This is a genomic window from Pedobacter sp. Leaf250, from assembly GCF_920984735.1.
GTDB lineage: Bacteria > Bacteroidota > Bacteroidia > Sphingobacteriales > Sphingobacteriaceae > Pedobacter.
The window spans coordinates 201888-243192 of sequence record NZ_CAKLBU010000007.1; the positions used below are offsets into that span (position 1 = coordinate 201888).

Consider the following 41305-nt stretch of genomic DNA (forward strand, 5'->3'; position numbering starts at 1 on the left):
ATCAGAAGCCACATAATTTTCTGAATATCCTTTTAGGTAATTCAAAGGAAACATGCCCTTTTTTGCTTTATCCAAAACGGATGGATTAATATCAGTAGCGTAAATAAGCGATTTTTGTAAAAGATTAAGTTCCTTAAGCAATATTGCCAATGAATAAGCTTCCTCACCTGTCGAGCATCCGGCTACCCAAATTCTGATAAACGGATATGTACCCAAAACAGGCAAAACATCATTTCTTAACGATCTGTAGAAGCCAGGATCGCGAAACATTTCAGTCACATTTACCGTAATTTCCTCTAAAAAACGTTTAAAATATTGTTTATCACTTTTAACCGTATATCTAAATTCAGCAAAGCTAACAAAATTATCCAAGGTGTAAAGCCTGGTAATTCTCCGTTTTATGGATGCATGAGAATATTCCAAGAAATCGTATCCATGCACTTCCAATACATCGCTCAGCAATGCATCAATTTGCTCATTATCTATCGCCTCACTTATCACTTATTTAGTTACCTCGTCTATTTGCATTAATAATTCATCAACATTTATAGGTTTCGATACATAGCCCGATGCACCAGCTGAAAGGCATCTTTCCCTATCGCCAACCATAGCTTGGGCAGTAACAGCAAGTACAGGGATATTTTGCATCCGTTCTGATTTTTTCATTGCAGAAATTGCTTGATAACCATCCATATCGGGCATCATCATATCCATAAGTACAACCGAAACATTTTCGTTGTCAGTTATAATGGAAAAACCTTCTTTTGCGCTGATGGCTGACAAACAATCGAAACCTTTGGCCTTTAAAACAGCTTTTAAAGCGAAAATGTTTCTATTATCATCATCAATAATGAGAATTAATTTTTGAGGCATATTTATTTAAATGGTTTAAGCTTTGTGATGATTTTCGTATAACCAAACGCGTAGAAGTGATACCAACTGATCCATATCAACCGGTTTGCTGATATAATCTGATGCACCCGCAGCAATACATTTTTCACGATCGCCCATCATGGCCTTTGCCGTAACAGCTAAAATTGGCAGATTCCGGTATTTTATATCCTGACGAATGGCCGTTATTGTTTCATAACCATCCAATTCAGGCATCATCATATCCATTAAAACCACATCCACCTGTGGGTTTTCGTCGAGTAATTTTAAAGCTTCTTTACCATCAATGGCAGCCAAGACTTTCATTTGATGCTGCTCCAGCATTTTGGTTAGAGAGAAAATGTTCCTTACATCATCATCTGCAACCAAAACCGTTTTGCCTTTCAGTACATCCTGAAGTTCGGAAAAACCTTTTGGTGTCTTGGTTTTTTCACGGCTTTTTTCTTCTACTAAATGAAGAAACAATCCTGCTTCATCTAAAATCCGTTGGTAAGAGTGGGCTGTTTTTACCACAATCGAATCTGCATACTGTTTTATTCTGCTTTCCTCTCCTTTTGATAGATTTTTGCCAGTAAAAATAATGATTGGTAAATTCTCCAATCCCGGTGTTTTCTTTACTACTTCCAACGTATCATAAGCATGCTTATCAGGAATACCCATGTCCAAAATAACACAATTTACATCTGCTTTGTGCAGGGCAGAAACCCCTTCGCTTACTTTGTCTACAATTTCCGTTTGGATATTGAAATTGCTTAAAAAGTAACTTAGTGCTTTGGCATGCTGCTCGTTTTCCTCAACAATTAATACCTTCTTTGGATGCCTGCTCAATGCATGCTCCAGCTTAGAAAAGATCTCTTGCATGTGCTCAAAAGCAAATGGTTTATTGATAAAATCGACAGCTCCCTTTAATAAACTTTCCTTCTTAACTTGCAAGCTCGACATAATATGAACCGGAATGGGCCGAGTTGCCGGATCTGATTTTAATTCTTCCATTACCTGCCAACCATCTTTTATTGGGAGCTGAATATCCAATAATATAGCTAAAGGCTTATAGGCTTTTGCCATCTCAATCCCTACATCGCCACGCACCGCAACTAAACCTTTATAATTTCGTTTTCGGGTAAAGTCAAGCAATGTTTTGGCAAAAGGTGTATCATCTTCCACAATCAGAATTACCTTATCACCAGGCTGAATATGATCACGATCATCATCAATTTCTTGTGGTATATTCCTTACAGTTAAATGCTGAATTTTTGGTGTTTCCACTAAAACCGCAGCTGGCTTTTGCGCATGGTCTTTAACCTCTTCAAAACCTTTATTTTTATCAATTGGCAAAACCAAAATGAACTCACTGCCTTCGTTTTCTTTACTTTTTAATTCGATATATCCACCCAAAAGTTTTGCCAGTTCTCTACTAATAGATAGACCTAAACCTGTTCCACCAAATTTGCGTCGGGTAGAACCATCGGCTTGTTGGAATGCTTCGAACACCATTCCTTGCTTTTCAGGAGCAATACCAACTCCGGTATCTTTCACGCTAAAAATCAGTGCATTTAAATTTTCATCTTTTTCAATAATAAATTTAACTGATCCCGTAGGGGTAAACTTGATGGCGTTTGATAGTAAATTTTTTAGAATCTGCTCCAAACGCATTTTATCAGTATGGAAAAACTCAGGTACGTTCTTAGCTTTTTCGATAATCAGTTCTAAAGTTTTCTCTTTTGCCAAAGGGTTAAAAAGTGAGCGCATGTTTAGCGCAACATCTTCAACTTTTACATTCGAACGATCGAGCTCCATTTTACCTGCTTCGATTTTTGAAAGGTCTAAAATTTCATCAATCAAGCTCAACAATCCCTGACCAGAACTTTGAATTACCGAAGCATATTCCTGATGTTCTTTATCCATTGCTTCATTTTCCGACATCAACCGCGATAGCAATAAAATTGAATTCAGTGGTGTGCGCAACTCGTGCGACATGTTTGCCAGGAATTCCGATTTGTATCTTGTACTCAATTCAAGCGCTTCGGCCTTTTGCTGAATTTCAACATTTCTTTCCTCAATCAGCTCATTTTTTTCTTCCAGTAAACTGCTTCTTTCCTCTAATTCTTGATTACTCTGAAGCAACTCTTCCTGCTGTACACGAAGTTCTTCTTCCGACGCCTGAAGTTTTTGCGCCTGTGCCTCCAATTCTGCGTTCATGCCTTCCAATTCGCCATGCTGAACCTGTAACTCTTCAGACTGCGCTTGCGTTTCCTCTAACAACTGTTGCAATTTTTGCCGGTTTTGGGCGCCGAGTAGTGAGGTACCAATATCAGACAGAACGGAGTTTAAAAATTGTAGTTGCAGGGCGCTAAATTTAGTAATTGTACCTAATTCCAAACCACCGATGGAAATGCCATTTCTGATTATGGGCAGTACCAATAGTTGTGCGGGCTTAATATTTCCTGTAGCGTGGGTAATGGTTAACTCGGTTTGCGGAACATCTTCAAGCAAAATACTCTTGCCCGATTTTACAGCCTGCCCTATTAATCCTTGTCCTAGTTCCAAAACCTCTACCAAATTTTGTCCTTCTAACGCATACTTACCTTTCAGATGAAGATAACCATCATCTTTGAATAAATAAACAGCTCCAATTTGGCTTTTGGTATAAGTTACCAATACTTCAATAATATCATCAGCTAAGTGGAACACGTCCTTCTCGCCAACCATTTTAACATTTAGGTTGGCTACCCCTGTTTGCAGCCACTCATTTTCTGCGAGAGTATCAAACGATTCTTTCAATGATGATGACATTGTATTGAGCGATTCGGAGAGTTCGCCAATATCATCCTGACTTTGACTATCCAATTTAACGCCGAAATTTCCGATCGATATTTGATGGGCAATTTCTTTAATAGCAGCAATACGCTTTTCCATTTCGTATTTTTTGCTCTCTATTTCTTCCTGAAGTTTTACACGCTCATCAAAATCAACTGAGACTTTTTTGTAGAAAAACAAAGTGATGAGTATGGCTAATGCAGCGGCAATTAAAATTAAGATCGGAGTATATGCGGTAAGTTTATTGAGTTCAACGGTTCGCTCTTCCAGCAGCCTGCGTTCTTCCTCAACCATAGCATTAACGGTTTCCCGTGCCTCATCCATGTATACTTTTCCTTGAAATAAAACGGTAGGATCTACTGCTCCGCCTAACCCTTTAATTTCGATGGTAGATTTAATAATCCCCATTCTTTTCGTTAAAATATTGCGTAAAGTAGCTACATTTTTCTGTTGAGCAGGATTATCTTTTGTTGCAGTTTCAACTCTTTTTAATATCGCAGCAGCTGAATCACTGGCGCCATAATAAGGCGTAAGAAAAACTTTATTTCCGGTGAGCAAAAATCCACGCTGGCCAGTTTCAGCATCTTTTAAGTAAGAAATAATATTTTCAGAATCGAGGATAACTTGATCGCTGTGTTTAACCAGTTCGGTACTTTTAATGAGGTTGCTAATGCTTACATACGAAGCCAAAGAACTAACGAAAAGTATAATCAGCGATAAGCCCAGACCTAAACGTAAATTATTTTTAAGGGTAGTTTTCATTCTATAATTAAAGGATGATTAGATTTGATTTTGAAGAATTTCCTCCTCGGTAATTGGAATGATAAAATAAAATTCAGAGCCTTCATCGGGCACACTATTTACGCCAATAGTTCCACCATGGCGCTTAATAATTTCGGCGCAAATGTAAAGTCCTATCCCCAAACCATTAAACCGGTGACTGTTCTCTTCCACGCGGTAAAACTTGTCAAATATTTTATCTTGCTGCTCACTGGAAATACCAATTCCAAAATCTTTTACTGCTAAATAAAGTTTTCCATCTTTAATATTAATGGTAACGTTTACCTGGTTGGTGCCCGGTGCATATTTAATGGCATTGGTAATAAAATTGATAACCACTTGCTCCAAACGCATTTCATCGCCAAAAATGTTTTCGCTTGTTTTGCCAAGTTTGGTAATTTTAAAATCGGAATTGGATTGTTGCAACATTTCTATGGCATTGTTAACCATATTATCGGCACAGAAGCTTTGCATATTAAACTTCATTTTACCACTTTCAATTTTCGAAATATCCAGCAAATCAACAATGAGTTCGTTAAGTTTTTCGAGCTGAATACTTGCCTTTTCTAAATGGTTTTGAGCCATTTCCTTGTTATCCTTATTCATGCTACGTTGCAAAAGCTGAATATAGCCTTTAACACTGGTTAATGGCGTTTTTAATTCATGGCTGGCAATGCTGATAAATTCATCCTTTTTTTGCTCGGCCTGTTTGCGGAATTCAATTTCTTTAAGCAACTCTTCCTGTACCTCATTCAGTTTTCTGCTTTGCTCGTAAATGCGGTAAAATGTTTTTATTTTAAGTAAAAGGATGTTGATATCAACCGGCTTGATGATATAATCCAAACCGCCACTTAAATAACCTTTTGTGATAAATTTGAGTTCAGTATTTACCGCTGATAAGAATATGATTGCTGTATCTTTTGCCTTGCTAAATCCCGAAATTGCTTCGGCGACTTCAAAGCCGTCCATATCTGGCATTTGAACATCCAGAATTATGAGTACGTAATTGTTCTTTAAAACCTTTTTTAATGCTTCTTCTCCAGATGATGCTGTATCTACCTCAAAATTGTGAGCTTGTAATACTTTCTGTAATGAAATAAGGTTTTCAGGTCTGTCATCAACTATAAGGATCATCTTTTTAAAACAAATACGAGGCTAGGATAATTTATGTTTGGCTTGGAGATAAAGTCTCTTTAACTAGATACAAACAACAAAGTTTTAAAAAGGTTTTAAGTTTTTATGGAAACTTATCTGATGAATAGCTGCAATATTCAATACGCACCAGATAACTGTGTATTTTATTATAATTGACTAAAAGTATCGCCCTGTTTGATATCACCGGTTTCGAAACCTTTTTTAAACCAAAACATGCGTTGCTGTGATGTACCGTGAGTGAAAGAATCGGGTTGTACATCGCCTGTCGCCTGCTTTTGTAATTTGTCATCACCAATGGCATTGGCCGCAGTTAAAGCTTCTTCAATATCGCCAGCTTCTAATTTAAAATCTTTTAGGTTTTGAGCATGGTGCGCCCATAATCCGGCAAAGAAATCGGCTTGTAATTCTAATTTAACAGATAATCGATTGTATTCTTTTTCGCTAACCTGCCCACGGGCCTGATCCAATTTTGCTGAAATACCTAAAAGATTTTGAACGTGATGGCCAACCTCATGGGCAATTACATACGCTTGAGCGAAATCGCCTGCGGCACCAAAGCGATTTTTTAATTCATCATAAAATGATAAATCGATATAAACTTTTTGATCTCCTGGGCAATAAAACGGGCCTACATTTGCGCCCGCTTGACCGCAAGCCGTTTGAACAGCATCTCTGAATAACCTCAATTTTGGGTATTCATATTGTTTGCCCATCGCCTGAAATTCCTTATCCCAAACCTGTTCGGTAGATTCCAATACGCCAGACACAAATACAGCCTGTGGATCGTTTGCAGGAACACCTTGTTTAACTTCTTCAGTACCTTGCGAAGTAGGAATTTGACTCACTACACCTGATAGATCTTTCCCGAAGATTAAACCCAGTACAACAACAATAATTCCTATTCCTCCACCAAGAATAGTTTTGCCCCCGCCGCCGCTTCTTCCGTCTTCTACGTTATTACTGCCTTTACCAAACCATTGCATAATTTTAATTTTTTAGTTTTATGGATAACCTAAATTTTGGGACAATTGTTAGACTAAATTAGAAATAATTTTCCTGATTTATTCTTTTAGGTTTTATAGCAATAAAAAAGCCAGAATAAATATTCTGGCCTTCTCAAAATTATATTTTAAACTAGCTATTAAATACATTAACCGCTTTTGCGATTCTAGCTTTTGTTTCTTCTACACCTAATAATACAGCGATATCAAAAACGCCTGGCCCGAATTTACCACCTACCAGCATAATGCGGAATGGCAGCATTAATTCACCCGGTTTAAATCCCTTTTCTTCGGCCAAGGCTTTAAAAGCAACTTCTTCGCTTGCAGCATCAGTTAAGGTTAATTTCTCTGCAAAAGCATTAAAAAATTCAGCCTTTTCAAGTGTCCATTTTGGTTTAACCGAATTGACATCATACTCAGCTGGGGATGTAAAAAAGTAGCCGCTTTGTGCCACAAAATCTGGTAGAAGCGTACAACGGTCTTTAATCATATTGATAACGATATTTAAGAAATTCTCATTTTGAACTTCAATACCGGCTTTTTGCAATACCATTTTTACGCTCGGCGCCAAACGTTCTGCACTTTGTGATTTGATCCATTCATGGTTGTACCATTTTGCTTTTTCGAAATCGAACTTTGCCCCAGCTTTACTGATTCTTTCAATTGAAAATTTTTCTTCCAGTTCCATTAACGAAAAAAGTTCCTGATCTGTTCCATTATTCCAGCCTAATAAAGCCAACATATTAACAAAAGCTTCGGGCATAAAACCCATTTCTTTAAAACCTTTGGTTACGTCGCCAGTTTTTGGATCGGTCCAGTTCATGGCGTAAACAGGAAAACCTAAACGGTCGCCATCGCGTTTGCTTAATTTTCCATGACCATCAGGTTTTAAAATCAGTGGTAAATGTGCCCAGGCTGGCATATCAGCTTCCCATCCTAAATATTTCCATAACAAAATATGAATTGGTGCTGATGGCAACCACTCCTCACCACGGAAAGCATGAGAAATTTCCATGGCCTTATCATCAACTACGACAGCTAAATGATAGGTTGGCATTCCATCGGCTTTAAGCAAAACCTTATCATCAACAATGGAAGTTTCGAAACTTACATCGCCACGAATCAAATCATAAAAATGAACAATTTCTTCTTCCGGAACTTTTAAACGAACCACATGCGGCGTTTTTGCAGCCAATAATTCTTCAACTTCGCTCAAGGTTAATGTTAAAGAATTGCGCATTCCCATACGTGTAGCCTGGCCGTATTGGAAGTTTGGAATTTCCTTACGTTTTGCATCCAATTCTTCTGGTGTATCAAAAGCGTAATATGCGTAACCATCATTTATCAATTGTTCGGCAAATTTTCCATAACTGGGTTTGCGTTCACTTTGGCGGTATGGGCCATAAGCTCCCGGGTTACTCGGACTTTCATCAGGTGTTATGCCGCACCAGTTTAAACAATCAACAATATATTGCTCAGCACCCTCTACAAATCTGTTTTGATCGGTATCTTCTACACGGAGCACAAAAGTTCCGTTATTCTTTTTTGCGAACAAATAATTAAATAATGCCGTACGAACACCACCTAAATGCAGTCCCCCGGTAGGGCTTGGGGCAAATCTGACTCTAACTTTTTTATCCATAATGAAGCAAAGAGCAGGAAGTAAATGGCAGGGAGCAAGGTGCAATCCATGCTCAAAGCGCTATGCACTATGCTCGGCACAAAGATACAGTTTTTATGTTTTTTCCGTTTTCTTATTGTAATTTGCCTGTCTAAAGCATGAACCCATATCAAAAGAAACGCCGCTGGAAGTTTTTCCTTCTCATATTTGCGATCCTAATCGGCATAGCATCAGTATTTTACACCGATTCTTTTGTAAAGAAAATGGAACGTGAGGAAGCAAATCAATTTCAGCTTTGGGTAAAGATTACCGAGCGATCGATGCTTTTATACGACAACGACAACTTTACTAGTGTTGTTGAGGATGTTCGTGAAAACACAAAAATGCCTGTTATAGTAGTAAATAACGATGGCACAATTTTATCTTCAAGTGGCCTCGACAGTACAAAGACATGGTATCCGGATAATGATAAGTTGGTTTACGACAGTCTCTATTTTGTAAGAGAACTTAAAACCATGAAAAAGCAACACCGCCCGGTGGTGATGAATATTATGGGGCAGGAAAAGCTAGCTTACTACAAAGATTCATTCATTCTCACCCAGCTTCGTTATTTCCCATACATCCAAATGGGTGTGATATTTCTTTTCCTATTAACTGCTTATGCGGCGTTTAGTTCTGCCCGTAGAGATGAACAGGATCATGTTTGGGTAGGCTTGGCCAAAGAAACGGCGCATCAACTCGGTACCCCAATATCCTCACTCATGGCCTGGGTAGAGCTCATGAAATCCAAATTCGATGCAGAGGACGATCCATTAATTGCTGAAATGGAAAATGACATTAAACGTTTAGAGATTATCACCGATCGATTCTCCAAAATCGGTTCGAAACCAATTCTTGAAGACCATACCGTTTACATCGTAATTAGCGATTTTATCCGATACTTTAAAGTGCGCACATCCGATAAGGTAAAGTTTAGCATTACGGGCGATGAACAGGTTCGGGCTTTATTAAATGTGCCTTTGTTCGATTGGGTGATTGAAAACCTGTTGAAGAATGCAGCTAACGCCATTGAAAATGAAGGGTCTATATCTGTTAATATTATCGAAAATTTAGCAAAAGAACAGGTTTTTATTGATGTTACTGACAGTGGAAAAGGTATTCCAAGATCAAAATTTGATGCCGTTTTTCAACCTGGTTATACCACACGAAAACGCGGCTGGGGATTAGGCTTATCGCTAACTAAACGTATTGTAGAGAATTACCACAGTGGAGAAATCTTTGTTAAAGAATCAGAAGTTGGAAAAGGAACAACATTCAGAATCATTTTAAAAAGTAGTTTAAGATATGAACCGACCACAACCTAACGAATATCCGATTTGGGGCGAAACCTACATCAGCAAAGTTGATGGTGATATTATTGAAATTTTAGAAGAACAGGTTTTTAGCATTCAGGCACTTTTTGAACGTAATAAAGAGAAAGAGAACTTTGCTTATGCCAAAGGTAAATGGACTTTGAAAGAAATGCTTGGCCACATTATTGATTGCGAACGCATTTTTGTTTATCGAATGACAGCATTCGCCAGAAACGAAACGCAGCCTTTACCAGGTTTTGAAGAGGATGATTATGTTGCAAACGCCCGTTTTAGCGAGCGCAACTTCGAAGATATGATTGAAGAATTTTCAGTGCTTCGGAAGGCAAATCTATATTTTTTTAAAAGTTTGAATGAAGCAGAGTTAAACAGAAAAGGTGTAGCATCGAACAGAGAAGTAAATGTAAAATCAATTTTATTTATAGCTGCCGGCCACATCATTCATCATCTTGGAGTTTTAAAAGAGCGTTATCATGTGGTTTAAAAATTTTACTGTTGAAGATTTGAATGGCCGTCCGAAAAACCATATTGGTGCTTTATTGGGCATTCAATTTACCGAAATTGGCGTAGATTTTATTGAGGGTACTATGCCTGTTGATGAAAGAACACATCAGCCTGCAGGCATTTTACATGGCGGTGCATCAGTAGTATTGGCCGAAACACTCGGAAGCATTGCATCCTACATGTTAATTGATCCTGAAAAGTATGTTGCTGTTGGCTTAGAGGTTAACGCCAATCACCTACGCCCTGTAAAAACAGGTTTGGTAAGGGGGATTTGTAAGCCCATTCATATTGGCGCTAAAACTCACATTTGGGACATTAAGATATATAACGATCGTGGTAAAATGAGTTGTGTAAGCAGGCTAACTGTTGCTGTAATCAATAAACCCACCTGATACAATACTGCAGATTACGCCGATTATGTAGAAAATCTGCAAGAGTAGGCGTAATCTGTGGGTCTTTCGATGAAAGACAACTATTTTGAAGCTTCCCGATCCAACCATTTCTTTTCAATTACGTAAGAAACGATTAAGCCTAAACCCCCAAAGATGCCGATGCAACCAAAGTAAACCGCTACCGATTGGCTGATCTCACCACTTGTCATATCGCTGCCGAAAACACCTCTCACGGTAAAAAGTGCAACCAATAATCCAAGGCCTAAACCCATAAATAATAAACCGAACTTTAAACTTAAGAAAGGTTGTGGAGTTGCTCTTTGAACTCCTGGATCGATTCCTCTTTCGATCATGGCCATTTTTTCTTTACTTGATAAATAGCGGATCCCGAATATCATCGCAAATGCGCCTAAGAAAAGTGAAATTGGAACTAATATACCTAGCATGTTGTTAATATTTTAAATGTTAATATTCTATTATCTCTTTCTATTGAACCGTGTTCTGTGTATTATGACTACATGATTTTTAATCAGGTTACACCCAGCACGAAAAAAATTATTAGCTTTATTTAATCACACCAACATTTGCAGGAGAAATTAAAAAATATCGAGATATTTAATTCGCTAAGCAGTGAAGCATTAAATCTGTTGGCTGCACCTTTTAAAGTAGTGAAGCATAAAAAAGGGACTATTCTCATTCATGCAGATAAAGTAGAAACCTATTTTTACATTTTAGAAAGTGGAATTGCCAGAGCATATTCAAACGGTGAAAATGAGCAGATTACTTTTTGGTTTGGGCAAGCTGGAGATGTGTTGCTTTCTTACAACAGCTACATCAACAATAAACCTGGCTATGAAAACATCGAGCTTTTGGAAGATTCGATTTTATACCAGATCAAATTAAGCGATTTATTTAAACTTTACGACCAACATTTAGCACTTGCCAACTGGGGCCGAAAAATTGCAGAAAAAGAATTAATTGCCACTGAAAGGAGACTGATTGACCGATTATTCAAAGATGCCAGCCAGCGATACCAGGAATTTGTTAATCAACAGCCTGAATTGGTAAAAAGGGTGGCGCTAAAACATATCGCTTCCTATCTGGGCGTAACACAGGTAACCTTAAGTAGAATAAGGGCCAGCTGTAAATAAGTTCATTTTTTAACATTTGTAAAATGTTGTGCAAATCGGTAATAATACTTTTGCACCATGAACTGGATGATCTTAATCATTGCCGGACTTTTCGAAGTCGGCTTTACTACCTGCCTTAAATTATCGAACAATTTTTCGAATTTAAAATGGAGCGTAGCATTTTTCGTTTGCATTACTTTAAGCTTTTTATTGTTGAATAAAGCCACTCAAACATTACCCATGGGTACCGCATACGCCGTTTGGACAGGCATTGGTGCCGTGGGCACTGTAATTATCGGCATTGCTTATTTTAATGAACCTGCAACATTTTGGCGGATATTTTTTATTTGCACTTTGATTGGATCAATTGCTGGCTTAAAGTTTTTTGCGGCTCATTAGTTATCGGATGAATATTAGCCTGTTGCAGATATTCATCCAATGATTAAAACATTTTTTTTGGAGCGCAATACCTGTGTAAGCAAATAACATGGTTCCCGTGTTTTGCTTTTACGCCTCTACGCTTAGCCCCCACAGGGTAATGCTTCACCCGGGGCTAATTGGGCAATTTGTACTATTTTTTACGTTTGGGCGGCCAACCCTCCGTATCTAAACCCGACTGGAGTAAAATCCTTTTTGTTGCTAGCTTGAGCGTAGCCCAAAGGCAACAAAAAGATTGAACGAAAGGCGGGACTGGAAGCCGCCAAAAGAACCAAACATTCATTTCCAGAAAATCATTTTTAACATAGAAAATTAGTGATCTACCTGTAACCTGTGCATCTGTAATGTAGTCTTACACATAAGTATGGTGCAAACGCTTACAGATTTAGAGCTGATTCAAAATGTATTGAACGGAAATTCCGCTCAATATGCTATGTTGGTAAAACGGCATCAGCGATTTGTATTTACGCTTGCTTTAAGGTTTGCCAAGAACAGGGAAAATGCGGAGGAAATAGCTCAAGATTGCTTTATTAAAGCATACAACGCACTTGGAACCTTTAAACAAACCGCAAAATTTAGCACTTGGCTATATACCATTACCTATACAACAGCCATGACTTTTTTGCGTAAAAAGCGATTAAATACATTATCCATTAATGATGAGGAAACTATTATTCAATTGGAAAATCATACCTCGAGCTTCAATGCAGATGGGTATGAGCGGAGAGATAGCTATAAATATTTAAACCAGGCCATACAATTACTAATGCCTGATGATGCAGCGATTATAACCCTATTTTATCAAGGAGAGCAAAGTTTGGAAGAAATTGGCGAAGCTTTAAATATGGAACCCAATACGATCAAAGTAAAATTGCATCGGGCAAGGCACAGGCTTAAAGAAAAAATACAATATTTGTTACAGGATGAAGTAAAGGAGTTACTATGAACACAATAGAACAACAGCTATGGGATTACATCGACGGGAATTTAGATGCAACAGAAGCAAGAGCCATCGAAGAAAAAATCAATTCGGATGTCGAAATTAAACTCCAATATGAGGAGTTAATGAACTTGAATTTAGCTTTTGGCAAGATAGAATTGGATGAACCTTCGATGTCGTTCACCAGAAATGTAATGGAAAGCGTGGCATTACAACCTGCTCCTGTTGCTTTGAAAACGAAATTAAACACCAATATTATTTACGGCATTGGTGGCTTTTTTATCATTTCATTATTGGCCTTATTTGGTTACGCCATTTTCAATATAGATTTTAAAGCCGTTGATTTCGATTTAAAATTAAATGCCGATTTCAACTTGGATAAATACATTACCCCAACCATGCTTTACAGTTTCCTTTTTGCTGATTTGGTAATTGGATTGGTTTTTTTGGATTATTTGTTAAGGAAGAAATTAATGCACAAGTAAACTTTTAGTCATCGGATGAATATAGGCGCCCTGCTCATATTCATCCGATAACTAGAATATTTAAAATCAAAATTTCGAAACCCGTAAATTTTTCCAAATAAAAAAGCCCCGATTTATTCAATCGGGGCTTCATTGTAAATATGATAGTTAATTAAATTACTTTCACATTAACGGCATTTAAGCCTTTTTTACCGTTAGCAACTTCGTACTGTACTTTGTCGTTTTCACGGATTTCGTCGATAAGACCTGTTGAATGAACAAAAATTTCGCTATCGCCATTTGCAGGTACGATAAAGCCAAAACCTTTAGTTACATTGAAGAATTTTACTGTGCCTTCTTGCATTGTATTAAATATTAAAATTAAGTCTGCAAGGTAAGTTTTAATTTTTAAAATCAAAATAAATTTTAACATTTTTTTAACGTTAAAATTTTGTAAACAGCAGATTACTAAGGCTTTTTAATTGCCTTACCCACTATCATCACTGTAATTTCGCTGTTGTGCGGAATCCCGAGGGTGGTTCCGGGAGCTACATCAAATAGATTTCTGATGTAAATATCGGCGACGCCCTGCATCATTTTTTTCTTGGGTTCAGCAGCTTCTGGAAGCACGCCATTTACCGACAGAATTTTCATCCTTCCGGTATAATCTACCAGGGCAAAACATTCGTAAGCAAAATCCTTATAAGCCCTGTTAATTTCAATTCTATATTTAGGAAAAATATAATCGTAAGCCGAAGTGCGTTTTAACAACTTATCGGCAGTGCTAAATTTTTCCACCTTCACAATTTTACTTTTTGGTAGAAACTGAACAGGTTCTGTTGCCGCAAAAGCCGTGGAATCCGTTCGATTCACTTCATTTGATCTTTTTTCGATGTAAATTGTATCAGCCTTAGAAGGGCGCTGCAAAATCTGTGCTGTGGTTTTTAGTTTATTTTTAATGTAATTCTGCGCATAAAAAGTCATGTTTACATCCGAACGAATATCATCTGCAATCACTTTTCCATCTACCTGAACACGCTGGAAAACCAAACTGTCTTTACTGATATGTTTTACCTTGAAAAACTCTTCGGCAAAGTTATACACGTTACCATGATCATATTGTAGATAAAAGTTCTGCATTATTTGTTTCTGTGGACTCCAGGCAGACATGGTATCTTCAGAAACTACTTCGATAATCCATGATGGCTTTTGCATAAAGCCTTGTTTATTGAAAGATAAACCATCACTAAACCGGCGCTTTACTTCTTCATAGCGAATGCCTTTAACAGGTGCGAATTCGAAATCTCTTAAACTGGCATCGTTCTTTTTATTTTTGGAGCTGCAAGCAGAAAGCATCAGCATTAAAAAAAAGATTTGTATCGTGTTCTTAATCATTTAAAGGCTAAAATAACTATTTCTTTTTTACCAAAACCACGTTGGCCACTTTCCGCTGGCCTTCATGATCCCATTTTTTATTATCGGTTGGATAATTGATTACCCCACCATCTGGCATTCCATTAACCCATAAAGTGGTGGAGCCGCCACCATCAAAATTAATGGAACTGGTACAACCTAACCATTTCATCAATCTGCTCAACTCATGTAAACTCATGCCAGCCGAATTTTCATTTCTGCCATCAACTGTTAAAAGTATAATTCTTCCGTTGGGCTTTACGCCTAAACAAGTGCGTGGATGGCGCAAACGCGTAAAGGAAGTGGTATCTAAAAGTTCATCCACATTATTAAACGTTAATAACGGCCCATTGAGCATAATGTTCTGTTCCGTTAGCTTAGTTTCCCAGTCTGTTGTTCCATCCCATTTTTTAATTGTTATTTTCCCATCATTTATCACAACTGCAGCTTGTTGATGCCTTGCCCTATTTTCGTTTTTATCTAAGCGGTTGGTGTTGATTATATTTCCGTTTACTTTAACAAAATCTACCGAACCGCCATTTTTTACATCAAAAAAATTCCCATTCAAAGCTGCAATTGCAGTATCGCGAATGCCAAAATCACTTGTTTTGATTAATTCTTTTTCTTCAGCACCCAATGCGAAAATTGCCTTTCTACCTGTATTTTTCACCTCCAGAAAAGAAATGTTTTCATTTGCTAAAAACAGATTTTTTTGATCGAAATGATGGCGGAATAATTTTACCTGTTTGGCCACTCTTGTTTTTTGCCATCTGGCTTTTGCAACGGTGATCGAATCGGTATTTTGAGCATAACTAATTGATGCCAATGCTGTGATCAGGATGAAAAAGGATATTTTTTTAAACATGGGTTTATGATTTGAGCTAAATTAAAAAAAACGGAGTAAACCAGCGAATGGCTTACTCCGTTTTTTTGGTATTGGAATGTTTGATTGTTGAAATGCTGGAATGTTTTAGGTTGCAAGTTTTTAAACTTTTAAACGTTACAACCTTTTAACTTTTAACTTTCAACATAAAAGCTATTTCTTCGGATCTAAAATATTTTTAATTCTAACACTTAAATCATCGTAATGCGCTTTTGAAATGACATCGCCTGCTGTAGCACGGGCTTTAGTAGTTGTTTGTAAAGTTTTCAGCTCTGCCCTTACCAATGGACGGATATCGGATAAGCTCACATTAATTGGTGTTAAACCATAACTGGCTGCATATTCAACCGGAAAACCTGCCGGAAGTTCTGATTCGGTCGTCATTAAATAGCCTAAACGATCTACATAAGCCCTTTGCAAATTCCGTTTAAATGCATCTGGTCTGCCAGCAACAAATACTGATTTTTTAATATCAGTAAATAATTCTGGTAGTGTATACGCTTTAGTTGTACCGTTTTTAGTTTCATTATCCAATAAACGGGCAATTCTAGGAGCCGATAATAAATTTACCAATGTATTGGCCTGAACAGCTTTTATCCTATTCAGCAATACACCGTTATCAAATTTATTCAATTGATCGTTGTTGATTAACCAAAGTGGTGTAGTGAACAATTGCTGGTTAAAAAACGCGACTGCTTCTTTTTGTTTTGCTTTTGATAAGTAACTATAAACCGGACCAGATTGATCGTAAGTTTTAAAGTTTTCGCTCATGCCGCCAACGTTGGTAAGCACATGACCCATGTAACGGTTATACTGACCAACAATTTCAGTATAAATTTCTTTTAAATCGCTGTAGTCTTTACCTTTTTGATAGGTCCATTTTTCTACATTTGGAAGAATGCGTTTTAAATTCGCAATACCATAATTGCTGGCTTTCATCGCATTATCACCCAAATCTTCGCTCTGTAAGCGAGGATCTAAAGTGGTTCCCTGACGGCCATAAAAATAAAGCGGATTGCCTGCGTTCTTTAAAATCCATTGGTTTAAAACTTCTTTTTCCTGCTCGGCAGTTTTGTTACCCGGAAGCCAGGAATAACCCCATTTAATTGACCATTTATCATATTCTCCAATTTGAGGATGCATTTTAGTTACGCCATCGCCAGGTTGTGCAATGTAGTTGAAACGGGCATAATCCATAATAGAAGGTGCTGTTCCATGTTTATCGGTAAATGCTCTTGAACGCAATGAATCAACCGGATAAGCATAGCTCGAACCGAAGTTGTGTGGCAAACCTAAAGTATGGCCAATTTCGTGTGACGAAACGAAACGGATCAATTCGCCCATTTGTGTATCAGTAAATTTGGCTTTACGTACTTCTGGATTTATCGCTGCCGTTTGAACAAAATACCAGTTGCGCAATAAACTCATTACGTTATGGTACCAACCAATGTGTGTTTCCAAAATCTGTCCCGTACGTGGATCACTTACATGTGGCCCGTAAGCGTTCGGAATATCAGATGCAAAATAACGAACTACCGAATAACGGGAATCTTCTACGCTAAATTGTGGATCTTCTTTAGGTGTTGGTGCTTGCTTACCAAAAATTGCATTTTTGAAACCTGCTGCTTCGAAAGCCACTTGCCAATCATTAACCCCTTGAATTAAAAATGGAACCCATTTTTTTGGCGTTGCCGGATCTATATAAATGATGATCGGTTTAACAGGCTCTACCAACTCGCCCCTCATGTAAGCCGCTGTATCTTTCGGAACCAAATTCCATCTGTGGATATAAGCCGTACGTTCTGCTTTTTGAGCATCAGTACCATAATCAATTTGCGATTGACCAAAGTAGCCTACCCGGCTATCCATAATCCTTGCCTTCACCGGGTTTTTAGGCAATAGCAACATCGAAGTATTAAATTCGAAGGTTACTGCTCCATTGCTATTATCGGTAGGCGACTCTGCAGCACGATAAGTTTTTGCAGTTTTTACCTCAATGTTTATTGGGAAAGTTTTTACGGTATCAATATACGATCGGGTTGCATCATAAGTAATAACTTTATAAGCCTTACGGATTTGATCTGTTGCGCCTATTGCCATAATGTCGCCATTGTAAAAATCAGTAACATCAATCACTACTCCGGTTGTATCTTTATTGTAAGCTTTAATCTCGAAGCTTGCTAAAATCTGTGCCAGGTTTGAGTTTTGCACTGATTCGTACATATCGCTCGTAGAATCTGCTTTGGTAGCATAACTTGGTACACGAATGTAGATCTGCTTACCTCTACGTTCCCATTTCCAAACCTGCTCATTTAGTTCTTCGCCGCCATATTGCTGGTTGCCTACTTTAATGCCAACTGGTGCTTTTGCCAAGCGTGTTACCACTAACATTTCACGGTTGATAACCGAATCCGGTATCTCGAAATACCATTTATCATCAACTTTATGTGTTTTAAATAATCCATTAGTGGTTCTTGCTTTTGAAGTAATCACTTCCGAATAAGGTTTAATTCCTTCTTTTTTTGCAGCTGCGGCTGGTGCTGCCGTTGGCGTTGCAGGGGTAGTTGATCCCTTTTTAGATTTTTTTTGTGCCTGTACTGACTGTGTTCCAGCCAAACCAAGCACCATAATACTTGCCAATGCAAGTACCTTAACTTGTTTTTTCATTTAATGTGATATGGTTTTTTATGGTAATAAGAGCCCGAAGTTAGAGGCTTGTTACCTTATAAACATTTTGTAACCGTAAAGTTACCAACAGGTTAAATCCGCTTTTCTAACCTCACCACTTTAAAGAAAACTTTATTATCTCGATAGACTTCAAAGATGACTGTTTTATCGGCCTTGGATTTGAACATCTCAGTAAGATCGTTCAAGGTGTATGTATCAACGGGTTTAAAATTAACGCCAATAATTTCATCATAAGGACACAAGCCCGCCTTTTCGGCGGGAGAGCCTTCATCAATTTCGCCGATGATAACTCTTTTATATTCTGCCTGATCCAAATAAATAACCATGCCAACCATATCGTGCTGGAATGGTATTTTAGCCAAACTATTAGGTTTCAAATACATAAATTTCTCCTGATAATTTAACTGCACGTCGAATTTTCTTAGCATCTCGGCACCCAGGTTTCCATTACGAAAGGTGAGATCGATTTTTTTTGAAATGGATTTAAAATCGGGAAAACCCGAAACCACCTCCTTAAAAACATATCCCCCGAGGTAAAATGTATTTATGCGCCCCATGTAGCCTTTTATCTGGCCGCTTAAACTCATTCCCAAATTAGCTTTGATTTTTTTTTCTGGCAGCGGGAAAGCACCGCCATTAAACATCTCCATTGATAGCGCATGGCTAGCTCCGGTATCCATCAGCAACCTTGCATTTACTTTGCTGCTATCAGGAACTTCCACCTGAACATCTACATAAGGCTTCAGGTTCTCTATTAAAATAGGCACTTTACTTCCCCTGTATTTTATCTTCCGGCTTAAATCACTAAATATAATTCTATTCTCGCTGTAGCGGATATCAACAATAAAACTGTTGAAAAAACTATAACCAATCAAGCCATATATTTTGATGCCCAGATGCCCCGACAGATTGAACAAATCTTCTTTTAAAACGGCCGTTGGAATATGGCTAATTTTTGCACTTCCTATTTTTGCGCTAATGTTTTGAGAAACATAGGCATCTACCGTTTCCAGGCCCAAACCCGAAAGTTTAATTTTTCGCATTAAACTAAAATTTAAAGTATCGATGATGGATGGTTCGGTGATAATCATCGGTCCGACACCCGTATCAAGCACAAAATTATAAGGCCCTTTTTCATTTATAAAAATTGGGATGATCATTAAATTTTTAATGCATTTAAACTGGATGGACTGCTTCTGTTTATTGCCCGGAAACGTAAATTCTTGCGAAAAAGATGGAGAACCGATCAATAGCAACCCTGCACAAATCGTAATTTTGTGGATACCGAAAAGGATAACAGAAGCATATTTGGTTAACATTAAATTAAATTTAATAAATTAGTTGATCATTATCATTTCTAATTCGTTAACATGTTTATTAACAAAATCAAGCCTTTATCTTTTACCCTATCCATTTTCTGTTTATTCGGTCTTTCAAGTTGTTCAACCAATAAAATGATTGCCAAAAAGGTGTCTAATGAATTTAAAAATTCATCTGTTATTAAACAATACCAAGTAGGTTTTGCACTTTATAATATGGATGATAAAAAGATGATTTTTGAGAAAGATGGCGATAAATATTTTACACCTGCATCAAATACAAAACTCTATACCTTTTTTGCCAGCCTGAAGATGTTGCCAGAACAAATGCCTGCGTTAAAATACATAGAACGTAACGATTCGTTAATTTTTTGGGGAACTGGCGACCCTTCTTTTTTGCAATTTGCTGTTAAGGATAAATCGGCTTATAACTTTCTTCAAGCTTCCAACAAGAAACTGTTTTTTGCCCCCGGACGTTACTCGGGCACTTTTTTTGGCGATGGCTGGAGTTGGGATGATTATGATTACTACTATCAGCCAGAAATTACCGAAATGCCAATTATGGATAATATGGTTACTTCTACTTATCAATCTCCAAATAAAATTAATATTTTGCCAAAGGTTTTTTCACATTGTTTCGAGGTAGATTCGAGCAAAACCAATGGCGGCTTTCAGGTAACCAGGGATTTTTTGACCAATCATTTTCGCTATCCTTTAGTTGAAGTTAAACCAGGCTACAATCAGCAAAATCCATACAAAACTAGCATACGAACCACTGTTGAAGTACTTTCAGATACGCTTCATAAAAGTGTTGGCGTAATAAAAATGAAAATTCCAACTGATGCAAAAACACTTCCAGGTGCTAAACGCGATTCGGTTTTAAAACATATGATGTTACCCAGCGATAATTTTATTGCCGAACATTTGTTGTTGGTTTGTTCCAATCAAATCAGTGATACTTTAAGCACCACAAAAGCCATTCAACACATCACTAAAAATTATCTTTCCTTCTTGCCAGATAAAGTGAAATGGGCTGACGGATCTGGCTTATCCCGACAAAATTTATTTACTCCAAGAGATAATATTTACTTACTCGATTCGATTTATCACCTGGTAAATAACAGGGAAAAACTTTTCGACATGTTACCTGCCGGAGGAAAAAGCGGAACACTAAGGAATGCTTATCCAAAAACCGATCAGCCTTTTGTTTATGGAAAAACCGGCTCACTAGGCGGAGTGCATAATCAAAGTGGATACGTACTCACTAAAAAAGGCAAGACCTACATCTACTCTTTTATGAACAATAATTTTGTTAAACCAACTGCCGAGGTTCGAGCCGAAATGGTTAGAATAATGACCTATATTCATGAAAATTTTTAAAGCAGATTATTCAAAGACTTAAATCGCTGTAAATATGTAAGCATTACCAAACATCAAATCCTATGAAAAAAATCTACTTCCTTTTGAGCATTATTTTACTGCTTGGAATTTCTTCCTGTAAAAAAAGCGATGGTGTTATTGATCCACCAACTCCGGTTGACCCATTAAAACCTTACGTTCCAGACAACAGTTTTAAAGTGGTTGCCTACTTTCCAAGCTATCGCGATCCAAATGGTGTTGCTGATTCAAAATATAAAATGATTACCCATTTATTTTATGCGTTTTTAAATCCAAATGTGGATGGTTCGTTGGCTACATTAGAACAGCCATCACGATTTTCGAATGTAATGCAGAAAGCAAGGGCAAATGGTGTAAAAACAGGCATTTCTATTTCAGGAACCCGCAGCATTTTTGTTGAAATGGCAACATCTGCATCAGCGAGAAAATTATTTGTAAAAAACGTGCTCGGTTTTGCCCGAACAAATAATTTAGATGGTGTAGATATGGATTGGGAATACCCAAGTACCGCTGACGGTTCTGCAGATAATTATGTTTTATTAATGAAAGAACTATCAGATTCGCTACACAAATACAATAAGTTTTTAAGTGCTGCCATCACTCCCGGCGTGTATGCAGGTAGCATTCGCGATGGCTTAAAAAGTGAGGTTTTTCCTTCGGTTGATTTCTTTAACATTATGGTTTACGATGGTATAGGCTGGGACAAAGATGAACCCATTCAACACGCCTCTTATAATATGGCCGTGGCCAGTTTAAACTATTGGTTAGGCACGAGAGGTATGCCTAAAGAAAAAGCAGTATTGGGCATTCCAGCATATGGAAAAAATGCAGCTAATGCTTCAAAAGCTTACCGAGATTTTGTAACCGCAAACGCGGATGTTAATTTAGATTATGCCACAATCGATGGTGTTCAATATTATTATAATGGAATTTTAACTACCAGAAAAAAAGCAAAACTCGGACAAGATAGAGCAAATGGAATTATGTTTTGGGAATTTTATCATGATGATAACGGCAATAAATCAATCATCAGGGCGGCTAATGATGAATTGGGCAGAAACTATAATTAAATAAATGAATACCGATTTTAGATCCGTTAATCAACCATTTTCCAACACCATAGTTATTGATGGAATAACCTATTTGTACTTCGGTGGTACCGCTTACCTGGGTATTCCTCAAAACCAGGATTTTATAAATTTGTATATCGATGGCTTAAAAAAGTTTGGTTTAAATAATGGCACTAGTCGCAACAACAATATTCAATTGGGTATTTATGAGGATGGCGAGCGTGAAGCTGCAAGAAGATTTGGTGCAGAAAGTGCGCTAATTACTTCAAGCGGTTACCTGGCTGCCCAACTCACCGTTAAAGCTTTGGCGCCATTTGGTAAAGTGATTTATGCGCCAAATACTCATCCGGCACTTTGGCTCCACGAAACTCCAAAAACTTCAGCTTCCTACTTTATTGAATGGAAAAAAGAAACGATTGTAAAAATCAATTCATCTGCAGATAAAAACTGGGTTTTGATTAGCAATTCTATGAATAATCTTTTCCCAGAAATTTTTGATTTTGATTTTCTGGAGGAAATTCTTTCCGATAAAAATATATGGTTAATTGTAGATGATTCGCATGGAATTGGTGTAAATAATACTGGAAATAGTGCTTATTCGACATTGCCAAAACTCAAAAACATAGAAGTTGTAGTTGTTGCATCAATGGCCAAAGCACTTGGTGTTGATGCAGGTATAGTTTTAGGATCGCAAAGAATTATAGCGCAATTAAAACAAACCAATATTTTCGTAGGCGCCTCACCCCCATCAGCTGCTGGCATTTATGCTTTTATCCATGCTGAAGAAATATACCGCAATGCCTGGAAAAAGCTTCAACAAAACATCATTCATTTTACCAACGCTTTAAATTTAACATGGAAGTTTGAACAAGGTTTTCCTGCTTTCTTTTATAACTATGCCAATTTCGCAGCTGATTTGATAAAGCAAAACATCCTGATATCTTCTTTTCCATACCCCAAACCAGATAGCGAACCTATAAACAGGATTATTTTAAGCAGCTGGCATCAGCCAGAAGATATAAACCGATTAATATCTGCGTTAAATTAAAATTATTAGCAATTGAATAAATTAACACTATATTTATTTCAAGCTAACACTAACCAGGTAGTTTTGAGCCATCAAGCGTGTCGAACTATATCCAAAATATTAAAGAAGGAAATCATTTGTCATTTGAAATAGTTTTCAAATTGTGGCATAGAAAAGTTTATGCTTATTTTTTTAAGAAAACAGCTTCAGAAGATCAGGCCGAGGAATTAACACAACTGGCATTTATCAAACTTTGGCGTTTTAAGCACACCCTTTCCGAAGACTTTACGCTTGACGTGCAGCTTTTTAAAATTGCCAAAACTACTTTACTTGATTACTTTAAAAAACTGGCGAACGATAGTCGAAACTTAAAAGGTTATCACGAAGGGTTATCTGAAATAGCAGCAGAAGAATCGAAATTATTTGATGCCAAGCAAGAATTAGAAGTAGTATTAAATTGTTTGCCGCCAACACGAAAGCAAGTATTTGTGCTTAATCGTCTTCATGGTTATTCCTATAAAGAAATAGCCGAAAAACTTTCCATATCGCCACGAACCGTTGAGAAACACATTTCTTTAGCCATGAAACAGTTAAATGGATATGCCTATACTCCATTTCTGGTGATCCTTTTAAGTTTTCTTAAATAAATCAGATTTAATTTTTTTCCGTTACGGGTTTTCTTTGCATTCAATCGTATTGGTATATATATGAATGTTTCTGATCAGCTGTTAGATAAATATTTCAAGAATAAATGTACACCAGAAGAAAAACTTGCGGTGGAAAGTTATTTGCGGGAAATTGATGAGTTGCCAGATCATTTGGCTCCTAAAGAGGAATGGGACGATGCCGAAGATTTTCCGATGTCGTACGAAAAAAGCGATTTGATGTTCGAGGAAATTAAACGTCAAACCCTCGGAAATAAGCACAAAAATTTATGGCTTAAAATTACTTCAATTGCCGCCACTATTTTGGTTATTGCAGGTATCAGTTTTTACTTTTTGCAAACACCAGCATTAAAACAGCAGATAGCAAGAATAACACCTGATAAGATTGAAAAAATCAATGAGATTAATTGGAAATCGATTGTAAATTATACTGATAAAATCCAGGAAATTATCCTTCCAGACCAATCTACAGTTAAAATTTATCCAGGCGCAGAGATAAGATATGCGATGCCTTTTGTCTCGAAAAAACGCGAAATCTTTTTAGAAGGTAAGAGTTATTTTCAGGTTACGAAAGATAAAAAACATCCATTTGTAGTTTATGCCAAAGGTGTTTCCACCACTGCGTTAGGCACATCATTCACCATTACTGCAAATACAAAAAGCAAAATTATTGAGGTGCAATTACACACAGGCAAAGTTTGGGTTAAGGACATCGACTCCGTAGGCAAAAATGCGATGTTCAGTAAAATTCTGCTCCCTGGAAATGCACTGGTATTTAACAGAATTGAAAACGAGTTAAAAGTTGAAAAACAAAATATAATCATTGCTAAGAATACAAAATCAGAGTTGATCTTCACACAGGCGCCACTGGTAGACGTGCTTACAAAACTAGAGCAGCATTACAAAATCAAAATAAAATACAATGCTGAAGATCTTTCGGAAATTTCTTTTACAGGAACGCTAAACTTAAACCAAACCATAAACAAAATACTTACAGAGTTAACAGAACTAAACAAACTAAAACAGGAAAAAATAGCCGAAGGTTACCTTGTTAAAAAATAAAAACAAACAAATATTACCGAAGAACTAAACTGCCCAAAAGTGCAGAATGGAGATTCTATTGCCTTAAACAAACAAATTAATCATTGTACTATGCTTAGAAAATTTACAAAACACTTGTTGTTTTGCTTGCTGATTTTATCAGTAACAGCAACGGCCTGGGCTCAAACTTCAGAGATCACCGGGATTGTAAAAGATGAGACCGGCGCTCCGCTAATTGGCGCCTCCATTGTTTTACTCAACACCAAAACCAACGAAAAGAAGGGTATCATGGTAAATCCCGATGGTAAATTCCAAATTACAGGTTTAACTGCTGGTGTACCATACAACATCAGTGCTTCCTTTATTGGTTACACCACTAAAACCATTGAGAACTATTTACTAAAAGCAGGCGAACAAGCTACTTTGCTTATACAACTAAACCCAGCGGCATCATCATTAACAGATGTTGTGGTGGTAGGTTATGGTAGCCAGAAAAAGAAAGATGTAACTACGGCAATCGCCAGCATTAAGGCTTCTGATTTAGAAAACCAACCCATCAACAATGCAGCCGAAGCCATGGTAGGTAAAATGGCAGGTGTTCAGGTTTCGCAAGGATCGGGTACGCCTGGTGGCGCTTTAGCCATTAAAGTACGTGGCGTTGGTACCATTACAGCTGGTTCAAATCCGCTGTATGTAATTGATGGAGTGCCAATTTCAAATGATAACATTAACACGATCAACACCAATGACATTGCTTCTATTGAGGTGCTTAAAGACGCCTCATCTGCGGCCATTTATGGTTCCCGTGGATCAAACGGTGTGGTTTTAATTACTACCAAACAAGGTAAAACAGGTGCGGCTGCAATTAGCGTGAACAGTTATACCGGATGGCAGAATTTAGCACACAAAATTGATATGATGGATGCTTATCAATATGCGCAAATGACGCTTGAATCGAGAAATAACACCTATGCTGACGCAATGGACGCGATTAATAGAAGGAATGCTGCAACTGGTTTACCTACCATTAATTACAACATCAACGATAGCAACGCACAGCGATTGGTTAATTCTGGCAACAATACGAGTGCAGTAATCCCAACTGAAATTCTTCCTTATTTAGCCGGACAACAAGGCCTAACCAATACTGATTGGCAAGATGAAATTTTCAGAACTGCAAAAATTCAAAACCATTCGGTATCTGCTTCCGGTGGTAGCGATGCCATGAAATATTACGCTTCGTTAGAGTATTTTGATCAAGATGGTATTATTTTGAACAGCGGCTTTAAACGTTATAGTGGCCGATTGAATCTGGAAGGAAATAAAGGAATTTTTAGATACGGAATAAACATCACGCCATCAGTAATCAAAGAAAAAAGATTAAATGCAAACGGTGCTTATAATGCAGGAAACGCAAATGGTTTAAACACCGGAGGCATTGTGGCTTCGGCGCTTCATTATTCTCCACTCTGGCCAGTTTATAATGCAAACGGAAGTTTCAGTTTTGCTCAAAATTCATGGAGTCCTGGTCAGGTAACTACATTGCCAAATGGATCTGCTGTTACAGGTAATGGCGAAACTCAAGCTTGGAACCCAGTTGCTCTTGCCATGTTGCAGAAAGATGATGTGGGCTCAAACAGGTTAACAGGTAGCACATTTGTAGAGGCTGCCATAATAAAGGATTTGAAATACAAAATTCAATTAGGTATCGATCTTTTTAATAGCAGTGAAGACACTTTCCGTCCTTCTATTATACCACTTTCGAATACTGCTGGTAATCCCTTATCGGATGCACAGGCAAGTTCTAGAACAATTAAAGAACTTAACATTTTATTGGAGCAAACCTTAAACTATAATAAAACTATAGGCGATCATAGTATCAATGCGTTATTGGGCTGGTCTACTCAAAAAGATGATTTAAGTGGGAACTACGCAGCAGCAACCAGAGGCTTTATCAGTGATCAAATTGAATATTTAAGCGCTGGTTTAGTAACTACAGGTACTTCAACCAGACAACAATGGTCGTTGGCTTCAGGAATTGCCAGACTGCAATACAGCTATAAAGGCAAATATCTATTCACAGGTTCGGTAAGGGCCGACGGATCATCGAGATTTGGAACCAACAACAAATGGGGTTATTTTCCATCAGCTTCTGTGGGATGGAGATTATCAGAAGAAAATTTCTTAAAAGATGCTAAAGCAATTTCTGATTTGAAAATTAGAGCAAGTTTGGGTCAAACTGGTAACTTTAATATTCCAAACTATTTGGCTCAAGGCGCAATGACCAATTATGGTTATGTTTTTGGCGGAGGAACTCCAGGTGTAGTAAATGGTGCAGCGCCTTTTGCACAACCTAATGATGACTTAAGCTGGGAGAAAACAACACAATTAAATGTAGGTTTCGATGCGGCATTTTTCAACAATAAATTAACCTTATCAATTGATGCCTATAACAGTAACACCACCGATCTATTGTTAAATGTTCCTGTGCCTTTGAGTACTGGTTTTTCTACTGAACTAAAAAATATTGGTAAAGTAAATAACAAGGGTATCGATATTAACTTGGGTACGCAACAACAATTTGGCGCTGTAAAATGGACAGCCAGTGGTAACTTCTCTAAAAACAAGAATAAAGTGGTAGAATTGGGCCCTGGCAATGCAGATATCATTAGCACAGGTTCTGTTGCCAATGCATATTTCTTAACCAGAGTGGGCGAGCCAATTGGATCGTATTATTTGCCAGTTGTTTTGGGCGTTTTTGCGAATCAGGCCGAAGTAAATGCATATCCTCATTATTTGGATACACAAGGCAACTATGATTTGAACACTTCAAAGCCAGGCGATTTTAAATTTAAGGATGTGGATGGCGATGGCATAATTGACTTAACTAAGGATCGCGAAATTGTGGGTAATTACCTGCCAAAATTCGCTTATGGTTTTGCTACATCAGCAGAATATAAAGGCATTGATTTAAATGTTTCGATGCAAGGGGTTTACGGCAATAAAATCCTTAATCTTTCCCGTAGATATTTTGCAAACAAGGAAGGAAACATGAATAACATGATCAGCTCGTTGGATAGATGGGTTTCTGAAGCAAATCCGGGCAGCGGTCAAGATGTAAGGGCTAATCGTGTTGCAAAAGGTAGCAACGGCACAACTTCTACATGGCATGTGGAAGATGGTTCTTATCTGCGTATTCGTAACATTGCTTTGGGTTACACATTCCCAACAGATTTAATTAAGAAACTTTCTTTAACCAAAGTTAGATTATACGTTTCGATGCAAAATCCATTTACATTTACAAAATACACTGGTTACAATCCAGAGGTCACCAATCGTTCGGCTGCAACCACAAATGGTGAAGATTACGGTGTTTATCCAACGGCGAAAACAACATCAATCGGTTTAAACATCACTCTATAAAATGAAGATCATGAATAAATATATCATACCAATTTTAGCATGTGGCTTAATCGTTTCAGCTACATCCTGCAAAAAGTTTTTAGATTTAAAACCTTTGGATTCTTATACCGAAAACACGTTTTATGTTGATGAGAAGGGTTTACAAGGCGGCTTGGTAAGCTGTTACGATGCTTTGCAAACCGACAGTTTGTACGGCAATAACATATTAACTTTAGGCGAAATCCGTGGAGATAACGTTACCGATAACGATCCAGGTTCTGGAGCAGGTGTACGTAATTCCATCGAAGTATTTTCAGAAACCTCTGCCAATAATATTTTAGCAGCATCTTGGCAAGGGCATTACAAAGCAATTTATCGCAGCAACATTGTGTTGGATAGAGCCCCTGGTATTTCAATGGCTGATGCCGCAAAAAACCAAATTATCGGTCAGGCGAAGTTTATCAGAGCACTTAGCTATTTCAACTTAACCCGTTTATGGGGCAATGTTCCTTTGGTACTTACAGTTCAAAAAACTGCCGAAGCAAGAGAAAATGTTCGTGCAACATCTGCACAGGTTTATCAGCAAATTATTGCCGATTTAACCGATGCAGGGAGTAAATTACCGCTAACCTGGGCCGATGCACAACGTGGCAGGGCAACAAGTTATGCCGCATCAGCTTTGCTTGCTAAAGTTTACTTATATCAAAAAAGATATGATTTAGTGGTTTCTACATTACAGCCATTAGCTACCGCGATTTATGCAGGAACAGTTTTATCGGTTGTGCCACAAACCACAACTTTCCCTAGTGGGATGAAAACAAGTAAAGATGTAATTTTTGCAGTTCAATATTTAAATGGTGGAGTTAGAGAAGCGGTAAACCAGGATAACCGTTACCGAAATAACAATAACACCAATACAATTACGATTCCACAAGCGATTTTTGAAACGGCAGATAACCGCAGAGCATTGGTTGCACCTACTGGTACGGGTGCCCGCCCCGGGAAATTCAATAGTCCGGTTTCTAATTCAACAGAAGTTAGTGGCGATTTTCCAATTATCCGTTGTGCCGATGTATTGCTGATGTATGCCGAAGCATTAAACGAAGTAGCTTATGGAAATACTGAAGCGTTTAAAGCACTAAATACTGTGCGTACAAACGCTGCCGCTACCAATAAAACCGCAGCAACATTAACTTCGCAAACAGACTTTAGAACGGCTGTTTATTTGGAACGCAGATTAGAATTGGCTTTGGAAGCAGATCGCTGGTTCGACATCGTAAGAACCAGTCAGATGCCAACAGTTTTCCCTGGTATTCCTGCTTTTAGAGCAATATATCCTGTGCCTCAAGCCGAAATAGATAATGTAAATAACAAATCGGGCTGGCAAAATACGGGCTACTAAATTAATAAAGTGATACAAAGCCGGCATTCTGAAAAAGAACGCCGGCTTTTTTGTGCATGAATAAGTTTTTCCTTATCCGATAAATTTTCTAATCTTTATAAAATGAAACGACTGATTTTATTATTCTCGCTAAGTTTTCTATTCTCTACTGCAATTTTGGCTCAAACAACAGAAGTTTGGGTAGTTCGCCATGCTGAAAAAGATAAATCCAATCCTGAAGATAAAGATCCAAATCTTTCTGATGAGGGCAGAATTAGAGCAGGCGATTTAGCTACATTTTTAAAGAAAGTTAAGTTCGATGCAGGCTTCACTACGCCATATAAAAGAACGCACCAAACCCTGGATTCATTAATTATCCCCAAAGTAATTGATTATAAGGACGCGAAATCTCTTGTAGATTCTGTTAAGAAAAACTATGCCGGAAAAACCGTAATTGTTGCAGCACATTCCAATACGGCGTTAGAAATTATTGAAGCTTTCGGTGGAAAACGACCAATGGAAATGCTCACTGATGATGATTATGATTATATTTTTCGACTAACTGTTAAAGATGATAAAGCAAAAGTGAAAAAGGATCAGTTTGGCAGACCACACCATTTGTAGTCGATCACTTTAACGTAAACACCTCCTACCGCTGTACTGAACATTCGGAGTAGTATTTTTTTCTATCTTCTTATTCTTTATTGCCTGAAAAAAGTTCAGGATGACGACCAATCATATAGGGTTTCAAAACAATACGCCTGATAGCCCCTCTCCATCGGTGGTATACCAATGAACTAATGGCAAATGAACCAATAAGCTAACCTAAAGTTTCTCAAAAGGGATATCCATCAAATCGTAACTTTGCCAGCCAGAAAAATCGTAATGCCACCATTCATTGTCCAATACATTCATTTGATATTTCTTCATGGTGCTAATTAACAAATCGCGATTCTTTTTAACCTCTGGTGTAACGGGTTCATAGTTGGCGGCGGCGGCACCCGAAAAGCTATCGTAAGGGGTAGCCATTGCAACTTCTTTTCCAGTTTTAAGATTAATTAAAGTTAAGTCAACCGCACAACCGCGATTGTGTTTAGAACCCTTTGCTGGGTTAGCCACAAAGTTTTTATCACTGGCTTTTTTGTAAAATTCCACCGTGATGGCATAAGGACGATAACCATCAAAAATTTTTAATCCGTAACCTTTTTTATTTAATTCTTTTTGAATTTTCTTTAGCGACTCCACAACCGGTTTACGAGCAAAGGCTCTCGCCTGTTTGTACATCACCTGTTTCATAAAGTTATTCTTTGTTGCATAGCGAATATCCAATTTGATATTAGGAATGGCTTTTTTAATTTCCACCAATTCATTATTTGGATTGGTTTTTACCGAAGCCAGGTATTGATTGTAAGAATTGACTACAACAAGCTTTGATGGCGAACTGGTTTGAGCAACAGAAGAAAATGATAGGATCAGGAATAAAAAAAGGAGTTTAATTTTCATAGCGGCATTTCTAAAAAGAGGTCGTCATTGCAAGGTAAGAAGCAATCTATTTAGCGAGTGAGATTGCTTCGTGCCCCGCAATGACGATAAGTGAGATTACTGATTCGATACTACCAACAATTCCAAATCCTTAAATGGCAAACTAAACATATCTGCCAAGTCTTTATTGGTGCAATTGCCCTGATAAATATAAAGCGCTTCGCGAATACCAGGGTTATTCCACACCATGTTCATTAAACCACCAAACTCTCCAATATCCAATAAAATTGGGGCGAAAATATTGGTAAGCGCATAAGATGCGGTACGTGGAACACGAGATGCGATATTGGGTACACAATAGTGAATCACATCATATTTTCTAAAAATAGGATTGGTATGATTGGTTACTTCTGAGGTTTCAAAACAGCCACCCTGGTCAATACTGATATCAATTACAACAGAATGGGGCTTCATTCTGGCAACGGTTTCTTCCATCACCACACAAGGACTTCTGCCATGGCTGGCCCGAATGGCACCAATTACTACATCACAGGTTACTATGGCTTTGTTTAGTACGATCGGCTGCATCACCGAAGTAAAAACACGACTACCCAAATTATTTTGTAAGCGGCGTAAACGATAAATCGAGCTGTCAAAAACTTTTACTTCAGCACCCAAGGCTAAAGCTGTCCTGGCAGCATATTCACCTACCGTTCCTGCGCCTAAAATTACGATTTCTGTTGGAGGCACACCGGTAAACCCACCTAACATTAAACCTTTCCCTCCGGTAACGTTACTTAAATATTCGGCAGCAATTAAAATTGAAGTAGAACCCACAATCTCGCTCATTGCCCGCACTACGCTTAGTACATTTCCTTCATCACGTAAGTTTTCAAAACACAATGCATTGATTTTTTTCTGCATCAGCGCTTTCAAATAATCTTGCTTTAACGTTCCCGTTTGAAGCGAAGAAATCAGAGTTTGCCCCTTGTGCATCATCTCAATTTCTTCCAACATTGGTGGGGCAATTTTTACGAGAATATCCGAATCAAAAACCTCTTTTTTATCGTAAGCTATTTTTGCACCTTGCTCCGCATATTCTGAGTCAGAAAAATTTGCAGCAGTGCCTGCTCCGCTTTCCAATACCACTCTATGGCCATTGTTTACCAGCAATGCAACAGATAATGGTGTTAGAGCAATTCGATTTTCCTGAAACGAAATTTCTTTTGGTATTCCAATGTTCAAACTGTTTTTCCTGTTTCTGGTTTCTAGCGTCGCCTCTTGTGTTTGCAGTAAGCCCTGACGTGCAATATCGGCCATTCCTTCGCGTAATCCTGTAGCCATGATGTTTAAAAATGTATTAGTTTTAGGTTGTTCAAGATACGGATATTCTGTTAATTTACGGAGAACAAAATGTTATACCTTACTGAAATTAAATACTCTACGGTTTTCTTCCACAGTAGCAATTTCAACTTTTATATAATGATCGGGCAATAATTCTGCAACTCTTTCCGGCCATTCTATCAAACAAATCCCGCCACCGTAAAAGTATTCCTCGTAGCCTAAATCGTATGCCTCCTGAATATCTTTAATTCGGTAAAAATCGAAATGAAATAACGACCCATTAGGGCTTTCATACTCATTTACGATAGAATAAGTTGGACTGGAAACTACGTCCTCAACACCTAAAGCAGCGCAAAAAACTTTTATAAAAGTGGTTTTGCCTGCTCCCATATCGCCATCAAAAATAAACACTTTCTCGTTTGAAGCAAATGCCAAAAGTTGCTGTGCAACCTGTGGTAAGTGTGATAAATCGTTTACTGTTATCTTCATTTTAAATAAATAAAGGCAAAAGTAATACATAAATGCATTGCTTTTGCCTTTTTGCTTCGTATTGAAAGTAAGTCTAATCCATTTATTTATCCCTTCCGTCAGTCTTCATTGCGAGGTACAAAGCAATCTCACTAGATATTGTCAAATGAGATTGCTTCATGGATGAAAATCAATTTCGCAATGATGAGAGCTTTCTATCTCGGCGAATACGTTACCACAGGAATAATCATTTCTTCCAATGAAATTCCACCATGCTGGAAGGTTTCGTTATAATAGTTTACAAACTGGTTGTAATTGTTCGGGTATACGAAATAACTATCTTCGCGGGCAAAAATATAGCTGCTGCTGATATTGATTTTTGGCAGCAAGGCATCGTGAGGATTTTTAATCAAGAAAACCTCTTTAGCATTAAAGTTTAGGTTTCTACCTTGTTTATATCTAAGGTTGGTGTTTGTTGCCCTATCGCCGATAACCTTAACCGGTTTTTTCACACGAATGGTTCCGTGATCGGTGGTGATGATTACCTTCACTTGTTTCTGCGATATTTTCTTTAACAAATCCCAAAGTGGTGAATGTTCAAACCATGATAATGTTAACGAACGGTAAGCCGCATCATCATTCGCCAATTCTCTAATCATTTGCATATCGGTACGGGCATGGCTTAACATATCAACAAAGTTGAAAACAATTGCATTGAAATCATTCTGCAACAAGTTATTGGTTTGATCTACTAAGTCTTTTCCTTGCTCGAAAGTTAAAATTTTATTGTAACTAAATTTGCAATCCTTTCTTAAGCTGCGCTTGATGTTATCGGCCAAAAATGCTTCCTCATGCATGTTTTTGCCACCTTCATCATCGTCATTTTGCCATAAACTCGGAAAGCGTTTTTCCATATCCAAAGGCATCAATCCCGAAAAAATTGCATTACGGGCATACTGCGTTGCTGTTGGCAAAATACTCGTGTACATATCTTCCTCATCAATTCGGAAATATTCAGATATCAGAGGATTAATGATTTTCCACTGATCGTAGCGAAGATTATCAATTAAAATAAAAAAAACAGGAGTGGTATCGTTAATATGCGGGAAAGCTTTTTTCTTTAATAAATTGTTAGAAAGCAGAGGAGCTTTATCCTGATTTTTAATCCAATCTAAATAATTTTCTTCTATAAACTTGGTAAACTGCGTGTTGGCCTCTTGCTTTTGCATAGTTAAAATTTCATGCATCTGCGGATCATCCAGTTTTTCCAATTCAAGTTCCCAAAAAACAATTTTTTTGTAAACATCAATCCACTCTTCGTAGTTCAGTCTGTCTCCCAGTGTCATCCCTAAACGGCGAAAATCTTGCTGATAAGCCATTGATGTTTTTTCGCTCACCAAACGTTTGTTATCGATGAGTTTTTTAATCGTTAACAAAACCTGTTTTGGGTTTACAGGTTTAATCAAATAATCATCAATTTTGCTTCCTATCGCATCTTCCATCAGGTTTTCTTCCTCACTTTTGGTGATTAGAACAACTGGTATATCCGGATTAAGGTTTTTAATGGCAGAAAGGGTTTCAATTCCACTCATTCCGGGCATATTTTCATCTAAAAAAACAAGATCGAAATGGGCTTTTCCAAATGCTTCGAGGGCGTCGTTTCCGTTGGTAAATGTGGTTACATCGTAACCTTTATCATTTAGTAGTAATATATGAGGTTTTAATAAGTCGATTTCATCATCGGCCCACAATATTTTAGTTTCTTGCATGTTTTTGTAAAAATAGGTATGTATTGCCTTTTTATTTAGGCGGGTAAATCAATCTATAAATAAAAATAGCAATTTTTGTACCGTATCTATCTATTTAACTATTTTTAACGATTGAATAAGAAGAAAATAATCAATGATCCGGTTTACGGTTTCATTAGCATTCCATCAGAATTGGTTTACGATGTAATTTCACATCCGTATTTCCAACGTTTACGCTACATTAAGCAACTTGGAATGACTCATTTAGTTTATCCTGGCGCTTTACATACCCGTTTTCACCATGCTTTGGGCGCCATGCATTTAATGAGTTTGGCTATAGAAGTTTTAAGAAGCAAAGGCCACACCATTACTGATGGCGAAGAAGAAGCCGCAACATTGGCTATTTTACTACACGATATTGGTCACGGACCATTTTCACATGCGCTGGAACATTCTTTGGTTACGGGTATAAAACACGAAGATATTTCGGCAAAGCTGATGCTTGATTTGAATGATCATTTCGATGGAAAATTGACGCATGCCATCGAAATTTTTAATGGTACTTACCCAAAAAGATTTCTTCATCAGTTAATCTCTGGTCAGCTGGATTTAGATCGGATGGATTATTTAAATCGCGATAGTTTTTTTACCGGAGTAAGCGAGGGCGTAATTAGTTTCGATCGCATTATTAAAATGTTTAATGTTTTTGATGACGACTTAGTTATTGAAGAAAAGGGAATCTATTCAATTGAAAAATTTTTAATTGCCCGCCGTTTAATGTATTGGCAGGTTTATCTGCATAAAACGGTAATTGCCGGCGAAATGATTTTAGTGAAGTTGCTCGAAAGGGCAAAAGAATTATCAGCCGCAAGCGAAGAGTTATTTGCAGCACCTTCCTTAAAATATTTTTTCGAGAACGATATCAGCGAAACGAATTTCTTTGATCAACACGAAAACCTGGAGCATTTTACCAATCTGGATGATCAGGATATTTATGCTGCCGTAAAGGTTTGGGTAAAGCATCCCGATAAAATCCTTTCAACGCTTTGCCAAATGCTTACTTCGCGAAACTTATATAAAGTAGAAATGGGTAATGAAATGGCGCCAAAAGACCGGGTCGATTTTCTTAAAGATGCTACCGTTAATTTGCTTGTCATTAAACCAGAAGAAGCCAGATATTTTGTATTTACCGATGCGATACAAAACAGGGCCTACAATGCAGGCGTTGGAAACATAAAGATTTTAATGAAAAATAACGATATTGTTGATATTGCCAAGGCTTCTGATTTATCGAACCTGGAGTCGTTGCAAAAAACAGTAGAGAAATATATTCTTTGCTACCCGAGAGGGATTTAAGATTAATTAACAAAATATTTAACTTTTGCTGCCGTTTTAAATCTTACTATTGTGTAAAATATACACGGCTTAACCTTTACAGGTTTTTTTGTTCATATCAATTTAACATATACCTTTGTACGATGCAATTTACTGCAAAGCAGATAAGCGAGTTTTTAAACGGTTCCATTGATGGTAACCCTGATGTAGCCGTTACCGAGCTTTCTAAAATAGAAGATGGTAAAGAAGGCTCGTTGTCTTTTCTATCTAACCCGAAGTATGAAAACTTTTTGTATTCTACACAGGCTTCAGTTGTTATTGTATCAAAAGATTTTGCTCCTACCCAGTCTTACACAAGCACATTAATCCGTGTTGATAATCCATATAGTTCTTTTACAGTTTTATTGGATAAATATAACGAGGCGGTAAATGCTCAAGCCACGCAATCTGGTATTAATAAATTGGCATTCGTTCATCCAACAGCTAAAATTGGTAAAGATGTTTTTATTGATGCCTTTGCTTATGTAGCTGAAAACGTTGTGATTGCCGATGGCTGTAAATTAAATGCACAAACATTTGTTGGCGCCAACTCTAAAATTGGAGAAAACAGCACTTTCTTTCCAGGCGTGAAAATTTATCACAATTCCATTATTGGGAACAGGGTAATTATTCACTCCAACACCGTAATAGGTAGCGATGGTTTTGGGTTTGCTCCACAAAAAGATGGTACATACAATAAGATTCCCCAAATTGGAAATGTAATTATTGAGGATGATGTAGAAATAGGCGCCAATACCACGGTTGATCGTGCTACAATGGGATCAACAATTGTGAAAAAGGGTGCAAAAATCGATAATCTGATTCAAATTGCCCACAATGTAGAAATTGGCGAAAACACGGTTCTTGCTGCTCAATCTGGTATATCTGGAAGCACTAAAATCGGCCCAAATAGTGTTGTTGGTGGTCAGGTTGGTATTGCAGGCCACTTAACCTTAGCAAAGGGAACGCAAATTGGTGCCCAGGCCGGAATCAATTTTAACATTACCGAAGAAAATAAACAATGGCATGGTAGTCCGGCGCAACCATTGCGCAATTGGATGCGTGCTTCAGTAATTTTCAAGCATCTACCAGATGTGGAGAAAAGAATAAACACGCTAGAAGAAGAATTGAAAAGGCTCACTGCCGAATTGGTAAAGAATACAATACACAATGAACGTTAGACAAAAGACGATTAAACAAGAAATATCAGCTAAAGGTGTTGGTTTACACACTGGTGCTAATGTTACCCTTACTTTTTGCCCAGCTCCTGAAAATCATGGATTCAAATTTCAGCGTATTGATTTAGATGGACAACCAGTTATTGATGCTGATGCAGATAATGTAACCGATACTTCTCGTGGAACCACCATTACACAAAATGGCGCTAGTGTAAGTACCGTTGAACACGTAATGGCATCACTTATTGGTATGGATTTAGATAATGTTCTAATCAAACTTGATGGTCCTGAAACGCCAATTATGGATGGAAGTTCTATTCAATTCATTGATTTACTTGAAGAAGTTGGATCGGTTGAACAAAATGCCGATCGTGAATATTTCACCATTCCTCATAACATTACCTATACAGAAGAAGATAGAAAAGTAGAAATCGTGGCTATGCCATTAGATGACTACCGTTTCACCTGTATGATTGATTACAATTCGCCGGTTTTAGGTAGCCAACATGCTGGTATTAACACCATTGCCGAGTTTAAGAAAGAGATTGCTTCTTGCCGTACTTTTTGTTTCTTGCACGAGTTAGAATATCAGCTTTCTCACAACTTAATTAAAGGTGGCGATTTAAATAATGCCATTGTTATTGTTGATAAAGAAGTTACTAAAGATGAGTTAAGTCATTTGGCGAAACTTTTCAATCGTGCTGATATTGATGTGGCGCCACAGGGAATTTTGAACAATATGGAGTTGCGTTATCAAAACGAGCCCGCCCGACATAAACTATTGGATATGATTGGCGACTTGGCTTTAGTTGGTATGCACCTAAAAGGCCATATTATGGCTGCTCGCCCTGGTCATGCGGCAAATGTAGCCTTTGCGAAAAAGATAAAAGCGGCAATTAAAAAAGAGAAAAACAAGAAAATTCAGAAAGTGTACGATCCTAGCGCTAAACCATTGTATGATGTTGTTCAAATCATGGAAATTTTGCCTCATCGTCAACCATTTTTGTTTGTAGATAAGATTTTAGAACTTTCTAAAAATCATGTGGTTGGCGTTAAAAACGTAACCATGAACGAAGAATTTTTCAAGGGTCATTTCCCAGGCGCACCTGTTTTTCCAGGCGTGATTCAAATTGAAGCAATGGCTCAGGTTGGAGGTATTTTGGTGCTTAGTACGGTTCCAGATCCAAGCAATTACCTTACTTATTTTCTAAAAATAGATAACGTTCGCTTTAGAGCACAAGTGCTTCCAGGCGATACCATTGTTTTCCGTTGCGATTTGCTTGAACCAATCAGAAGAGGAATTGCTCAAATGAAAGGTGTAGGTATGGTCGGCGAAAAAATCGTAGTCGAAGCCGAGATGATGGCTCAAATTTCAAAAGTTAAACAAGCAGAACCAACCACATAATGATACAACCATTAGCATATATACACCCACAGGCAAAAATTGCCGAAAACGTGGTAATTGAACCTTTTGTAGTGATACATAAAGATGTTGTTATTGGTGAAGGTACCTGGATTGGATCGAACGTTACCATTATGGATGGCGCTCGTATTGGTAAAAACTGCCGTATTTTTCCTGGAGCTGTAATTTCTGGTGAGCCACAGGATTTAAAATTTGCCGGAGAAGTTACTACTGCCGAAATTGGAGATAATACAACCATTCGCGAGTGTGTAACCATTAACCGTGGTACAAAAGATAAATGGAAAACTACAATTGGCAGCAATTGTTTAATTCAGGCTTATTCTCACATTGCTCACGATTGTGAAGTGGGTAACAACTGTATATTCTCGAACAGTACAACGCTTGCTGGTCATATTACCATTGGAAATAATGTTGTTTTGGCAGGTTTGGTGGCGATTCACCAATTCGTTAAAGTTGGTTCTTATGCCTTTGTAACTGGCGGTTCTTTGGTTCGTAAAGATGTTCCTCCATATGTTAAGGCTGCCCGTGAGCCACTTTCTTACGCAGGTATTAACTCTGTTGGTTTGCGTAGAAGAGGTTTTACCAACGAACAGATTGATGAGATTCAGGAAATTTACCGTGTACTTTTTGTAAAACACAATAACGTTACCAAGGCTTTGGATATGATTGAGGCCGAATTCAAACCAACAGAAATTCGTGACGAAATAGTAGATTTCATCCGCAACTCTAATCGTGGTGTGATGAAAGGTTTCGGCATGGGCAGTTAATAGAGGAAGAGGGTTAAAAGGTTTATGGTTGAGGGTAAAACCCTAGCTTAAATGTTTCTCAGGCTTCTAAGATGGTTAATGTAAAATAATCTCATGAGTGATTTAACGCTAATCAGAACTAATTCAGATAATACCGATTTTAGACAATTGGTTGCTTCGTTGGATCAAGATTTAGCGATAAGAGATGGTGAAGAACATGCTTTCTATGCTCAATTTAATAAGGTTGATGCCATTAAAGAAGTTATTGTTGCTTACCAGGATAAAACCCAAGTAGCTTGTGGCGCAATAAAATCATTTTCCAGTGCCGCAGCTGAAGTTAAACGGATGTATGTTCGCCCTGATTATAGAAATCAAGGTTTTGCTGCAAAAATTTTAACAGCACTGGAGCAATGGGCTGCAGAACTCGGGTTTTCTGAATGTGTTTTAGAAACTGGTAAAAAACAACCAGAAGCCATTGCGCTATATCAAAAAGTTGGCTATCAAATTACCCTAAACTACGGCCAATATATTGGTGTAGACAATAGCATCTGCATGGCCAAACCGCTTAACCCTAATCGCAAAACGCTTAAATGAAGATAGCTTTAAATAATGTTGGCCGAAGATTTAACAAGGAATGGATTTTTAGGAATCTAAGCACTGAGTTTACATCAGGCAATAGCTATGCAGTTTTAGGTCCAAATGGTTCAGGAAAATCTACTTTATTAAGTGTACTAACAGGAAGTTTAAGTCCATCAGAAGGACAGATTTCATTCTCAAATGAAAAGAACATTCCAGTTGAAGAGATTTATAAACACATCAGTTTAGCAGCGCCATATTTGGAGTTGGTTGAGACTTTTACACTGAAAGAGATAATTGATTTCCACTTTAAATTCAAAAGTTTTGCTGCTGGCGTTGACGCTAAATCATTAGTTACTATCCTTGGTTTGGAAAAATCAGCCAACAAGGAAATTAAATACTTTTCATCAGGAATGAAACAAAGAACCAAACTTGCTTTGGCTTGCTGTTCTAACTCGCCAATTTTATTTTTAGATGAACCTACCAGCAATTTAGACGTTCAAGGGATAGATTGGTACCGTGAACTAATTGAAAAATTCACAAAAGATAGGTTAACAATAATTGGTTCAAACCAAATTCAGGAATATGAATTTTGCAAGGAACAGATTCAAATAGCTGATTTTAAATAAATTAACACCAAAATCCCAGCAGCTACACCCGTCTGATTTGTCATACATTTGTATTATAAAATCATTTTTAAAAAAATATTTGGTAATTGACAAATACTTCTTACCTTTGCACCACCAAAAAGAGAAAGAAATATTTTATTTATCTCTTAAAGGAAAATGATAATATTCTCCGTTTAACGGAAACAAAATATAAAGCTGTAAAGCGAAAAATTTTTCATAGTTTAGTTTGAGGTTTAGGTTGATTATGCCTTTGGAGTGGTTCCCAAAGGCATTTCTTTTACACGGAGGTTTTATCGAAATCGTCATAGCGAGGCACGAAGCAATCTATTTTGCAGAGTGAATGCTTAAACGATAATGCACATTGCAGGAATAAGCCTTTGTTTCTTGCAAAAAATTAGGTTCTATAAACCCGATTGCAGCGGAAATACTCCTATGATTAATATTAGTCATTTAGCATAGAAAAGGCCAAAGCTTTCCTTTAGAGCAGCAGACATTTATTATCTGCCGTTCTTCCGGACATTTCTTTCTCATTACAAATATAATATTT

Annotated in this window: 37 protein-coding genes (1 of these 37 running past the window's edge); 21 read left to right on the top strand and 16 right to left on the bottom strand. The window is 37.6% G+C overall.

The genetic code is table 11. The annotated features are described in order from the left end of the window. The 6 genes from LUA91_RS08335 to gltX all read right to left on the bottom strand — a co-directional run. Positions 1-501: the 5' portion of a protein-glutamate O-methyltransferase CheR gene (locus LUA91_RS08335; protein WP_231425590.1), read on the bottom strand. Its footprint begins 318 nt before the window's first position; the window shows 501 of its 819 coding nt (coding positions 1-501); the start codon lies at positions 499-501; the stop codon falls past the left edge of the window. Next, on the bottom strand, positions 502-873 hold the full coding sequence (locus LUA91_RS08340) for a PleD family two-component system response regulator (RefSeq protein ID WP_231425591.1): 372 nt from the start codon (positions 871-873) through the stop codon (positions 502-504). Positions 874-888: 15 nt separating this feature from the next. After that, the gene (locus LUA91_RS08345; RefSeq protein WP_231425592.1) at positions 889-4470 is read right to left on the bottom strand and encodes a response regulator; all 3582 of its coding nucleotides are present in this window, start codon (positions 4468-4470) and stop codon (positions 889-891) included. Between the two features lie 18 nt (positions 4471-4488). Beyond that, on the bottom strand, positions 4489-5622 hold the full coding sequence (locus LUA91_RS08350; RefSeq protein ID WP_231425593.1) for a hybrid sensor histidine kinase/response regulator: 1134 nt from the start codon (positions 5620-5622) through the stop codon (positions 4489-4491). A gap of 167 nt (positions 5623-5789) precedes the next feature. Continuing rightward, positions 5790-6626 (bottom strand): neutral zinc metallopeptidase, encoded by an 837-nt coding sequence (locus LUA91_RS08355; RefSeq protein WP_231425594.1) that lies wholly within the window; start codon positions 6624-6626, stop codon positions 5790-5792. Positions 6627-6777: 151 nt separating this feature from the next. Then, positions 6778-8286 carry a glutamate--tRNA ligase gene (gltX, locus tag LUA91_RS08360; RefSeq protein ID WP_231425595.1) on the bottom strand — a complete coding sequence of 503 codons (1509 nt, stop codon included), beginning with the start codon at positions 8284-8286 and terminating at the stop codon, positions 6778-6780. A gap of 137 nt (positions 8287-8423) precedes the next feature. Here gltX and LUA91_RS08365 point away from each other — a divergent pair, with 137 nt between their 5' ends. From LUA91_RS08365 to LUA91_RS08375, 3 genes are read left to right on the top strand one after another with little or no spacing between them, the layout of a single operon-like run. Further along, positions 8424-9629: a HAMP domain-containing sensor histidine kinase gene (locus tag LUA91_RS08365; protein ID WP_231425596.1), complete on the top strand. Its 1206-nt coding sequence runs from the start codon at positions 8424-8426 to the stop codon at positions 9627-9629. Continuing rightward, positions 9610-10119 (top strand): DinB family protein, encoded by a 510-nt coding sequence (locus LUA91_RS08370; protein WP_231425597.1) that lies wholly within the window; start codon positions 9610-9612, stop codon positions 10117-10119. Before LUA91_RS08365 ends, LUA91_RS08370 begins: the two co-directional genes overlap by 20 nt. Further along, positions 10109-10531, top strand: a complete 423-nt coding sequence (locus LUA91_RS08375) for a hotdog fold thioesterase (RefSeq protein ID WP_231425598.1) — start codon at positions 10109-10111, stop codon at positions 10529-10531. The genes LUA91_RS08370 and LUA91_RS08375 overlap by 11 nt, the downstream gene beginning before the upstream one ends. A gap of 80 nt (positions 10532-10611) precedes the next feature. Here LUA91_RS08375 and LUA91_RS08380 read toward each other — a convergent pair whose 3' ends face one another. Next, entirely contained in the window at positions 10612-10977 is a 366-nt protein-coding gene (locus LUA91_RS08380) for a DUF6249 domain-containing protein (RefSeq protein WP_231425599.1), read from the bottom strand. 138 nt (positions 10978-11115) lie between these two features. On the opposite strand from LUA91_RS08380, the gene LUA91_RS08385 reads away from it, so the two are divergent. From LUA91_RS08385 to LUA91_RS08400, 4 genes are all read left to right on the top strand, one after another. After that, positions 11116-11682, top strand: coding sequence for a Crp/Fnr family transcriptional regulator (locus LUA91_RS08385; RefSeq protein WP_231425600.1), 567 nt, complete (start codon positions 11116-11118; stop codon positions 11680-11682). Positions 11683-11739: 57 nt separating this feature from the next. Then, positions 11740-12060, top strand: a complete 321-nt coding sequence (locus tag LUA91_RS08390; protein ID WP_231425601.1) for a multidrug efflux SMR transporter — start codon at positions 11740-11742, stop codon at positions 12058-12060. A gap of 403 nt (positions 12061-12463) precedes the next feature. Further along, a complete protein-coding gene (locus tag LUA91_RS08395) occupies positions 12464-13045 on the top strand; it encodes an RNA polymerase sigma factor (protein ID WP_231425602.1) in 582 nt (193 codons plus the stop codon). Beyond that, the gene (locus tag LUA91_RS08400) at positions 13042-13524 is read left to right on the top strand and encodes an anti-sigma factor (protein ID WP_231425603.1); all 483 of its coding nucleotides are present in this window, start codon (positions 13042-13044) and stop codon (positions 13522-13524) included. The genes LUA91_RS08395 and LUA91_RS08400 overlap by 4 nt, the downstream gene beginning before the upstream one ends. A gap of 151 nt (positions 13525-13675) precedes the next feature. Here LUA91_RS08400 and LUA91_RS08405 read toward each other — a convergent pair whose 3' ends face one another. From LUA91_RS08405 to LUA91_RS08425, 5 genes are all read right to left on the bottom strand, one after another. Continuing rightward, positions 13676-13867, bottom strand: coding sequence for a cold-shock protein (locus LUA91_RS08405; RefSeq protein WP_025141747.1), 192 nt, complete (start codon positions 13865-13867; stop codon positions 13676-13678). Between the two features lie 104 nt (positions 13868-13971). After that, positions 13972-14898 carry a hypothetical protein gene (locus tag LUA91_RS08410; protein ID WP_231425604.1) on the bottom strand — a complete coding sequence of 309 codons (927 nt, stop codon included), beginning with the start codon at positions 14896-14898 and terminating at the stop codon, positions 13972-13974. A gap of 16 nt (positions 14899-14914) precedes the next feature. Then, positions 14915-15781: a phosphodiester glycosidase family protein gene (locus tag LUA91_RS08415; RefSeq protein WP_231425605.1), complete on the bottom strand. Its 867-nt coding sequence runs from the start codon at positions 15779-15781 to the stop codon at positions 14915-14917. Between the two features lie 171 nt (positions 15782-15952). Next, positions 15953-18466 carry a zinc-dependent metalloprotease gene (locus LUA91_RS08420; RefSeq protein WP_231425606.1) on the bottom strand — a complete coding sequence of 838 codons (2514 nt, stop codon included), beginning with the start codon at positions 18464-18466 and terminating at the stop codon, positions 15953-15955. 92 nt (positions 18467-18558) lie between these two features. After that, on the bottom strand, positions 18559-19806 hold the full coding sequence (locus LUA91_RS08425) for an aspartyl protease family protein (protein WP_231425607.1): 1248 nt from the start codon (positions 19804-19806) through the stop codon (positions 18559-18561). Between the two features lie 51 nt (positions 19807-19857). Here LUA91_RS08425 and LUA91_RS08430 point away from each other — a divergent pair, with 51 nt between their 5' ends. The 8 genes from LUA91_RS08430 to LUA91_RS08465 all read left to right on the top strand — a co-directional run bounded on the left by LUA91_RS08430 (position 19858) and on the right by LUA91_RS08465 (position 30414). After that, complete coding sequence (locus LUA91_RS08430) at positions 19858-21186, top strand: D-alanyl-D-alanine carboxypeptidase (protein ID WP_231425608.1); 1329 nt, start codon at positions 19858-19860, stop codon at positions 21184-21186. A 62-nt stretch (positions 21187-21248) separates the two neighbouring features. After that, complete coding sequence (locus tag LUA91_RS08435) at positions 21249-22274, top strand: glycosyl hydrolase family 18 protein (protein ID WP_231425609.1); 1026 nt, start codon at positions 21249-21251, stop codon at positions 22272-22274. A gap of 4 nt (positions 22275-22278) precedes the next feature. Then, entirely contained in the window at positions 22279-23322 is a 1044-nt protein-coding gene (locus LUA91_RS08440) for an aminotransferase class I/II-fold pyridoxal phosphate-dependent enzyme (RefSeq protein ID WP_231425610.1), read from the top strand. A 140-nt stretch (positions 23323-23462) separates the two neighbouring features. Further along, positions 23463-23948 carry an RNA polymerase sigma factor gene (locus tag LUA91_RS08445; protein WP_231425611.1) on the top strand — a complete coding sequence of 162 codons (486 nt, stop codon included), beginning with the start codon at positions 23463-23465 and terminating at the stop codon, positions 23946-23948. 60 nt (positions 23949-24008) lie between these two features. Continuing rightward, on the top strand, positions 24009-25028 hold the full coding sequence (locus tag LUA91_RS08450; RefSeq protein ID WP_231425612.1) for a FecR family protein: 1020 nt from the start codon (positions 24009-24011) through the stop codon (positions 25026-25028). 90 nt (positions 25029-25118) lie between these two features. Next, a complete protein-coding gene (locus LUA91_RS08455) occupies positions 25119-28430 on the top strand; it encodes a TonB-dependent receptor (protein ID WP_231425613.1) in 3312 nt (1103 codons plus the stop codon). 10 nt (positions 28431-28440) lie between these two features. Further along, positions 28441-29811: a RagB/SusD family nutrient uptake outer membrane protein gene (locus LUA91_RS08460; RefSeq protein WP_231425614.1), complete on the top strand. Its 1371-nt coding sequence runs from the start codon at positions 28441-28443 to the stop codon at positions 29809-29811. A 102-nt stretch (positions 29812-29913) separates the two neighbouring features. Continuing rightward, positions 29914-30414 (top strand): phosphoglycerate mutase family protein, encoded by a 501-nt coding sequence (locus tag LUA91_RS08465; RefSeq protein WP_231425615.1) that lies wholly within the window; start codon positions 29914-29916, stop codon positions 30412-30414. A 201-nt stretch (positions 30415-30615) separates the two neighbouring features. Here the strand turns inward: LUA91_RS08465 and LUA91_RS08470 are convergent, their stop codons facing one another. The 4 genes from LUA91_RS08470 to LUA91_RS08485 all read right to left on the bottom strand — a co-directional run bounded on the left by LUA91_RS08470 (position 30616) and on the right by LUA91_RS08485 (position 34853). Continuing rightward, a complete protein-coding gene (locus LUA91_RS08470; RefSeq protein ID WP_231425616.1) occupies positions 30616-31293 on the bottom strand; it encodes a M15 family metallopeptidase in 678 nt (225 codons plus the stop codon). A 96-nt stretch (positions 31294-31389) separates the two neighbouring features. After that, positions 31390-32616: an alanine dehydrogenase gene (locus tag LUA91_RS08475; protein WP_231425617.1), complete on the bottom strand. Its 1227-nt coding sequence runs from the start codon at positions 32614-32616 to the stop codon at positions 31390-31392. A gap of 72 nt (positions 32617-32688) precedes the next feature. Beyond that, positions 32689-33105: a tRNA (adenosine(37)-N6)-threonylcarbamoyltransferase complex ATPase subunit type 1 TsaE gene (gene tsaE / locus LUA91_RS08480; RefSeq protein ID WP_231425618.1), complete on the bottom strand. Its 417-nt coding sequence runs from the start codon at positions 33103-33105 to the stop codon at positions 32689-32691. A gap of 194 nt (positions 33106-33299) precedes the next feature. Next, positions 33300-34853, bottom strand: a complete 1554-nt coding sequence (locus LUA91_RS08485) for a PglZ domain-containing protein (protein ID WP_231425619.1) — start codon at positions 34851-34853, stop codon at positions 33300-33302. A gap of 111 nt (positions 34854-34964) precedes the next feature. Here LUA91_RS08485 and LUA91_RS08490 point away from each other — a divergent pair, with 111 nt between their 5' ends. The 6 genes from LUA91_RS08490 (at position 34965) to LUA91_RS08515 (ending at position 40758) form a co-directional block, all read left to right on the top strand. Beyond that, on the top strand, positions 34965-36188 hold the full coding sequence (locus LUA91_RS08490) for an HD domain-containing protein (protein WP_231425620.1): 1224 nt from the start codon (positions 34965-34967) through the stop codon (positions 36186-36188). Positions 36189-36310: 122 nt separating this feature from the next. Further along, positions 36311-37387 carry a UDP-3-O-(3-hydroxymyristoyl)glucosamine N-acyltransferase gene (gene lpxD / locus LUA91_RS08495; protein ID WP_231425621.1) on the top strand — a complete coding sequence of 359 codons (1077 nt, stop codon included), beginning with the start codon at positions 36311-36313 and terminating at the stop codon, positions 37385-37387. Further along, on the top strand, positions 37377-38789 hold the full coding sequence (locus LUA91_RS08500) for a bifunctional UDP-3-O-[3-hydroxymyristoyl] N-acetylglucosamine deacetylase/3-hydroxyacyl-ACP dehydratase (RefSeq protein ID WP_231425622.1): 1413 nt from the start codon (positions 37377-37379) through the stop codon (positions 38787-38789). Before lpxD ends, LUA91_RS08500 begins: the two co-directional genes overlap by 11 nt. After that, on the top strand, positions 38789-39574 hold the full coding sequence (gene lpxA / locus LUA91_RS08505) for an acyl-ACP--UDP-N-acetylglucosamine O-acyltransferase (RefSeq protein ID WP_029274294.1): 786 nt from the start codon (positions 38789-38791) through the stop codon (positions 39572-39574). Before LUA91_RS08500 ends, lpxA begins: the two co-directional genes overlap by 1 nt. Positions 39575-39667: 93 nt before the next feature. After that, on the top strand, positions 39668-40147 hold the full coding sequence (locus LUA91_RS08510) for a GNAT family N-acetyltransferase (RefSeq protein WP_231425623.1): 480 nt from the start codon (positions 39668-39670) through the stop codon (positions 40145-40147). Beyond that, positions 40144-40758 (top strand): ABC transporter ATP-binding protein, encoded by a 615-nt coding sequence (locus LUA91_RS08515; RefSeq protein WP_231425624.1) that lies wholly within the window; start codon positions 40144-40146, stop codon positions 40756-40758. The genes LUA91_RS08510 and LUA91_RS08515 overlap by 4 nt, the downstream gene beginning before the upstream one ends. Positions 40759-41305: the final 547 nt, after the last annotated feature.

Coding starts and splice junctions, on each gene's coding strand:
- LUA91_RS08340 (WP_231425591.1), bottom strand. CDS start 873: ATGCCTCAAAAATTAATTCTCATTATTGATGATGATAATAGAAACATT.
- LUA91_RS08345 (WP_231425592.1), bottom strand. CDS start 4,470: ATGAAAACTACCCTTAAAAATAATTTACGTTTAGGTCTGGGCTTATCG.
- LUA91_RS08350 (WP_231425593.1), bottom strand. CDS start 5,622: ATGATCCTTATAGTTGATGACAGACCTGAAAACCTTATTTCATTACAG.
- LUA91_RS08355 (WP_231425594.1), bottom strand. CDS start 6,626: ATGCAATGGTTTGGTAAAGGCAGTAATAACGTAGAAGACGGAAGAAGC.
- gltX (WP_231425595.1), bottom strand. CDS start 8,286: ATGGATAAAAAAGTTAGAGTCAGATTTGCCCCAAGCCCTACCGGGGGA.
- LUA91_RS08365 (WP_231425596.1), top strand. CDS start 8,424: ATGAACCCATATCAAAAGAAACGCCGCTGGAAGTTTTTCCTTCTCATA.
- LUA91_RS08370 (WP_231425597.1), top strand. CDS start 9,610: ATGAACCGACCACAACCTAACGAATATCCGATTTGGGGCGAAACCTAC.
- LUA91_RS08375 (WP_231425598.1), top strand. CDS start 10,109: ATGTGGTTTAAAAATTTTACTGTTGAAGATTTGAATGGCCGTCCGAAA.
- LUA91_RS08380 (WP_231425599.1), bottom strand. CDS start 10,977: ATGCTAGGTATATTAGTTCCAATTTCACTTTTCTTAGGCGCATTTGCG.
- LUA91_RS08390 (WP_231425601.1), top strand. CDS start 11,740: ATGAACTGGATGATCTTAATCATTGCCGGACTTTTCGAAGTCGGCTTT.
- LUA91_RS08395 (WP_231425602.1), top strand. CDS start 12,464: ATGGTGCAAACGCTTACAGATTTAGAGCTGATTCAAAATGTATTGAAC.
- LUA91_RS08400 (WP_231425603.1), top strand. CDS start 13,042: ATGAACACAATAGAACAACAGCTATGGGATTACATCGACGGGAATTTA.
- LUA91_RS08405 (WP_025141747.1), bottom strand. CDS start 13,867: ATGCAAGAAGGCACAGTAAAATTCTTCAATGTAACTAAAGGTTTTGGC.
- LUA91_RS08410 (WP_231425604.1), bottom strand. CDS start 14,898: ATGATTAAGAACACGATACAAATCTTTTTTTTAATGCTGATGCTTTCT.
- LUA91_RS08415 (WP_231425605.1), bottom strand. CDS start 15,781: ATGTTTAAAAAAATATCCTTTTTCATCCTGATCACAGCATTGGCATCA.
- LUA91_RS08420 (WP_231425606.1), bottom strand. CDS start 18,466: ATGAAAAAACAAGTTAAGGTACTTGCATTGGCAAGTATTATGGTGCTT.
- LUA91_RS08425 (WP_231425607.1), bottom strand. CDS start 19,806: ATGTTAACCAAATATGCTTCTGTTATCCTTTTCGGTATCCACAAAATT.
- LUA91_RS08430 (WP_231425608.1), top strand. CDS start 19,858: ATGTTTATTAACAAAATCAAGCCTTTATCTTTTACCCTATCCATTTTC.
- LUA91_RS08435 (WP_231425609.1), top strand. CDS start 21,249: ATGAAAAAAATCTACTTCCTTTTGAGCATTATTTTACTGCTTGGAATT.
- LUA91_RS08440 (WP_231425610.1), top strand. CDS start 22,279: ATGAATACCGATTTTAGATCCGTTAATCAACCATTTTCCAACACCATA.
- LUA91_RS08450 (WP_231425612.1), top strand. CDS start 24,009: ATGAATGTTTCTGATCAGCTGTTAGATAAATATTTCAAGAATAAATGT.
- LUA91_RS08455 (WP_231425613.1), top strand. CDS start 25,119: ATGCTTAGAAAATTTACAAAACACTTGTTGTTTTGCTTGCTGATTTTA.
- LUA91_RS08460 (WP_231425614.1), top strand. CDS start 28,441: ATGAATAAATATATCATACCAATTTTAGCATGTGGCTTAATCGTTTCA.
- LUA91_RS08465 (WP_231425615.1), top strand. CDS start 29,914: ATGAAACGACTGATTTTATTATTCTCGCTAAGTTTTCTATTCTCTACT.
- LUA91_RS08470 (WP_231425616.1), bottom strand. CDS start 31,293: ATGAAAATTAAACTCCTTTTTTTATTCCTGATCCTATCATTTTCTTCT.
- LUA91_RS08475 (WP_231425617.1), bottom strand. CDS start 32,616: ATGGCTACAGGATTACGCGAAGGAATGGCCGATATTGCACGTCAGGGC.
- tsaE (WP_231425618.1), bottom strand. CDS start 33,105: ATGAAGATAACAGTAAACGATTTATCACACTTACCACAGGTTGCACAG.
- LUA91_RS08485 (WP_231425619.1), bottom strand. CDS start 34,853: ATGCAAGAAACTAAAATATTGTGGGCCGATGATGAAATCGACTTATTA.
- lpxD (WP_231425621.1), top strand. CDS start 36,311: ATGCAATTTACTGCAAAGCAGATAAGCGAGTTTTTAAACGGTTCCATT.
- LUA91_RS08500 (WP_231425622.1), top strand. CDS start 37,377: ATGAACGTTAGACAAAAGACGATTAAACAAGAAATATCAGCTAAAGGT.
- lpxA (WP_029274294.1), top strand. CDS start 38,789: ATGATACAACCATTAGCATATATACACCCACAGGCAAAAATTGCCGAA.
- LUA91_RS08510 (WP_231425623.1), top strand. CDS start 39,668: ATGAGTGATTTAACGCTAATCAGAACTAATTCAGATAATACCGATTTT.
- LUA91_RS08515 (WP_231425624.1), top strand. CDS start 40,144: ATGAAGATAGCTTTAAATAATGTTGGCCGAAGATTTAACAAGGAATGG.